Annotated in this window: 53 protein-coding genes, 6 tRNA genes and 2 pseudogenes (2 of these 61 only partly in view); 39 read left to right on the top strand and 22 right to left on the bottom strand. The window is 60.2% G+C overall.

Going from position 1 to position 55,762, the window contains the following annotated elements:
• The 12 genes and pseudogenes from exeE to exeN form a co-directional block, all read left to right on the top strand.
• On the top strand, window positions 1-220 hold the 3' portion of the coding sequence (gene exeE / locus GWQ27_RS14660; RefSeq protein ID WP_265461997.1) for a GspE family T2SS ATPase variant ExeE. Its footprint begins 1,286 nt before the window's first position; the window shows 220 of its 1,506 coding nt (coding positions 1,287-1,506); its start codon lies beyond the left edge, outside the window; it ends in the stop codon at window positions 218-220.
• Window positions 221-291: 71 nt separating this feature from the next.
• On the top strand, window positions 292-1,512 hold the full coding sequence (gene exeF, locus GWQ27_RS14655; protein ID WP_275907646.1) for a GspF family T2SS innner membrane protein variant ExeF: 1,221 nt from the start codon (window positions 292-294) through the stop codon (window positions 1,510-1,512).
• A 228-nt stretch (window positions 1,513-1,740) separates the two neighbouring features.
• On the top strand, window positions 1,741-2,172 hold the full coding sequence (exeG, locus tag GWQ27_RS14650) for a GspG family T2SS major pseudopilin variant ExeG (protein ID WP_005315859.1): 432 nt from the start codon (window positions 1,741-1,743) through the stop codon (window positions 2,170-2,172).
• Between the two features lie 44 nt (window positions 2,173-2,216).
• Window positions 2,217-2,780, top strand: coding sequence for a GspH family T2SS minor pseudopilin variant ExeH (gene exeH / locus GWQ27_RS14645; RefSeq protein WP_275907645.1), 564 nt, complete (start codon window positions 2,217-2,219; stop codon window positions 2,778-2,780).
• Window positions 2,777-3,136, top strand: coding sequence for a GspI family T2SS minor pseudopilin variant ExeI (exeI, locus tag GWQ27_RS14640; protein WP_058394892.1), 360 nt, complete (start codon window positions 2,777-2,779; stop codon window positions 3,134-3,136). Before exeH ends, exeI begins: the two co-directional genes overlap by 4 nt.
• Before the next feature lie 62 nt (window positions 3,137-3,198).
• Window positions 3,199-3,858, top strand: coding sequence for a GspJ family T2SS minor pseudopilin variant ExeJ (gene exeJ / locus GWQ27_RS14635; RefSeq protein ID WP_111589014.1), 660 nt, complete (start codon window positions 3,199-3,201; stop codon window positions 3,856-3,858).
• 130 nt (window positions 3,859-3,988) lie between these two features.
• A pseudogene (locus GWQ27_RS14630) lies at window positions 3,989-4,063 on the top strand (type II secretion system protein GspJ); the annotation flags it as partial.
• 25 nt (window positions 4,064-4,088) lie between these two features.
• Window positions 4,089-4,163: pseudogene (locus GWQ27_RS22265) on the top strand (type II secretion system protein GspJ); the annotation flags it as partial.
• Window positions 4,153-5,178, top strand: a complete 1,026-nt coding sequence (gene exeK / locus GWQ27_RS14625; RefSeq protein ID WP_275907644.1) for a GspK family T2SS minor pseudopilin variant ExeK — start codon at window positions 4,153-4,155, stop codon at window positions 5,176-5,178. The pseudogene GWQ27_RS22265 and the gene exeK, both read left to right, overlap by 11 nt.
• A gap of 120 nt (window positions 5,179-5,298) precedes the next feature.
• Complete coding sequence (gene exeL, locus GWQ27_RS14620; RefSeq protein WP_275907643.1) at window positions 5,299-6,483, top strand: GspL family type II secretion system protein ExeL; 1,185 nt, start codon at window positions 5,299-5,301, stop codon at window positions 6,481-6,483.
• Window positions 6,480-6,971 carry a GspM family type II secretion system protein ExeM gene (exeM, locus tag GWQ27_RS14615; protein ID WP_096117828.1) on the top strand — a complete coding sequence of 164 codons (492 nt, stop codon included), beginning with the start codon at window positions 6,480-6,482 and terminating at the stop codon, window positions 6,969-6,971. The genes exeL and exeM overlap by 4 nt, the downstream gene beginning before the upstream one ends.
• Before the next feature lie 97 nt (window positions 6,972-7,068).
• Entirely contained in the window at window positions 7,069-7,827 is a 759-nt protein-coding gene (exeN, locus tag GWQ27_RS14610) for a GspN family type II secretion system protein ExeN (RefSeq protein ID WP_058394896.1), read from the top strand.
• Window positions 7,828-7,889: 62 nt separating this feature from the next.
• On the opposite strand, the gene GWQ27_RS14605 is transcribed toward exeN, so the two are convergent.
• Window positions 7,890-8,711 (bottom strand): helix-turn-helix transcriptional regulator, encoded by an 822-nt coding sequence (locus GWQ27_RS14605; RefSeq protein ID WP_275907642.1) that lies wholly within the window; start codon window positions 8,709-8,711, stop codon window positions 7,890-7,892.
• Between the two features lie 160 nt (window positions 8,712-8,871).
• Here GWQ27_RS14605 and tyrS point away from each other — a divergent pair, with 160 nt between their 5' ends.
• On the top strand, window positions 8,872-10,140 hold the full coding sequence (tyrS, locus tag GWQ27_RS14600; protein ID WP_275907641.1) for a tyrosine--tRNA ligase: 1,269 nt from the start codon (window positions 8,872-8,874) through the stop codon (window positions 10,138-10,140).
• 276 nt (window positions 10,141-10,416) lie between these two features.
• Here tyrS and yrfG read toward each other — a convergent pair whose 3' ends face one another.
• Window positions 10,417-11,085 (bottom strand): GMP/IMP nucleotidase, encoded by a 669-nt coding sequence (yrfG, locus tag GWQ27_RS14595; protein ID WP_275907640.1) that lies wholly within the window; start codon window positions 11,083-11,085, stop codon window positions 10,417-10,419.
• Window positions 11,086-11,233: 148 nt separating this feature from the next.
• Between yrfG and nudE the strand changes: the two genes are divergently transcribed.
• The 3 genes from nudE to GWQ27_RS14580 all read left to right on the top strand — a co-directional run bounded on the left by nudE (window position 11,234) and on the right by GWQ27_RS14580 (window position 14,379).
• On the top strand, window positions 11,234-11,842 hold the full coding sequence (nudE, locus tag GWQ27_RS14590; protein WP_058394900.1) for an ADP compounds hydrolase NudE: 609 nt from the start codon (window positions 11,234-11,236) through the stop codon (window positions 11,840-11,842).
• Window positions 11,843-11,883: 41 nt separating this feature from the next.
• Window positions 11,884-12,696, top strand: a complete 813-nt coding sequence (gene cysQ, locus GWQ27_RS14585) for a 3'(2'),5'-bisphosphate nucleotidase CysQ (RefSeq protein WP_005315821.1) — start codon at window positions 11,884-11,886, stop codon at window positions 12,694-12,696.
• 411 nt (window positions 12,697-13,107) lie between these two features.
• Complete coding sequence (locus GWQ27_RS14580) at window positions 13,108-14,379, top strand: aromatic amino acid transport family protein (RefSeq protein WP_125597580.1); 1,272 nt, start codon at window positions 13,108-13,110, stop codon at window positions 14,377-14,379.
• Window positions 14,380-14,451: 72 nt separating this feature from the next.
• Here the strand turns inward: GWQ27_RS14580 and GWQ27_RS14575 are convergent, their stop codons facing one another.
• From GWQ27_RS14575 to metJ, 3 genes are all read right to left on the bottom strand, one after another.
• The gene (locus tag GWQ27_RS14575) at window positions 14,452-14,790 is read right to left on the bottom strand and encodes a tRNA-binding protein (protein ID WP_275907639.1); all 339 of its coding nucleotides are present in this window, start codon (window positions 14,788-14,790) and stop codon (window positions 14,452-14,454) included.
• A gap of 84 nt (window positions 14,791-14,874) precedes the next feature.
• Complete coding sequence (locus GWQ27_RS14570; RefSeq protein ID WP_275907651.1) at window positions 14,875-15,633, bottom strand: AraC family transcriptional regulator; 759 nt, start codon at window positions 15,631-15,633, stop codon at window positions 14,875-14,877.
• A 39-nt stretch (window positions 15,634-15,672) separates the two neighbouring features.
• Complete coding sequence (gene metJ / locus GWQ27_RS14565; protein ID WP_005315809.1) at window positions 15,673-15,996, bottom strand: met regulon transcriptional regulator MetJ; 324 nt, start codon at window positions 15,994-15,996, stop codon at window positions 15,673-15,675.
• A gap of 295 nt (window positions 15,997-16,291) precedes the next feature.
• On the opposite strand from metJ, the gene metB reads away from it, so the two are divergent.
• Window positions 16,292-17,464, top strand: a complete 1,173-nt coding sequence (gene metB, locus GWQ27_RS14560; RefSeq protein ID WP_275907638.1) for a cystathionine gamma-synthase — start codon at window positions 16,292-16,294, stop codon at window positions 17,462-17,464.
• Window positions 17,464-19,917, top strand: coding sequence for a bifunctional aspartate kinase/homoserine dehydrogenase II (locus GWQ27_RS14555; protein WP_275907637.1), 2,454 nt, complete (start codon window positions 17,464-17,466; stop codon window positions 19,915-19,917). The genes metB and GWQ27_RS14555 overlap by 1 nt, the downstream gene beginning before the upstream one ends.
• 74 nt (window positions 19,918-19,991) lie before the next feature.
• Here GWQ27_RS14555 and GWQ27_RS14550 read toward each other — a convergent pair whose 3' ends face one another.
• The 4 genes from GWQ27_RS14550 to GWQ27_RS14535 all read right to left on the bottom strand — a co-directional run bounded on the left by GWQ27_RS14550 (window position 19,992) and on the right by GWQ27_RS14535 (window position 23,010).
• Complete coding sequence (locus GWQ27_RS14550) at window positions 19,992-20,876, bottom strand: hypothetical protein (RefSeq protein WP_275907636.1); 885 nt, start codon at window positions 20,874-20,876, stop codon at window positions 19,992-19,994.
• 77 nt (window positions 20,877-20,953) lie between these two features.
• Window positions 20,954-21,868 (bottom strand): hypothetical protein, encoded by a 915-nt coding sequence (locus GWQ27_RS14545; RefSeq protein ID WP_275907635.1) that lies wholly within the window; start codon window positions 21,866-21,868, stop codon window positions 20,954-20,956.
• Between the two features lie 58 nt (window positions 21,869-21,926).
• On the bottom strand, window positions 21,927-22,616 hold the full coding sequence (locus GWQ27_RS14540; RefSeq protein WP_275907634.1) for an LrgB family protein: 690 nt from the start codon (window positions 22,614-22,616) through the stop codon (window positions 21,927-21,929).
• A complete protein-coding gene (locus GWQ27_RS14535; protein ID WP_017412989.1) occupies window positions 22,609-23,010 on the bottom strand; it encodes a CidA/LrgA family protein in 402 nt (133 codons plus the stop codon). The genes GWQ27_RS14540 and GWQ27_RS14535 overlap by 8 nt, the downstream gene beginning before the upstream one ends.
• Before the next feature lie 126 nt (window positions 23,011-23,136).
• On the opposite strand from GWQ27_RS14535, the gene GWQ27_RS14530 reads away from it, so the two are divergent.
• Entirely contained in the window at window positions 23,137-24,012 is an 876-nt protein-coding gene (locus GWQ27_RS14530) for a LysR family transcriptional regulator (protein ID WP_096117885.1), read from the top strand.
• A gap of 8 nt (window positions 24,013-24,020) precedes the next feature.
• Here the strand turns inward: GWQ27_RS14530 and GWQ27_RS14525 are convergent, their stop codons facing one another.
• Both GWQ27_RS14525 and GWQ27_RS14520 read right to left on the bottom strand, forming a co-directional pair.
• Window positions 24,021-24,899 carry a hypothetical protein gene (locus GWQ27_RS14525; protein WP_275907633.1) on the bottom strand — a complete coding sequence of 293 codons (879 nt, stop codon included), beginning with the start codon at window positions 24,897-24,899 and terminating at the stop codon, window positions 24,021-24,023.
• A 109-nt stretch (window positions 24,900-25,008) separates the two neighbouring features.
• Window positions 25,009-26,436: a PLP-dependent aminotransferase family protein gene (locus GWQ27_RS14520; protein WP_275907632.1), complete on the bottom strand. Its 1,428-nt coding sequence runs from the start codon at window positions 26,434-26,436 to the stop codon at window positions 25,009-25,011.
• Between the two features lie 131 nt (window positions 26,437-26,567).
• On the opposite strand from GWQ27_RS14520, the gene GWQ27_RS14515 reads away from it, so the two are divergent.
• The 3 genes from GWQ27_RS14515 to GWQ27_RS14505 all read left to right on the top strand — a co-directional run bounded on the left by GWQ27_RS14515 (window position 26,568) and on the right by GWQ27_RS14505 (window position 28,309).
• Window positions 26,568-27,056 (top strand): OsmC family protein, encoded by a 489-nt coding sequence (locus tag GWQ27_RS14515; protein WP_275907631.1) that lies wholly within the window; start codon window positions 26,568-26,570, stop codon window positions 27,054-27,056.
• Window positions 27,057-27,141: 85 nt separating this feature from the next.
• Window positions 27,142-27,579, top strand: coding sequence for a rhodanese-like domain-containing protein (locus GWQ27_RS14510; RefSeq protein ID WP_275907630.1), 438 nt, complete (start codon window positions 27,142-27,144; stop codon window positions 27,577-27,579).
• Window positions 27,569-28,309 carry a GNAT family protein gene (locus tag GWQ27_RS14505; protein ID WP_275907629.1) on the top strand — a complete coding sequence of 247 codons (741 nt, stop codon included), beginning with the start codon at window positions 27,569-27,571 and terminating at the stop codon, window positions 28,307-28,309. The genes GWQ27_RS14510 and GWQ27_RS14505 overlap by 11 nt, the downstream gene beginning before the upstream one ends.
• Window positions 28,310-28,349: 40 nt before the next feature.
• On the opposite strand, the gene ybaK is transcribed toward GWQ27_RS14505, so the two are convergent.
• The 3 genes from ybaK to GWQ27_RS14490 all read right to left on the bottom strand — a co-directional run bounded on the left by ybaK (window position 28,350) and on the right by GWQ27_RS14490 (window position 31,432).
• A complete protein-coding gene (ybaK, locus tag GWQ27_RS14500) occupies window positions 28,350-28,823 on the bottom strand; it encodes a Cys-tRNA(Pro) deacylase (protein WP_021139431.1) in 474 nt (157 codons plus the stop codon).
• A 247-nt stretch (window positions 28,824-29,070) separates the two neighbouring features.
• Window positions 29,071-29,922 (bottom strand): universal stress protein, encoded by an 852-nt coding sequence (locus tag GWQ27_RS14495; RefSeq protein WP_275907628.1) that lies wholly within the window; start codon window positions 29,920-29,922, stop codon window positions 29,071-29,073.
• A 19-nt stretch (window positions 29,923-29,941) separates the two neighbouring features.
• Entirely contained in the window at window positions 29,942-31,432 is a 1,491-nt protein-coding gene (locus tag GWQ27_RS14490; protein ID WP_111588986.1) for a SulP family inorganic anion transporter, read from the bottom strand.
• A 594-nt stretch (window positions 31,433-32,026) separates the two neighbouring features.
• Here GWQ27_RS14490 and pncC point away from each other — a divergent pair.
• The 11 genes from pncC to GWQ27_RS14435 all read left to right on the top strand — a co-directional run bounded on the left by pncC (window position 32,027) and on the right by GWQ27_RS14435 (window position 39,533).
• Window positions 32,027-32,518: a nicotinamide-nucleotide amidase gene (gene pncC, locus GWQ27_RS14485; protein WP_265420652.1), complete on the top strand. Its 492-nt coding sequence runs from the start codon at window positions 32,027-32,029 to the stop codon at window positions 32,516-32,518.
• Window positions 32,519-32,598: 80 nt separating this feature from the next.
• Window positions 32,599-33,660 (top strand): recombinase RecA, encoded by a 1,062-nt coding sequence (recA, locus tag GWQ27_RS14480; RefSeq protein WP_265420651.1) that lies wholly within the window; start codon window positions 32,599-32,601, stop codon window positions 33,658-33,660.
• Between the two features lie 35 nt (window positions 33,661-33,695).
• Window positions 33,696-34,205 carry a regulatory protein RecX gene (locus tag GWQ27_RS14475; protein WP_265461979.1) on the top strand — a complete coding sequence of 170 codons (510 nt, stop codon included), beginning with the start codon at window positions 33,696-33,698 and terminating at the stop codon, window positions 34,203-34,205.
• A gap of 388 nt (window positions 34,206-34,593) precedes the next feature.
• Window positions 34,594-37,218 carry an alanine--tRNA ligase gene (gene alaS / locus GWQ27_RS14470; RefSeq protein WP_275907627.1) on the top strand — a complete coding sequence of 875 codons (2,625 nt, stop codon included), beginning with the start codon at window positions 34,594-34,596 and terminating at the stop codon, window positions 37,216-37,218.
• A gap of 16 nt (window positions 37,219-37,234) precedes the next feature.
• Window positions 37,235-38,482: an aspartate kinase gene (locus GWQ27_RS14465; protein WP_275907626.1), complete on the top strand. Its 1,248-nt coding sequence runs from the start codon at window positions 37,235-37,237 to the stop codon at window positions 38,480-38,482.
• 93 nt (window positions 38,483-38,575) lie between these two features.
• Window positions 38,576-38,764, top strand: coding sequence for a carbon storage regulator CsrA (csrA, locus tag GWQ27_RS14460; RefSeq protein WP_005315760.1), 189 nt, complete (start codon window positions 38,576-38,578; stop codon window positions 38,762-38,764).
• A gap of 213 nt (window positions 38,765-38,977) precedes the next feature.
• Window positions 38,978-39,070, top strand: a tRNA-Ser gene (locus GWQ27_RS14455).
• Window positions 39,071-39,073: 3 nt separating this feature from the next.
• Window positions 39,074-39,150 (top strand) — tRNA-Arg (locus GWQ27_RS14450).
• Between the two features lie 100 nt (window positions 39,151-39,250).
• A tRNA-Arg gene (locus GWQ27_RS14445) sits at window positions 39,251-39,327 on the top strand.
• 26 nt (window positions 39,328-39,353) lie between these two features.
• Window positions 39,354-39,430: transfer RNA gene (locus GWQ27_RS14440), tRNA-Arg, on the top strand.
• A gap of 26 nt (window positions 39,431-39,456) precedes the next feature.
• Window positions 39,457-39,533, top strand: a tRNA-Arg gene (locus GWQ27_RS14435).
• Window positions 39,534-39,847: 314 nt separating this feature from the next.
• Here the strand turns inward: GWQ27_RS14435 and pbpG are convergent.
• The 6 genes from pbpG to pepA all read right to left on the bottom strand — a co-directional run bounded on the left by pbpG (window position 39,848) and on the right by pepA (window position 48,031).
• A complete protein-coding gene (pbpG, locus tag GWQ27_RS14430; RefSeq protein ID WP_111588981.1) occupies window positions 39,848-40,675 on the bottom strand; it encodes a D-alanyl-D-alanine endopeptidase in 828 nt (275 codons plus the stop codon).
• Window positions 40,676-40,813: 138 nt separating this feature from the next.
• Window positions 40,814-41,479 carry a DedA family protein gene (locus tag GWQ27_RS14425; protein ID WP_275907625.1) on the bottom strand — a complete coding sequence of 222 codons (666 nt, stop codon included), beginning with the start codon at window positions 41,477-41,479 and terminating at the stop codon, window positions 40,814-40,816.
• An 18-nt stretch (window positions 41,480-41,497) separates the two neighbouring features.
• On the bottom strand, window positions 41,498-42,790 hold the full coding sequence (locus tag GWQ27_RS14420) for a hemolysin family protein (RefSeq protein WP_111588980.1): 1,293 nt from the start codon (window positions 42,788-42,790) through the stop codon (window positions 41,498-41,500).
• A 184-nt stretch (window positions 42,791-42,974) separates the two neighbouring features.
• Complete coding sequence (locus GWQ27_RS14415; protein WP_275907624.1) at window positions 42,975-45,827, bottom strand: valine--tRNA ligase; 2,853 nt, start codon at window positions 45,825-45,827, stop codon at window positions 42,975-42,977.
• A 65-nt stretch (window positions 45,828-45,892) separates the two neighbouring features.
• Window positions 45,893-46,348, bottom strand: a complete 456-nt coding sequence (locus tag GWQ27_RS14410) for a DNA polymerase III subunit chi (RefSeq protein ID WP_005315744.1) — start codon at window positions 46,346-46,348, stop codon at window positions 45,893-45,895.
• 174 nt (window positions 46,349-46,522) lie between these two features.
• A complete protein-coding gene (gene pepA / locus GWQ27_RS14405; RefSeq protein WP_275907623.1) occupies window positions 46,523-48,031 on the bottom strand; it encodes a leucyl aminopeptidase in 1,509 nt (502 codons plus the stop codon).
• 172 nt (window positions 48,032-48,203) lie between these two features.
• On the opposite strand from pepA, the gene lptF reads away from it, so the two are divergent.
• Together lptF and lptG are read left to right on the top strand one after the other, a co-directional pair.
• A complete protein-coding gene (gene lptF, locus GWQ27_RS14400; RefSeq protein WP_181455312.1) occupies window positions 48,204-49,316 on the top strand; it encodes an LPS export ABC transporter permease LptF in 1,113 nt (370 codons plus the stop codon).
• Between the two features lie 25 nt (window positions 49,317-49,341).
• Window positions 49,342-50,412, top strand: a complete 1,071-nt coding sequence (gene lptG, locus GWQ27_RS14395) for an LPS export ABC transporter permease LptG (protein WP_059112534.1) — start codon at window positions 49,342-49,344, stop codon at window positions 50,410-50,412.
• Between the two features lie 72 nt (window positions 50,413-50,484).
• Here lptG and GWQ27_RS14390 read toward each other — a convergent pair whose 3' ends face one another.
• The gene (locus GWQ27_RS14390; RefSeq protein WP_021140994.1) at window positions 50,485-51,006 is read right to left on the bottom strand and encodes an RDD family protein; all 522 of its coding nucleotides are present in this window, start codon (window positions 51,004-51,006) and stop codon (window positions 50,485-50,487) included.
• 143 nt (window positions 51,007-51,149) lie between these two features.
• Here GWQ27_RS14390 and GWQ27_RS14385 point away from each other — a divergent pair.
• From GWQ27_RS14385 to GWQ27_RS14370, 4 genes are all read left to right on the top strand, one after another.
• Window positions 51,150-51,235: transfer RNA gene (locus tag GWQ27_RS14385), tRNA-Leu, on the top strand.
• A gap of 603 nt (window positions 51,236-51,838) precedes the next feature.
• Window positions 51,839-53,281 (top strand): ammonium transporter, encoded by a 1,443-nt coding sequence (gene amt, locus GWQ27_RS14380; RefSeq protein ID WP_275907622.1) that lies wholly within the window; start codon window positions 51,839-51,841, stop codon window positions 53,279-53,281.
• A 191-nt stretch (window positions 53,282-53,472) separates the two neighbouring features.
• Window positions 53,473-54,825, top strand: a complete 1,353-nt coding sequence (gene rlmD, locus GWQ27_RS14375; protein WP_275907621.1) for a 23S rRNA (uracil(1939)-C(5))-methyltransferase RlmD — start codon at window positions 53,473-53,475, stop codon at window positions 54,823-54,825.
• A 74-nt stretch (window positions 54,826-54,899) separates the two neighbouring features.
• A complete protein-coding gene (locus GWQ27_RS14370; RefSeq protein ID WP_265433989.1) occupies window positions 54,900-55,454 on the top strand; it encodes a GNAT family N-acetyltransferase in 555 nt (184 codons plus the stop codon).
• A 233-nt stretch (window positions 55,455-55,687) separates the two neighbouring features.
• On the opposite strand, the gene tppF is transcribed toward GWQ27_RS14370, so the two are convergent.
• On the bottom strand, window positions 55,688-55,762 hold the 3' end of the coding sequence (gene tppF / locus GWQ27_RS14365; protein WP_275907650.1) for a type IVa pilus pseudopilin TppF. Its footprint extends 540 nt past the window's final position; 75 of the gene's 615 nt are visible here — the last part of the coding sequence; the start codon falls outside the window, past its right edge; it ends in the stop codon at window positions 55,688-55,690.

Below are 55,762 nucleotides of genomic sequence, written 5' to 3'. Positions count from 1 at the left end.
GCAGTGCAACCACACCGGCTATCGCGGCCGGACCGGCATTCACGAGCTGGTGGTGATCGACGAGGCGGTGCGCGAGGCGATCCACAGCGCCAGCGGTGAACTGGCCATAGAGCGGCTGATCCGCGGCCATACCCCCAGCATCCGCCGGGATGGTATCGACAAGGTACTCAAGGGCCAGACCAGCCTTGAAGAAGTGCTGCGCGTGACCCGGGAAGATTGATGTTCTGTCAGGCAAGCGATTTGAATCGGGATAGCAAGACGTCACAGTGCTAGGGCAGAGGAGCAAGAGTATTGTCAGCATTTGAATACAAAGCCCTCGACAGCAAGGGGCGCCAGAAGCAGGGGGTGACCGAGGGTGACTCGGCCCGTCAGGTACGCCAGCAACTGCGCGAGCAGGGGCTGACCCCGCTCGAGGTGAACGAGACCACAGAGAAGGCAAAGCGTGAAGCGAATCGCTTCGTGCTGTTTCGCCGTGGTGCCTCCACTTCCGAGCTGGCCCTTATTACTCGCCAGTTGGCGACTCTGGTTGGTGCAGGCCTGACTATCGAAGAGGCGCTGCGGGCAGTGGCCGAGCAGTGCGAAAAGGCCCACCTGCGCAGTCTGGTGGCAACCGTGCGCAGCAAGGTGGTAGAAGGCTACTCGCTGGCCGATTCGCTGGGGGCCTTCCCTCACGTGTTCGATCAGCTGTTTAGATCCATGGTGGCGGCAGGGGAGAAGTCCGGTCATCTGGAGAAGGTGCTGAACCGGCTCGCCGACTACACGGAGCAGCGCCAGCACATGCGCACCAAGCTGCTGCAGGCGATGATCTACCCCATAGTCCTCACTCTGGTGGCGGTCGGGGTCATTTCGATCCTGCTCACCGCAGTCGTGCCCAAGGTAGTGGCCCAGTTTGAACACATGGGCCAGCAACTGCCTGCGACGACCCGTTTCCTCATCGGCACCAGCGAGCTGATGCAGCACTACGGCCTCTGGTTCTTGCTGCTGCTGTTTATCGGTGGGTTTGTCTGGCGCTGGTGGCTGACCGACGAGAAACGTCGCCGTCACTGGCATCAGGTGGTGCTGCGCCTGCCGGTCATAGGCCGGGTCAGCCGTGGTCTCAACACCGCCCGCTTCGCCCGCACCCTGAGCATCCTCAATGCCAGTGCCGTGCCCTTGCTGGAGGGGATGAAGATCGCCGGCGAGGTGCTCTCCAACGACTTCGCCCGTACGCGCATTGGTGAGGCCACCGAACGGGTTCGGGAGGGGACCAGCCTGCGCAAGGCGCTGGATGAAACCAGGATTTTTCCGCCCATGATGCTGCACATGATCGCCTCCGGCGAGCAGAGTGGCGAGCTCGACAACATGCTGGAGCGGGCGGCGGACAACCAGGACAGGGAATTTGAAACCCAGGTGAACATAGCCCTCGGCGTGTTCGAGCCCCTGCTGGTGGTCTCCATGGCCGGGGTTGTGCTGTTTATCGTGATGTCGATCCTGCAGCCGATCCTCGAGCTCAACAACATGGTGAATTTATGATGTTGGTCCGCAGCCGCCCTTATCCGGTCGATCCTGCAGTCAACTCGCTGGAACTCAACAACATGGTGAATTTATAAGGTTCGGGTGTCCGAATACGCTTCGCTATTCGAACCTACAAATCCAATCGAACTCGCAGGTTCGATTAGCCGGCAGGCGTAATCGAACGATCGTGGTTTAACAGTTAATCGTTGATGGTTCATGCCATCTCATTTCGTTAGGGAGTAAGTCATGCAAAAGCGTCGTCAATCCGGTTTTACCCTGCTGGAAGTCATGGTGGTCATAGTGATCCTCGGGATCCTGGCCAGCCTGGTGGTGCCCAACCTGATGGGCAACAAGGAGAAGGCTGACCAGCAGAAAGCCGTCTCCGATATAGTGGCGCTGGAAAATGCCCTCGACATGTACAAGCTGGACAACAACCGTTATCCGACCACGGAGCAGGGCCTGGATGCGCTGGTCAACAAGCCGACCGCCGCCCCCGAGCCGCGCAGCTACCGTGACGGCGGCTACATCAAGCGCCTGCCGCAGGATCCCTGGGGCAATCCTTACCAGCTGCTGAGCCCGGGCCAGTTCGGCAAGATCGACATCTTCTCCATGGGGCTGGATGGCGAAGCCGGTACCGATGATGACATCGGCAACTGGAATCTGAAGGATTTCCAATAAGTGATTGATTGCGCTGCCATCAAGCTGCTGTGGGCGAGGCTGCCGTGAGGGGCTCCTCGTCTCGTCATCGCCAAGCCGGTTTCACCCTGCTGGAAGTATTGCTGGTGGCCATGCTGATGGGGCTGGTGGCCACTGCCGTCACCCTCAGCATGGGAGGGGCCAGAGGCGATCGCGAGCTCGACAAGCAGGCGCGCCGCTTCATGGCGACCCTGCAACAGGCGCAGGAGTATTCGGTGATGGATGGCCGGCTGGTGGGGCTGCGTATCGAGGCGAACGGCTGGCAGTTCATGCAGCGCGGGGCCAAGGATCGCAAATGGCAGGCGTTGACCGACGACAAGATCCTGGCGCAGGTCACACTGCCGGATGAGATGACGCTGGCCATCGAGCTCGAAGGGTTCAGCTGGCGGAGCGAGTCCGACGAGAAAACCGAGCAGGGTCGGGACGAGAAGGAGCGCACGCCCCAGGTATTGATCTTCCCCGGTGGCGAGCTCAGCCCTTTCGTATTGACCCTGACCCAGCAGAATGAGGACGTGCGCTACCTGCGGACTGTCAAGGCGGATGAATTCGGTCGCTTGCGACTGCTGCAGGACGAGGAGGAAGAGGAGTGAACGCCCGTGGCATGACATTGCTCGAGGTCATGGTCGCACTGGCGGTGTTTGCCATCGCGGGTCTTGCCGTGATGAAAACCGCCAGCGAACACCTCTCTGCACTCAGTTATCTGGAAGAGAAGACGCTGGCGACCTGGGTGGTGGAAAACCAGTTGGTGCAGCAGAAACTCGAAGCCAAGTGGCCCGGCGACAGCTGGGTGGAAGGGGACGAGAAGATGGCTGGGCAGACCTGGTATTGGCGCTATCGCGGCGTCGCCACCGCCGACAACAACTTCAAGGCGCTGGATATGGAAGTGCGTACTGCCCCCAAGGCCGATAGCCCTGTGGCCATGATCCGGACTTATATCAGCCGATGAACCTGGTCAACGACACCCAAATAAAGCTCCGTCAGGGCGGTTTTACTCTGCTGGAGAAGCCGATGAGGCCATCGCCAGTACCCAGGCCGCGAGCTCGGCATCATGGCCGTCAGGGTGGTTTTACTCTGCTGGAGATGCTGGTGGCCATCGCCATCTTCGCCAGCCTCAGCATGGGTGCTTATCAGGTGCTGCAGGGGGTGCTCACCAGCGACGAGGTGGCCAAGAAGAAAGAGGCCCGTCTCTCCGAGTTGCAGCTGGCCTTCACCCTGATGGAGCGGGACATCACTCAGATGGTACCCCGCAGTGGCCGTATCGATGGCGAGAACAACAAGGTGCTGCTGGCGGCATCCCGTTTCGGCCAGCAGAGCGATGACTGGGGCATGGCCTTCATTCGCGGTGGCTGGCTCAATCCGGATGGTATGCTGCCACGCTCCGGTTTGCAGCGGGTTGGCTGGCGTATCAAGGATCACAAGCTGGAGCGGCTGAGCTACCTCTATCCGGATCCGGTGATCGGCACAGAGCCGCGCATTCAGCCCATGCTGGATCGGGTGACGGCGCTGCGGCTCTATTTTTACGACAAGGGTGCCTGGAAGGAGGAGTGGACCCAGCGCAACGTGCTGCCTTACGGCTTGGCGGTGGAGCTGGATCTGGAGGATTACGGCACCATTCGTCGTCAGTTCCTGATCGGGGCCGGTGGCCAGAGGGCTGACAATGGTAATTGATCGTCGTTTTCCCCTGAGCGTCACTGAAGATGACGGCACAATTCGTCTCGTCGTCGTCAGTTCCTCATCGGGGCCGGTGGTCAGAGGGCTGACAATGGTAATTGATCGTCGTTTTCCCCTGAGCGTCACTGAAGATGACGGCACAATTCGTCGTCGTCAGTTCCTCATCGGGGCCGGTGGCCAGAGGGCTGACAATGGTAATTGATCGTCGTTTTCCCCTGAGCGTCACTGAAGATGACGGCACAATTCGTCGCTGTCAGTGCCTGATAGGGGCCGGTGGCCAGCGAGCAGACAATGGCAACTAGGCGCAATCGGGGAGTGCACGCAGCCAGACCGGGTCGTCAGGGAGGCATGGCCCTTCTGGTAGTGCTGCTCATCTTGTCGGTGATGGTGATCATCGCCAGCAACATGAGCGGTCGCTTGCAGCTGGAACTGCGCCGCACCGGCAACCTCACTGCCGGCAAGCAGGCATGGTGGTATGCCATGTCGGCGGAAGCCCTGGTGAGCAAGGTGCTGGCTCAGGATTTCAAAGACGACCCCAATGTGGTGAGCCTGGGCCAGAACTGGGCCAGGCAGGATGCTGTCTTCCCGGTGGATGATGGCAAGCTGACCGGTCGGGTGCGGGATCTGCAATCCTGCTTCAACCTCAACAGCCTGAGCGTGCCACTGAAAGACGGGGTGAGCGGCGATGACCTCGAGAAGCAGCCCTATCAGGTCAAGGCATTTCGCGCCCTGCTCAAGCAGCTCGAGGTCGAGGATTACGAGGCGGTGCAGCTGACCGATGCCATCCGCGACTGGACCGACAAGGATACGGCGCTGGTCTCCAGCTACGGTGCCGAAGATGCCTATTACGAAGGGCTGACTCCCCCTTATCTGACAGCGAACCAGTGGATGATCAGCACGGATGAGCTGAGGGCAGTGCGCGGTGTGAGTGCCAAACTGTATGCCCGGCTGGCACCCTATGTGTGCGCCTTGCCGACCGACAAGCTGGTGGTGAACATCAACACCATCAAGCCGGAGCAGGCCGCGCTGCTGGTGGCGCTTTATCAGGACAAGGTTGGTCTCGATGACGCCAAACGGGTGCTGACCAGCCGCCCCCAGAAGGGGTGGAAGGATAAGAAAGCGATGACGGATCAGATGCCGGTGCAGGTGAGCACCATCCAGGGGCTGGATACGGCGCTGGACGTCAAGAGCAGCTATTTCGAAGCCAAATTGATCGCCGAAGTCGGTGATACCCGGGCCAGGCTGGAGAGTGTCTTCGTGCGTGGCAAGGACAACAAGCTGGTGATGCTGCGCCGCCTCAGCGGTGGCGCCGAATAACAAACAGGTGTGGGTGACGGCTGATGGCCGAACCCGCTCTGAATCCGTATTGGACAGCAGCCAAAGGCTGCGCTCCCGCCCATCCCCTGGATGCGGACGGGAATGGCAGGAGAGATATTTGTGAGCGAGAGTCTGGTCATCCGTCTGGGGACCAATGCGCAGCAACCGGTCGAGTGGCTGGTGTGGTCGGCGAAGGAGGAGGAGATCATTGCCTCCGGTACCCTGGCCTCGGCCCATGCCCTCGGCGAGCTGCGGGAGCGTGCCGGTGGCCGCCCCGTGGTGACCCTGGTGCCGGGCAGCGACCTTATCTTCCGGCGGGTGAGCCTGCCGGGCAAATACAGTCGCCAGGCCGCGGCTGCCTTGCCCTATCTGCTGGAGGAGCAAATCGCCTCCGATGTGGATGAGCTGCATCTGGTGGTGCTGGGCCACGAGGGCCACGATGTGGACCTGATGGCGGTCGACAAGGAGAAGATGCAGACCTGGCTGGGCTGGCTGGACGCGGCGGGCCTCAAGAGCCAGCAACTGCTGCCGGACGTGCTGGCGCTGCCTCAGGCCGCAGACGGCTGGTCAGCCCTGCAACTGGGCAAGGAGTGGCTGCTGCGCCAGGGCCCCTGTCAGGGCATAGTGGCCGACGAGCCGCTGCTGGCCATGTTGCTGGCGGTAGAAGCCGAACCGGTCACCATCCACAGCCATACCCAGGTACCGCCGATCCCGACTGCCAACTGGCAGGCGGCAGATCCCGAACTGCCCATGCTGCTGCTGGCCAAAGGGGCGTTGAACTGTCAGGCCAACCTGTTGCAGGGCCCCTACCGGCCGCAAACCGAATACTCCCGTTACTGGTTGCAGTGGCGCAAGGTTGCCGTGGTCGCCGGCTTGCTGCTGTTGGTGGCGCTGACCCAGCGCGGTGTGCATCTCTATCAGCTGGCGGAGCAGGACAAGGCTCTCAAGGCCGAGATCCGGCAGGTCTACACCCGCATCTTCCCGGGGGAGACCCGCATAGTGAACGTGCGCAGCCAGATGGCTCAGCACCTCAAGTTGCTGGGGCAGACCCCGCAGGATGGTGTGCTCTTGTTGCTGACCGAACTGGCACCCACCTTCGCCGAGGTGCCGGGTCTCAAGCCGCAGGTGCTGCGTTTTGACGCCGCCCGGGGCGAGCTTAGATTGCAGGTGACGGCACCCGGTTTCACCGAGATAGAGCGCTTTCGCGAGCTGGCGGGCAAGCGTTTCGAGGTGCAGCAGGGTGAGGTGCGCAGCACAGAAGGCAAGGTTGAGGGGGCACTGGTGCTGAAAGGTAAATCATCATGATGGACAAACTACAAGGCTGGTGGCGCAGCATCAGCGCCCGCGAGCAGCGGCTGGTGGCAGTGGGTGGCAGCTGCCTGCTGATCGGGCTCTTCTACTGGATCGTCTGGCAGCCCATCGTCAACCGCATCGCCGAGCGCGAGCGGCAGGTGCTGAGTCAGCAACAGACGCTCGCTTGGCTGAAAGAGAAGGGGGAAGAGGTGCTGGCGATGCAGGGCGGTCAGGGCCGTCAGCTTGACACCAGCGGCACCCTGGAAGGAGTGGTGAACCGCACCGCCTTCAACCAGAAGATCAAGATTGCCCGTCTGCAACCCCAGGGTCAGGAGCTGCAGGTGTGGATCGACACAGTGCCGTTCGATGATCTGCTGATCTGGCTGGCGAGCCTCGCCGATCAGCATGGCGTACAGGTACAGGTGATCGAGGTGGCCCGTGAGAATCTGGCCCCGGGTCTGGTCAAGGTCAGACGCTTGCAGTTGAGTCGTCCCCAATGACATCCAGCGGGCTGAGTGCCGCCGAGTGCCCGGTATTTCGTCCCTGTGGGGCGCCGGGCCTGGTCAAAGCCAGACATTTTCAGTTGAGTCATTTTCTATGAAGAAAAAAGTACTGATCGCCGCCCTGTTTCTGGTGGCCTATCTCGGTTTTCTGTTGGTGAAGCTGCCCGCTACCCTGGTGGTGCGCCATCTGCCGTTGCCGCCCAACCTGGTGCAGCTGGAAGGGGTGAGCGGTACCCTCTGGAGCGGCCAGGTCGCCCGGCTGCAATATGCCAGCGAGTCGCTGACCCAGCTGCGCTGGGAGCTCAACGGCTGGTCACTGCTGCGTTTCGCCCCCGAGGTCTCTCTGCGTTTCGGCGATCGCAGCGGCCTCAATGGCCAGGGTGTGGTCGGCTGGAACGGCGCCGCCTTTGGTCGCGACATTACCCTCAATGTGCCCGCACCCTGGGTGCTGGATCGGGTGCCCATGCGGCTGCCGTTCCCGCTGACGGTGGCGGGTCAGTTGCAGCTCAAGGTCGATCAGTTTGCCCAGGGCAACCCCTGGTGTGACAACCTCTACGGCAATCTCTATTGGTATGGCGCCGATGCAGACACCTCGGCCGGCAAGTTGCCGCTGGGGGATCCCGAGATCAAGCTGACCTGCATCGATTCCCGTCTGGTGGCCGAACTCAAGCAGAGCTCGGAGGCGGTGCAGGTGATGGGCAAACTGGAACTGCAGGCCAATCGCCAGTACCTGTTCCAGGGCTCTCTCAAACCAGGCCCTGAGCTGCCGGAAGAGATGAAGCAGGGACTGCCCTTCCTCGGTCAACCCGACGGTCAGGGCCGTTTCCCGCTGCGCTACCAGGGGCGTATCTGACGATACTGTCTGGTGTTGTGGACGCATGATGAAAATAACCCCGCTTCGGCGGGGTTATTTCGTTATGGAGTTTGTATGTCGCCAACCGGCGCCGTGATCAGATGGTTCAGAAAGAGATTGAACAACTCGGCTCGCGAGCCGAGCCGCAGCTTGCCATAGAGGTGCTTGCGGTGATTCTTCACTGTGCCGCTGCCAATCCCGAGCTCCGCGGCAATCGCCTCGGTATCCAGCCCCTGCAGCAGCAACACCGCCACCTGCCGCTCCCGGCGGGTGAGCCTATCGCCCCCTACGCTTGCCATCGCCTGCTCCACAGCACTCTTGAGGCTGGCGCTGTCCGGCTGCGCGCTGCTCTGGGCCAGCAGCGGCTGGCTCTGCTGCCACTGCTGACGACACAGCGAATGTACCAGCGGAAACACCCCCTCCAGCCGTGCCAGCTCGTCACGACTGAGGGTACTGCGCTTGTCGAGGCGACCGAGAAACAGCATCAGCGTCAGCCCGTCCCGCACCGGCAGGATCAGCCCCACCTCCTCCTGCCAGCCGGTGGCCTGATAGAAGTGGTAGCGATATTCGGGAGCGAGCCGCCCTTGTGACACCTGCGCCAGGGTCCAGACACCGGCAGGCAAGCCCTGCTCCAGTGCCTGCATAAAGGGATCCTGACTGAAGTGGCTGGTGAGGTAGCGATCAAACAGCAGGGCCCGCTGATGATTGAGGTTGTCGTAGAGGTAGACGGGCCGCTGCCCCACCCCGAGCAGCAGGGCGCAATCAAACGCCACCTGCTGCTGGATCAGCCGCACCAGCGCCGCCGGAAAGGCGCTGCTGTGCAGAGCATCGACCACCTCGGTCATGCTGCGGGTCAGGGCATCAGTGGCGAATGGCTGGGTCATTGTCGTTGAGTCACGGTGGTGGATTTCCGGTGGCGGGAAGCAGCTCCCTACTATGGGTGGATGCTAGCACGAGAGTGACAAAACTGTCCTTCAGGGGACATATCCGCCACCGACCAGAACGGCGAGGATGACGGCTTTTCCCCCTGCTGTTGGAGCACCCATGATCAACCCCCACCTGCTCGATGAGCTGAGCCAGCGCGGCCTTGTGGCCCAGAATTCCGACCCGGCGGCCCTGGCCGACCACCTCGCCACCCCGCGCACCATCTATTGCGGGTTCGATCCCACCGCTGGCAGCTTGCATATCGGTCATCTGGTGCCGCTCTTGATGCTGCGCCGCTTCCAGCTGGCAGGCCACACCCCGGTGGCGCTGGTGGGCGGGGCGACCGGCCTTATCGGCGATCCCAGCTTCAAGGCGACCGAGCGCAGCCTCAACAGTGCCGATACCGTGCTGGGTTGGGTCGCCAGCCTGTCGGCCCAGATCAAGGCGCTGCTGCCCACCGATGAAGGCCTGTCGGCCCCGCAACTGGTCAACAATGGCGACTGGATGGGGCAGATGTCCGCCCTCGATTTTCTGCGGGATATCGGCAAGCACTTCTCGGTCAACGCCATGCTGGCGCGGGAATCGGTGCGCCAGCGACTGGCCCGTCCGGATCAGGGTATCTCGTTCACCGAGTTCTCCTACACCCTGCTGCAATCCTACGACTTTGCGGTGCTGCACCAGCGACTCGGCTGCACCCTGCAGATTGGCGGCAACGACCAGTGGGGCAATATCACCAGCGGCATGGATCTCACCCGTCGCCTCCATCAGGCGCAGGTGCACGGCATGACCCTGCCCCTTATCACCAAGGCGGACGGCACCAAGTTCGGCAAGACAGAGGGCGGTGCCGTCTGGCTGGATCCTGCGCTCACCTCCCCTTACGCCTTCTACCAGTTCTGGCTCGGCACCGCGGATGAGGATGTCTACCGCTTCCTGCGCTACTACAGCTTTATGTCGCTGAGCGAGATTGATGCACTGGAGGCGGAAGATGCCCAGCGGCAGGGGCGCAAGCAGGCCCAGCAGGTATTGGCGAACGAGCTGACCGAACTGGTGCATGGCAAGGCGGCGCTGGCGGCGGTGCAGCGAATCAGTGAGCTGCTGTTTAGCGGCGACGTGGCCCGCCTCGGCGAGAGCGATCTCGCCCAGCTGGCGCAGGATGGCATGCCGAGCAGCACAGTCTGCGGCGAAACCGATCTGGTCAGCTTGCTGGTCAGCTGCGGTCTGGCGAACTCCAAGCGCATCGCCCGCGAGCTGCTGGCGGCGGGGGCCATCAGCCTCAATGGCACCATCAGGCATGATGAGCAGCTCAGTGCCGAGGATCGGCTGTTTGACCGCTACCTGCTGCTGCGCAGGGGCAAGAAGCAGTACCGGCTGGTGGCGTGGGTGGGCTAGCCAGCTTCCCGACATCAACGAGAAAGGGCTGCCCGGGCAGCCCTTTCCATTGTGCGTCCCCGCCTGTCAGCCGCTTTGCATGCTGGGGAAGGTGGTGAATTCTGTCCCCGTATCGGCATCAAATAGTCAGCGGCAGCAATTCGGCGTAGTGACGGAATACATCGGGGAGGGTGGTGAATTCTGTCCCCGTATCGGTATCAAGTAGTCAGCGGCAGCAATTCGGCGTAGTCACGGAATACATCGGGGAGGGTGGTGAATCTTGTCCCCGTATCGGTATCAAGTAGTCAGCGGCATCAGCTCGGCGTAGTCGCGGATCGCCGGGAAGGCGGTGATGTGCTGCTCGGGCTGCCGGCTGTCCGGGTTCTGGATGGCGAGCTGGTAGCCGATGCCGTAGTCGGCGGCGGCGCGCAGGATCCGCTCGCTGTCATCCACAAACAGGGTGCGGGCCGGATCGAACGCCAGCCGCTCGGCCAGCGCCTGCCAGCAGTGCTGGCTCTCCTTCGACCAGCCCAGCTCGTGGGTGCTCACCATCAGGTCCAGATGCCAGGCTAGGCCGAGCCGCGCATCCTTGACCGACAGGCTGGCGGGGTGGGCGTTGGTAAACAGCACCAGCTGCTTGCCAGCCGCCCGCAGCTCGGCAAGGAAGGGGATGACGTTGGGCCGCCACTGGATCTTCTCCAGGATCTCCTGCTTGAAGGCGCGAATATTCATCCCCAGGGTCTGGCTCCAGTAATCCACACAGTACCAGTCGAGGGTGCCGCTGACGGCGTGATAGTGGGCATCGATCTGTGCTCTGGCTTGGTCCAGCGGCAGGGCGAGTCGCTCTGCGTAGCGTGCCGGCACCAGTTGTTGCCAGAGGTGGTTGTCAAAATGGAGATCGATCAGGGTGCCATCCATATCGAGCAAAACAGTATCTATCTGGTGCCAGGGCAGCTGGGTCGGCATGGGGCCTCTTGGTGTCAATATTGGGGAGGAAAACGGGGCGGCATTATAACGGATTTTTCCGTCCGTTTTCCCGCCCTTGCCCCGTGGTGTTCGGTGTGGGAGTCGTTTACTCTTGAAGCACTATTTTTTAACGAGCAGCCAACGCCCGATGAGTGACCACCACAAGAGCAAGCCCGAGCATATCTGTGTCGAGACCCTGGATCTCGACAAGAACAAGCCGGAGATCCTCAAGGCCGAGATAGTGGCCGAGAGCCGGCTGTTCAAGGTGGAATCCCTGCACCTCAAATTCTCCAATGGCGAGGAGCGAGTCTATGAGCGGATGCGCGGTGGCAACCGGGGCGCCGTCATGGTGGTGCCCCTGTATGACGCCCACACCCTGCTGCTGGTGCGCGAGTATGCAGCTGGTACTCACTCTTACGAGCTGGGCTTTCCCAAGGGGCTGATCGACCCGGGTGAGAACGCCTTCGAGGCGGGCAACCGGGAGCTGATGGAGGAGGCCGGTTTTGGCGCCAACAGCCTGATCCCCCTCAAGCAGGTGTCACTGGCGCCGGGTTACTTCTCCAGCCGGATGGACATACTGCTGGCGCGGGATCTCTTCCCCGAGCAGCGGGTCGGCGATGAACCCGAGCCTCTGGAGGTGATCCCCTGGCCGCTCAACCGGATTGATGAATTGCTGGCGCGTTCCGACTTTACCGAGTCGCGCAGCATCAGTGCCCTGCTGCTGGCCCAGAAGTGGCTGGCGGAGCAGGAAAACTAGCCCGAACGTGGGCAAAGGCAATAAAAACAGAGGATAACAAGATGCAGGAGTTGTTGGCCTGGGTTCCAGGGGTCAAGGAGATCGCCCGCGAAGCGGGACGTATCCTTCACGAAATCTATCACGGCGGTCAGTTCGAGCGTCAGCTGAAGGAGGATGCGACCCCGGTCACCAGTGCCGATCTTGCTGCCGATGCCTACCTCAAACAGGCGCTGTCGGCGCTCACCCCCCATGTACCCGTGCTGACCGAAGAGGCGGCCGATGTGCCCTTCAGTCAGCGGTCCAACTGGCGGCAGTACTGGCTGGTGGATCCCCTCGACGGCACCGGTGAGTTCATTGCCGGCAGCGGCGATTTCGCCACCCTGATCGCCCTGGTTCGGGACAACGTGCCCGTGCTCGGTGTCATCTACGCCCCCGAGTCTGACGTGCTCTACTGGGCGGTGCGTGGTCACGGCGCCTTCAAGGAGGTGAACGGCGAGACCTTGCCCATCAGCGCCATGCATCACGAACATGACCAGCCAGACTCTCTGGTGGTGGCCATCAGCCGTCGCCAGAAGCTGGAGAATCTGACCCGTCGCCTCAATCCGGCCATCAACTACGAGCTGATCCCGCTCGGTTCCAGCTCCCTCAAGTCCTGCCTGGTGGCGGAAGGGGCTGCCGATTGCTATGTGCGACTCGGCCCCACCGGCGAGTGGGATACCGCCGCTGCCCAGTGCATCGTCGAGGCGGCCGGTGGCCGTATCCTCAGCCTGGCGTTGCAACCGCTCAGCTACAACGAAACCGAGTCGCTGGAGAACCCGGACTTCATAGTGATGGGAGATCCGGATCTCGCCTGGGGCACTATCCTCGCTCACTGAGTTGGCTGACATTTCATTGCAAGACTCAATCAGGCGACCTCATGGTCGCCTGACTGTCTGGTGTGATCCGCTGCTTTATCCGGCATGCATAGGAGTATCCACTGGCAAAGAACGTGAATGACAGTGGAACGTCATTATCGAGCGGGAAGATTTGGCATGGATTTTCAGGTAATCCTGCGAACGATCATTTGGTCAAAATAAAAAAGTGAGTATGAATGTAAATTTGGATTTATATCTCGCAATTTTTCTGTTTTTTAGTTTTACACGATTATCCAATCCCGATTGAATTCCCTATCTCACTGGCTTGAGCGCGTTATGGTAGTGATATGTTTCAGTCCCTCATTTTGAGAATTAAATCCTGATAAACCACAATGTGCTCAGATTAAAACACTGACAAAAAGTGGATTGGTAATGAGTTTATCTGTAGATGTCGTCAAGGAGCTGTCTGCTTCCCAGCCAGCCGTTACCAGCACTGCCCGTTGGCGCAGTCATGATACCCACTGGGTGATCAGCCTGTTTGGCACCGCCGTTGGCGCCGGCATACTCTTTCTGCCCATCAACCTGGGTCTGGGCGGTATCTGGCCTCTGGTCATAGTTGCCGTACTGGCCGGTCCCATGACCTTCCTGGCTCACCGCGGGCTGGCCCGCTTCGTGCTTTCTTCCTCCCGTCCCCATGCGGACTTCACCGAGGTGGCCGAGGAGCACTTTGGCAAGATGGCCGGTCGGCTCATCTCGGCGCTCTATTTCCTCTCCATCTTCCCGATCCTGCTCATCTACGGCGTCGGGTTGACCAACACGGTCGAGAGCTTCATGGTCAATCAGCTCGGCATGGCGACCCCGAACCGGGTGATGCTCTCCGGCATGCTGGTGTTTGCCATGATCGCCGTGATGATGGCCGGGGAGAAAGCGATGCTGCGCGCCTTTGCCTTCATGGTCTATCCGCTGGCAGCCATTCTGGCGGCGCTTTCCTGCTACCTCATTCCCCAGTGGCAGTGGCCGGAAGTCACCGCCTTTGATGGCGGCAGCTTCCTTAATACCGTCTGGCTGGCACTGCCGGTGACAGTATTTGCCTTCAGCCACGCCGCCGCCATCTCCGGCTTTGCCAATGTGCAGCGCCGGGAATATGGCGAGCAGGCCGAGGCCAAGAGCGGCCTGATCCTGCGCAACACCACCATAATGCTGGTGGGCTTCGTGCTCTTCTTCGTCTTCTCCTGCGTGCTGAGCCTCACTCCGGCCCAGCTTGCCGAAGCCAAGGCCCAGAACGTCTCCGTGCTCTCCTATCTTGCCAACATCACTGACAACCCTGTGATAGTGACGCTAGGGCCCCTCATCGCCTTTATCGCCATCAGCTCCTCCTTCCTCGGCCATTTCCTCGGTGCCCGCGAGAGCCTCAAGAGCCTGATCGCCAAGCCCACCGGCCTGTCGCTGGCCAAAGCGGACAAGCTGGGCATCGCCCTGATGTTCTTTGCCATCTGGGGCGCCGCCGTTATCAACCCGGGTATCCTGGGTCTGATGGAGACCCTCTCCGGCCCCGTCATCGCCATGATCCTCTTCATCATGCCGGTGATAGCGGTCTACAAGGTGGAGGCGCTGGCCCGCTTCCGCCAGGGCTGGACCAACGGCTTTATCCTGCTGACCGGGTCGCTGGCGGTGTCGGCGCTGATCTTCAGCCTGTTGAAGTAACAGCGAGCTGCGGCAACAAAATGAGAGAGGCGACCCCGGGGTCGCCTCTCTCATTTCATGGGGCCAATGGCATCAACCTAGCTTGGCGCCGTTCTCCACCGCCCGCTCCGGGATGGCCATTACCACGGCGCCATCCGTCCGGTAGAAACCGGTCAGCAGAAACTCCGACTGGATGGGGCCTATCTGTTTGGGGGGAAAGTTCACCACGGCGACTATCTGGCGGCCCACCAGATCCTCCGGGCGATAGAGGTCCGTTATCTGGGCGCTGCTCTTGCGTACCCCGAGCTCGGGACCGAAATCCGCCCATACCTTGTAGGCGGGCCGGCGTGCCTCGGGGAAGGGCTCGACCCGCACCAGGGTGCCCACTCTCAGCTCTATCATCTCGAACTGCTGCCAGCTTATGGTCTGCATCTTGGCTCCTCGTTTCACACACCTTGCATTGGCCTCAGCATGCCTCGAAACGGCGCTGGCTGTCTTCGGTGGCTGGCCGCCCTGTTACGGCAAAAGGCCGTTTTGCTTGCGCCAGAGGGAAGGGGTCAGCCCGCTCTCGGTCAGGAAGCGCTCGGCGAAGGCTCCCTGATTCTGGTAGCCGCAGCGACTGGCGATCTCGCCTATGGGCAGTTGGGTGTGGGAAAGCAGGGTGCGTGCCAGCGTCATGCGCCGTGCCCGTATGTAGTGGGAGACGCTCATCCCCAGCTGCTGGCGAAAGGCGTACTTGAACTGACTCTGACCGAGGCAGGCGATGGCGGCGAGCCGCTCATTGCCAAGGGGCTCGGCGAGGTGGGCCTCGATATGGCGCTGCACCTTGAGGATACGGGCGGCAAGGCGAGGGGGAGCAGAGGAGTGCATTCCTTGCCCTTGTGCCAGCAGGTCCAGCCACACCTGCTCCATGCCCACCACCTGTCGACCCGCTGCCACCATGCGGTGCAGGAAGGCGAGGTAGTGGCGCTGGGGCTCGTCCAGCGCGATAAAGGGGCGGGCCGCCAGATCGCCGGGGAGCCAGTCGCTCTCCTGCACCAGAAACGAGAGGGCCGGATCGGCGGCGTAGTCGTGCCGCTCGCCGGGGGCTATCACGCAGACAAAACCGGGGGCGAGGCGACGCCCCAGGCCCTGCACCTCGATCTCGAGGGGGCCGTCCAGGGGGATCACCAGCTGGGCGAAGTCGTGGCTGTGGCTGCTGATGTCGCTCTGGTAGTGGCGCAGGCTGAAGGGGGAGGCGGCAGATAGCAATGACGCGGCCTGGGGCCGCGTCATCTTCAAAGAGGGATTGCTGTTTGGCATAGGTCGCAGGTATTACTCTGCGTCGAAATCTTCGATCTCTTTGCCCAGCGCTTCCATGATGGCGCGCACCTCGGCGGGGACGCTGTCCGGATGATCCTTGCGCAGATCGTCGTCGCAGGGCAGCGGCTGACCGGTGAAAGCGTGCAGGAAGGCTTCACAGAGCAGCTCACTGTTGGTCGCATGACGCAGGTTGTTCACCTGGCGACGGGTGCGCTCATCGGTCAACACCTTCAACACCTTGAGCGGGATCGAGACAGTAATCTTCTTGACCTGTTCGCTCTTCTTGCCGTGTTCTGCGTAGGGGCTGACGTAGTCGCCGTTCCACTCTGTACCCATGATTCACCTGTTCTCATTTGGCCGTGAGCGCGGATTTTAACCCTTAAGGAAATTAATGGCAATCCAACAGCAAAGCCATTTAGACGTCCAGAAGTGTTGACGGCTTTTTTGCAGTGGCGTAGTGTGGTTCACCATGAGCCAGCAATGGCGGGGATGAGTGTGGCAGAGAAACCGCAGACACAGTCCCGAGACACATCAAGGAGAGCGGAAATGACCCACAAGGCTACCCTGCCGGTACGTTGCATCGGAAATCGAGCCGGATCAATTGCCCAGTCACAAAGCCAAGGAGAGCAGCATGAGTCATAAGGCTACCCTGGCGGTACGCACCGGGATTGAAACAGACACGCAGCACGGTGCCGTGGTGCCGCCCATTTACCTCTCCAGCAACTACACCTTTGCCGACTTTGGCGAGCCCCGTCAATACGATTATGCCCGCTCCGGCAACCCGACCCGTACCAATCTGGCGGATGCTCTGGCGGCGCTGGAAGGGGGCGCTGGCGCCGTTGTGACCGGCACCGGCATGGGGGCCACCCATCTGGTAACCACGGCTCTGCTCAAGGCGGGGGATCTGCTGATCGCCCCTCACGACTGTTACGGCGGTACCTGGCGCCTGTTCGAGTATCTGGCTGCCAAGGGCCACTATCGGGTGCAGTTTGTCGATCAGGGTGATGAGGCCGCACTGGCAGAGGCGCTGACACAGAAGCCGGCGCTGGTGTGGGTGGAGACCCCTTCCAACCCCTTGCTGCGGGTAGTGGATATCACCGCCATCGCCGCCGCCTCCCATGAGGTGGGTGCGCAAGTTGTAGTGGACAACACCTTCCTCTCTCCGCTGCTGCAACAGCCGTTGTCGCTGGGTGCGGATCTGGTTGTGCACTCCACCACCAAGTACATCAACGGCCACTCCGACGTGGTGGGGGGCGTGGCCATTGCCAAGGATCCCGCGCTGGCTGAATCACTGGTGTGGTGGGCCAACTGTCTGGGACTCACCTCCGGGGCGTTCGACTCCTACCTCACCCTGCGCGGCCTGCGCACCCTGGCTCCCAGATTGCGCGCCCATCAGGAGAACACGGACCGCATTCTCGCCTTCCTGCAGCAACAGCCGCTGGTCAAAAAAATCTATCATCCCAGCCTGCAGAGCCATCCAGGCCATGATATTGCGCGCCGTCAACAGTCCGGCTTCGGCGCCATGCTAAGTTTTGAACTCGATTGCAGCGAGGCGGGATTACGCACCTTCCTCGCGGCCCTCACCCTCTTCTCGGTAGCCGAGTCTCTCGGCGGGGTGGAGAGTCTGGTGGCCCATCCGGCCAGCATGACCCACAGGGCCATGACACCGGCGGCGCAGCAGGCAGCTGGCATCAGCGCCCAGTTGCTGCGTCTGTCGGTGGGTATTGAACACGGTGAAGATCTGGTGGCCGATCTGGCTCAGGCTTTTGAACAGGCGCAGCTGGCAGAACAGGTGGCGAAGTAATGGAACAGCAGCAAGGAGATATAGCGGTGGCAACACAAGCAGGGTTGAAGCGGCGGCAGGTACACAAGTTTGGTGGCAGCAGTCTGGCGGATCCGGTCTGCTATCGCCGGGTCGCCGCTATCGTCGAACAGCAGGTTGGCGGGGATGAGCTCGTCGTGGTCTCCGCCGCCGGCAAGACCACCAACCGCTTGATCCAGCTGGTGGAGCTGGCCGATGCGGGGGATGAGGCGGCCGGTGAAGCCATCTCTGCGCTGCAAGCTTATCAGCAGAGCCTGATCGATGGCCTGCTGGAGGGAGAGCTGCAGCTTGATCTCAGCCAGCAGCTGGCCGATGACATGCAACTGATCGCCAAGACCCTGGAGGGGCAGTTTGACCGCTTCGCCCGCAACGGCCTGCTCGCCTTTGGCGAAGTGTGGTCGGCGCGCCTGCTGGCCGCCCTGCTCAGCAGCCGCGGTGATAAGGCCATCTGGCTTGATGCCCGCAGCTTCCTGCGTGCCGAGGATGGTGCCCTGGTCAAGGTGGATACGGCCCTTTCCAGTGAACTGCTCAAGGCCCGTCTGGCCGAACATGCCGGTCGCATCGTGGTGACAGGTTTCATCGCCGCCGACATGGAGGGGCGCTCCCTGCTGCTCGGGCGCAACGGCTCCGACTACAGCGCCAGCCTCTTGGCAGCCCTGGCTGATGGCGAATCCACCACCATCTGGAGCGACGTGGCCGGTGTCTACAGCGCAGATCCGCGCCGGGTGAAGGAGGCGCGCCTGCTGGAGCGTCTCAGCCTGGCTGAAGCAAACGAGCTGGCTCGCCTCGGTTCGTCCGTGCTGCACTCCCGTACTCTGCAACCGGTGGCGGACAGTCGCCAGCGTCTCACCCTGCGCTGCAGCTACAACCCGGATGAGGGCTGCACTCACATACTGCGCCGGGCGCCGCGCTCCGGTGGTGCCCGCATCGTTTCTTCGGTGGATCAGATCGCTCTCATTGAGCTGAAAGTGCTGCCACAGACCCACTATGAGCAGACGGTGGCGGCCATCGAAGCCCATCTGGCCCGTCATCGCCTCAATCCGCTCACCTTGCAGCGCCAGCCTGATCGGCGGGTGCTGCGTCTGGCCTATACCCTGGAAGTGGCGGAAGGGGCCTTCGAGATACTGCGTGACTTCCAGCTGCAGGGCAGCTTCACCGGTCTCATCCAGAAAGAGGGGTTCAGTCTGGTGGCCCTGGTGGGCGCCGGTGTCACCGACAACGCAGAGCAGTGTCACCGCTTCTATCAGTTGCTGGCGGATCAGCCGCTGGAGTTCGTGCAGGTGGCCAGAGATGGCCTGAGCCTGGTGGCGGTGCTGCGTCAGGTGGTGCTGGAGCCCCTGCTCATCGCCCTGCACAGCGCCCTGTTCAGTCGCCCGACCCGGGTCGGGCTGGTGGTATTTGGCAAGGGCAACATAGGCGGCCACTGGCTCACCCTCTATGCCCGCGAGAAGGCGCGGCTCGAACATGAGCTCAATCTGGCGTTGACCCTGTACGGGGTGTTCAGCTCGGAAGGGGGGCTGCTGGACGAAGAGGGGCTGGATCCCCTCAAGGTGCAGGACAAATTCAACCCCAAACCGCTGATCTGGCCAGAACTGCTGACCCAGCTGGAGCAGCACAGTTTCGATACGCTGATTGCCCTGGACTTGACCGCCAGCGAGACGGTGAGTCGCTACTACCCGGACTTCGCCCAGCTCGGTATTCACATCATCGCCGCCAACAAGTTTGCCGGTGCCGCCGAGAGCGAGTTCTACCAGCGCATCAAGCAGACCTGCCGCGATCATCAGGTGCAGTGGCGCTACAACGCCACCGTGGGCGCCGGGCTGCCGATCCAGTCCAGCATCCAGATGCTGCGCCAGAGCGGCGACCGCATTCAGGGGGTCTCGGGTATTTTCTCCGGCACCCTCTCCTGGCTGTTCCAGCAGTATGACGGCACTCGCCCCTTCTCCGAGCTGGTGGACGAGGCGTGGCAGCACGGCCTGACCGAGCCGGACCCCCGCGAGGATCTCTCCGGCCAGGATGTGCGCCGCAAGCTGCTGATCCTGGCGCGGGAGGCGGGTTTCGAGCTGGATTCCGCGGATATCGAACTGGAAAACCTGGTGCCGGTGACACTGCGCAAGGTGAGCACGGATCAGTTCATGGACAGGCTCAAAGAGCTGGATGACCCGATCCAGACCGCATTTGAAGGGGCGCGTCGGGTTGGCAAGGTGCTGCGCTACGTCGCCCGCTTCGAGCACGATGGCAAGGCCAGGGTCGGGCTGGAGGCGCTGGAGCCTCACCACCCGTTTGCCAATTTGCTGCCTTGTGACAACGTGTTCGCCATCGAGAGCGACAGCTATCGTACCAACCCGCTGGTGATACAGGGGCCGGGGGCAGGGCGTGAAGTAACGGCCGCCGCCATCCAGTACGATCTGTGGCAGATCTGCGCCAGCCTCTGAGGTGAGGAAAGTGGCGCTCGGATCTGGCGCTGTCACCGCAAATAAACAGAGGGCGCCCGGTTGGCGCCCTCTTGCTATGGCTCGCCCGGCCCGAACCGACTGTGGACCGGATCGTAGAAGTAAGCCTGGTAGTTGAAGCCTATCCCCTTGATGAAGGGGTTCTCAAGCCGAAACAGGCGGCGTGTATCGAGGCGGGCGAAGGTGAGGGAAGGTTTGAAGGTGTTGAGCCAGAGGGTTTGCAACGAACCGTCTTGCCAGGCGGCTTTCAGCCCGGCCTCTACTCTCTCTATGGCCTCCCGATTGGCATTGTGGGCGAAGAAGACCCGGGGCAGGGGATAGTAGAGGGCTATGCTCTCATCCATGATCAGGTCCCTGATCTCCTTGTGGTTCAGTTTCTCCTGCGGCAACTCGTTGATCCCGCGACAGAAGAGATCGAAGCGACCGCGCGCCACCATCTTGAACAACAGCTCATAGCCTTCTACTTCCTGCACCTTGAACCCTGCTTGCCTCAGGATGTGCACATCGAGCCAGCCCTTGCCCTGGCCGAGAGTAAACTTCTTCAGCTGATCCAGGGTGGTGACGCTGGCGACGGCTGCCTGCTGTTGGGGGCTGACGAAGCAGATGCGGTAGCTGACGATCCCGAGATGGATGGGGAAACGAACATAGTCGACCCCCGTCATGTCACGGTCTGAGCGGTAGCTGTCCATGGCAAACAGGTTGGGATAGTGGTTGAAGCGCAGGCTGATCCACATCCTGGCCAATGTCATGGGGGGGGCGGCTCGCAATTGAAAGTCACCATGGCTGGCGCGAGTCTTCTCCAGCGCCAGTCGCAGCAGTTCACGGTCATAGGTGACTCTGGGATCCCGTTCACTCTCCGGGCTCATGTGGGTGAACAGAGTCGGTGTGGCAGCCTGCGCTGACAGGGTCAACAAGAGGAGAAGCAGAGAGAACCAGATCATCACGACCTCCTGTCGAAAAATAGACTCTTCTGAATATAGTGGCTGCGGTCGTGTTACTGCGTCTGTGTCACCTGGCGTCAGGGCTCGCCGTTTCTCGTGCCTCCTGAGCCAAAGGTGCCCCTGAGCGGATCGTAGGTGTAGTCGCGGTAGTCAATCTCCAGCTCCCGGAGTTGCGGATTGTCCAACCGGAACAGCCGTCGCTTATCCAGTCTGGCAAAGTCGAGGGCAGGCTTGAAGGTCTTGAGCCAGAGCGTCTGCAAGGAGCCATCTTGCCAGGCCAGTAACAGTCCTGTCTGGATGCGTTTGAGGGCGTGCCTGTTCCCCTTGTGGGTATAGAAGAGGTGGATGAAGGGATAGTGGAGGGCTATGTGTTGATCGACCGTGAGCCGGGTGAGATCCCTGTGGGTTTCCAGCTCGGTAAGCAGCTCGTTGGCCCCCCGGCAGAACAGGTCGATCCGGCCCCGCTCTACCAGTTTGAACAGACGCTCGTAGTTGTCGACCTCCTGCACTCGCATGCCTGCATGACGCAAAATGGTGACATCCTGCCAGCCTCGCCCCTGGCCATGTAGGAAGCCTTTCAACTCATCAAGGCGGGTCAGTCTGGCTAGTGCCTGTTGACGCTGAGGACTGACAAAACAGATCCGATAACTCAGTATGCCGAGGTCTACCGGGAAGGGAACATAGTCGAGAGACTCGGCGTCACTGGCCGGGCGCTGGCTATCCACCGCAAAAAAGTTGGGATAGCTTCCCTGCTGTATGGCTAGCCGCAGCCGTACCCGATTCATGGGCGGGGCGGCCTGCAGTTCATACTCGCCGTAGCTGTCACGGGTTTTATCCAGCGTCAGCTGCAGCAGGTCACGGTAATAAGATGCCCGCTTGTCCTGTTCGCTCTCCGGGCTGGCATGCGTAAAAATCTCGACCGCCAGCAGGGGCTGGGTCAGCAGCAGGTTGCCAAGCAGCAACCAGAACGAGAACAGGCCATAACGGATCATGCGATGTTTCCAGACACACACTTGTTTGAGTGTAGTGTGCCCAGCCTGTTTGCCCGTGCTACCAGAACATCCGGCCGAGCAGGGGGGCGAGCAGGACCGTCACCATACCCGCTATCATCATCACCATGCTGGAGACGACGCCCTCCTCGTTACCCATCTGGTACGCCTTGGCGGTACCGGCGCCATGGGCCGAGGCGCCAAAACCGGCCCCCTTGCCGAGGCGGCTGCGAATGGCGAGCAGGGTGAGCACGCTCTCCCCCACCGCCATGCCGATCACCCCGGTCAGCACTACAAACAGCGCTGTGAGATCGGTCTGGCCGCCGATGGCGCGGGTCGCTTCCACCGCGAACGGTGTGGTGATGGAGCGCATCGCCAGGCTGCGCTGCAGCATGTCGGAGAGGTGCAACCAGCGCGCCAGCAGCACTGTGCTGCCCACTGCCATGATGACGGAGGCGACGACGCCTATCGAGAGGGAGAGCCAGTGCCGGTGGATCAGCTGGCGATTCTCGTAGACGGGCACGGCGAAGGCGACGGTGGCCGGTCCCAGCAACCAGAGCAGCCAGTGGGATTGAGCCATGTAGTCCTGATAGGGGATGTGAAACAGCAGCACCACGGCCACCAGCAGGGTGGGCGCCAGCAGCAGCGGCATCAGGGGCAGTATGCGCTTGCGACCATAGAGCCATTTGCTGGCGTAGTAGAACAGCAGGGTAAGGGCGAAGCAGAGCAGGCCGAGCAGGGTATCAGACATGGCGGCGACTCCGGCGGGCGAGTTTCAGTTCGAGGCGATAGACCCTGTCCACCACCAGCGCCGTGGTGCCCAGCACCAGAGTGGTGCTGATCAGCAAGACCAGCATGATGCGCCACCCCTCCTGCAACAGCAGATCCTGATAGTTGACCACGGCCACCACGGCCGGCACGAAGAACAGCAGCATCTCGGCCAGCAGCCAGCGGGCTCCGGCGCTGAACCACTGGGTCTTGACCACGCCTAGCAGGATCAGGACCAGCAGTGCCAGCATGCCGGTGAGGTTGGCGGGCAACGGCAGGTGGAAGGTACGTACCGCCGCATCGGCCAGCAGCCAGATGGCGGCCAGCAGGGCGATTTGGAAGGGAGTCTGGAACCAGCGAATGCAGAGGGCTTTCATGATGGGTGTCTTTCTGTGAACTGGCTCACAGTATAGAGACGGGTTAAACCTGCAAAAAATGAATTTAAATTATCAAATTCATGCCAAAAAGGCATGATAAAGGCTCCGGCCAGCATAGAGAGCACCATGGATATCCGAGCCCTGCGTTACTTTGTGGAACTGGTGCGGGAGCAAAGTTTCACCCGAGCCTCCGAGAAGCTGTTCGTCACCCAGCCCACCATCAGCAAGATGATCCGCAATATCGAGGAGGAGCTGGGCCAACCCTTGCTCAACCGCGAGGGGCGCCGCTTCACCCTGACCGACAGCGGCCAGGTGCTGTTCAATCGGGCCCAGACCATACTGGCCGAGATGCAGCAGCTGGAGGCGGAACTCGCCGATCTGCAGAGCCTGCAATTTGGCCGGTTGGCCCTCGGCATCCCGCCCATGGTGGGTCACGTCTATGCGGATCTCATCCGCACCTATCGCAGCCGTTATCCCAAGGTGGAGCTCTCCATCGTCGAATATGGTGGTCGGCGCATCGAGCAGGCTGTGCTGGCGGGGGAGCTGGATCTTGCCATCACCATGCTGCCAACCCGGGAGGGCGGTGCCCTGAGCGCGCTGGAGCTGGATCAGTATCCCATTCAGGTGGTGCTGCCGGACTTGCCGCGCTGGCGCGCGTGCCGCGAGATCCGGCTGGAGGATTTGCGTGATGAACCCTTCCTGCTCTACACCCAGGCCTTCACCCTGAGCGAGCGGCTGGAGCAGGCATGCCAGCAGGCGGGCTTCGTGCCCCAGGTGGCGGCCCGCAGCAGCCAGTGGGATTTTCTCACCGCCATGGTGCGCAGCGGCATGGGCGTCGCCTTTTTGCCCGAACCCATCTGCCGTCGGTTGACACCGGACGGGCTGGTGCTGCGGCCGCTTTTGCCTGAACTCAGCTGGCGGCTCGGGGTGATCTGGCCGAGCGATCGCTATCTCTCCCGCACCGCCGAAGCCTGGCTCGCGCTCTGCCGCGAGCAGGGCTGAAATCGTGCTCAGTCTTTGCCGAAGCGATCCGTCATGGGGTTGTAGAAGTAGGGGAGATAGTCGAAGTTGATCCCCTCGAGGAAGGGGTTTTCCAGTCGCAGCATGCGCCGCTGCTTGAGCCCGGCAAAGGCGATGGCAGGGCCGAAGCTATGGCGCCACAGCGCTTGCAGGGATCCGTCCTGCCATGCCCGGTGCAGACCGACCTCTATCCGTTTCAGGGCATCACCATTTGCCATGTTGGTGTAAAAGAGCCGAGGTAGCGGGTAGTAGAGCAGCAGATGGTCGTCTACCAGCAGGTTCGCAACGTCCTTGTGGGTCAGCTGTTCGCTGCGCAATTCGCTCGCGCTGCGGCACAAGAGATCGAAACGACCACGAGCCACCATTTTGAACAGCATCTCGTAACTCACCACCTCCACGACCTTGAGACCGGCATGGCGCAGTATCTCCACATCCAGCCAGCCTTTGCCCTGGCCAAAGGTGAAACGGCGCAACCCGTCCAGATCGGTTACCCCAGCCATGGCAGCCTGCTGCCGGGGGCTGACGAAGCAGATGGGGTAGCTGACGATGCCCAGATGAATGGGAAAGCGGACATAGGCCAGCCCCTTCCCATTTCGCCTGCTGCTGTAACTGTCCATGACGAACAGGTTGGTAAAGCTGTTGAATTGCAGGCTGAGGCGCGCTCTGTCCTTGGTCATGATGGGGGCGGGCACCAGCTCATAGTCACCAAACATGTCGCGGGTTTTGTCGAGCGCCAGCCTTAGCAGCTCTCTGTCATAGGTCATGCGGGGATCCCGTTCGCTCTCCGGGCTGATATAGGTGAAACGGGTGGCTGCCATCAGAGTGGAAGGGAGGAAAAGGCAGAGGGTCAGAAACAGGAGTCTATACATCTCGGCTAGGCTCAACGACTATCTTGCATCCATTATAGTTCGCTGTTTCCGGGTCTTGCCCGGTCGCAGGCCACGTATCTGCTCGGCGAAGAGTGCGTTCACACCGCCATCAGGATGACTTCATCAAGTTTCCCAACTGGCGACATAGCTGGCGCAGTGTCTGGTTGTCGAGGGCGCCAAAGCCGAGCAGCCAGCCCTCCAGATTTGGCTCGCCGAGGTAGAACTGTCCGAGTGGACGAAGACCTATGCCCCGGGCATTGGCGGGGTTGGTCCAGCGGGTCTCGCCGCCAGCGGGCAACAGCACGGCGCATTGCAGCCCGGCGCCGCTGTGAACCGGGGTGAGCTGCGGGCAGTGGCTGGCCAGCTCGGCCAGCAACAGGTCGCGCCGGCTCTGGTAGATGAGCCGGCTCTGGCGCAGGTGGGTGGCGAAATGACCGGCGCGGATGAAGTCCGCCGTGACCGCCTGCTGCAACTGGTTGCTGTGGCCATCAAAGGCCGCCCTGGCCTGGCAGAAGGCACTCATCAGCGGCCTTGGCAGCACCAGATAGGCGAGTCGCAACGAACCGAACAGCACCTTGCTGAAGGTCCCCACATAGATGACTCGCCCCTGGTTATCCAGCCCCTGCAAGGCGGGCAGCGGGCGCTGATCGTACTGATATTCCCCATCGTAATCGTCCTCCAGGATCCAGGCGCCGTGACGCTCGGCCTCCCTCAGCAACGCCATTCGGCGGGCGAGGCTCATGGGCACGCCCAGGGGGTACTGGTGGGCCGGCGTGGTGTAGATGAGGCGCGGCGCCGGGTGTTGCCCCAGCGGGTTGAGCCCCTCCCCATCTACTGGCACAGGGTGCACTCTGGCACCTGCGCTCTCCATGGCGGTACGGGCCCCGGGGTAGCCGGGATCCTCTACCCAGACTGTGTCACCGGCATCGATGAGCAGTTGGGTCGCCAGCAGTATCCCCTGCTGGGAACTGGTGAGGATCAGGATTTGATCCGGTTCGCACACCACGCCGCGGGACTGCACCAGATAACTGCTGATGGCGGCCCGCAGCTCAGACAAGCCTTGCGGGTCGCCATAGTTCATCCAGCGCTCACCCTGCTGGCGCCACTGCTGCTGTATCAGCCGACCCCAGAGCGCATGGGGGAAGAGGTGGGAGTCAGGCTGACTGGACGCAAACGAGGTGCCGACTTGTGGTGTGTCATGACAGGCGCCGCCTGCTGCCATCTCCTGACCACGGCGGGAGAGTCCGGCCGCCGACTGGGGCGGACGTGGCGCCGGGCACACCGCTGCCAGGGCTACGAAGCTGCCGGCCCCCACCTTGCGCACCAGATAGCCTTCCGCCTCCAGCCGACCATAAGCCAGCTCTACCGTGCTGCGGGAGACCCCCAGATCCCCTGCCAGCATACGGCTGGCGGGCAGCCGGCTGTGCCGGGGCAGATGGCCGGCCAGGATGGCACAGCGCAGGGTGCGCACCAGCTGCTCGTGCAGCGGCAGCTCGCTGGCTTGCTGAGTGGCAAACAGGGTTGGCAGGGCGGGCATGGCTATCTCCGGCGCTTGGCATAATTGGTCTGCCCATATTGGCAAAATTGGTCGGCGTGGCAAGGCCATTATCCCGTTACATTGGTGCGCAAGGAACATGATCAACCACATTGGCAACGAAAGGAGTCTGCATGTCGGAATACAGTGCCATCATCAGCTGGGAGCGAGGTGCCAGCGAGCGCTTCCTCGATCAGCACTACAGTCGGGCCCATCAATGGGAATTCGACGGCGGCGTCAGGGTGGCCGCTTCTTCATCCCCCCAGGTCGTGCCCTTGCCCTGGTCGGTGGCCGAGCACGTCGATCCGGAGGAGGCCTTTGTGGCCGCCCTCTCCAGCTGCCACATGCTGACCTTTCTCTGGCTGGTGGCCAAGCAAGGCTATCTGGTAGACCGCTATCGGGATCAGGCGATTGGCGTCATGGAGGCGGATGAACGGGGGCGTCAGTCGATTACCCGGGTGACCCTGCGCCCGCAGGTGTTGTTTGGCGGCGCACGCCAGCCGACCCTGGCCGAGCTGGAGCAACTGCACCACCAGGCCCACGAGGAGTGCTTCATCGCCAACTCGGTCAGGACCACAGTGATCACCCAAATCGTGCTGTGGCCACGGGAGGCTTCCCTATGAGCCATGTATTGGGCTCCGGCCTCATCAGCCAGGTCAACACCATCGCCACCACCCGGTTCCGGGTTTAGCCACAAGGAGCTTCACCATGAGTCATGTATTGAGTACGGGTCTTGCCAGCCCGGTGGACGCAAGCTCTTTCTTCGAGGCCCAGCTGAGATTTCGCACCGACCCGGCGGATCTGGCCGCCGATCTACTGGGAAAAGAAGAGCGCATCGTCGTCATCGACACTCGATCCGCGCAGCATTACCGGCTGGGGCATATTCCAGGGGCCGTCTCTTTCCCCCATGGATCCATGAATCCGGCGACAACGGCGACCCTTGCGCAGGACAAGGTTTATGTCTGCTACTGCGATGGCATAGGCTGCAACGGCTCGACTCAAGGGGCCTACAAACTGGCAGCGCTGGGTTTTCAGGTCAAGGAGCTGATCGGTGGTCTGCACTGGTGGCGTCAGGACGGCTTTGCCGTCGTCCTCGGTGAAGATGCGGGCGTTTTGCTGGAAGGGGGAATGACCTGTGGCTGCTGATCATCATCTGAACGAGTTCGACCAAGCGGTTGGCGTCCTCTTGCCCGACTGGCGCGGGGCCGAGTTTCCTCCCCATCAGCCACTGTCAGGCTGGGGCTGCCGGCTGGAGCCGCTGGATCCCGAGCGCCACGGACCCGCTCTCTGGCAGGCGTTCGGCACCGACAGCGGGGCCATGTGGACCTATCTCACCAGTGGCCCCTTCGCCGATGAGGCGGCCATGCAGGCCTGGCTGCAACAGTGCATCGCCAAGGCGGATCCTCAGTTCTACGCCATAGTGGACGCAAAAACGGACGCCGACAGCGGCAAGGCGCTGGGGCTCGCCAGCTACCTGCGCATCGATCCCCAGGCTGGCAGCATTGAGGTGGGCTGGCTGCACTTCTCGCCGGCCCTGCAACAGTCGCGGCTGGCGACGGCGGCCATGGCGCTGATGATGGCCAACGCCTTTGCCCTCGGCTACCGGCGCTACGAGTGGAAGTGCAATGCCCTCAACAAGCCCTCCTGGCGGGCGGCGCTGCGGCTCGGTTTCAGTTATGAGGGGACATTTCGCCAGAACAGGGTAGACAAGGGCCGCAGTCGGGATACCGCCTGGTTCTCGGTGATCGACAGCGAGTGGCCCGCCCAGCAGGCGTGTTTCGCGCGCTGGTTGGCAGAGGAGAACTTCGATGAGGCTGGCAGGCAGCGGCTGCGGTTATCCGATCTGACCACCGCCTGTCATGGGAAAGCCGAGTGACATGCAGAGGCTCAGGGCCGGCCTGGGCCTCTCTTTTTGACTAGTCCCCCTGGTGTTCACCAATCGGGGCCGCAATCCATTTCATCAGCGTCAGCATATCTTGCGGCGCCACCCCGACCGAGAGGCCGCGTTTGCCGCCGCTCACCAGGATCTCGTCAAACGCCATGGCGGAGTCATCGAGCACGGTTGGCAGCAGCTTCTTCTGGGCCAGCGGGCTGATGCCCCCCACCTTGTAACCGGTCAGCTTCTCGGCCTCCGCCGGTGTCATCATCTCCACCTTTTTCAAACCCGTGGCCTTGGCCAGCTGTTTGAGACTGCACATGCCGGATGAAGGCACTATGGCCACCACTGCCTGCTTGTCATGATGGGCGATCAGGGTCTTGAACACCTGGGCTTCCGGCAGGCCGAGCCGGGTCGCGGCGTGCTTGCCGAAATCGTCGTGAGCATCGCACTCATAGGGGTAGAGCTTGTGGGGTATCTTGAGCTTTTTCAGCAGGTTGATGGCAGGAGTCATGGTGGTTGCCTTGAGTCAAAACAAGGCCAAACAGTCTGCTCCCGCGAGTCGATGGATGCAAGCCACCGCTGGTCTGTTCTGATGAGTGCCGAGGTTTCGTCAGAAGGGAAAGGTGCAGTATGTCTGACTGTAAGGTGTTGAGCTTGACGCCCACTGAGATCCGGTTTCCCGTGTGCAATGAGCACAAGATAGCGCCATAAAAAAGGGGAACCGCAGTTCCCCTCATCATGAGTTGCCAATAACAGCGTTATCGCAGCAGCAGAACGGATGCCTGCGTGGTTTTCACTATGCCAGTGGTGGTACTGCCCACGATGAATTGCCTGATCCGTGAATGACCGTAAGCCCCCATGACGATAAGGTTGATCCCCATCTCGGTGGCATACTGACAAATCCCGGAGACAACCTCTCCCTGAAGCAGTTTGGCTTCGACCCTGATGCCGCCACTCTTCAATACCTGTTTGGCCTGCGCCAGCTGACGCTCGTGCTCGTCACTCGGCTCGGCGACCATCACCAGGTCACATTCAAGTCCTTTGAGCAGGGGACTGCTTGCGATCAACTCCAGCACCTTTTTGGCGGTCGGGCTGGCGTCATAGGCAAACAGGAAGCGGTCTGGTGCCTCAAATCCCGGCTGCACCACCATGATGGGATTGGCCAGGGTGCGGATGACGTTCTCGATATTGCTGCCAATCAGGTCGTGATCATGGGAGTGGGTCGTCCCTCTCTTGCCCATGATCATCATGCGCATCCCGGGTGACAGCGCCTGGGCAGCCTCCACCAGTTGCCCGTGGCGTTGCAGGGTATCGACCTCTGTCATCCCCAAGCCAGTCAGGTACGCCTGGCCGCTCTTGAGCAGCATGCGTCCCTGTTCATGGGCGAGGCGGCTGCGTTGATGATCCAGCTCGGCGAGCTCCTTGAGCAGATGCTCACGGCTGCCCAGGCCAATGTTGCCGGAGAGATCGGCCTGCCCTTCAAACTCGTTCTTTTCCAGCACATGCAGCAGGGTGGCAGGCAATTCGGTCGTGGCGCTGGCCCATGCCGCTGCGTCGCACACCGCCGTCATGGCATTGGAGCCATCGATACAGGCAAAAATTCGTGTCATGGTAAATCCCTTCTTGTTATCAGTGGCCAGCCAGCAGCTTTTCAACTTCTTCGGGTTTGTCGTGCACACCGAAGCGGTCGACTATGGTGGCGCTCGCTTCGTTCAGGCCTATGAGTTCCACGTCGGTTCCTTCACGACGGAACTTGATGACCACCTTGTCCAGCGCAGTGACGGAGGTGATGTCCCAGAAATGGGCATGGGTCAGATCTATCACCACCTTGTCCAGCACTTCCTTGAAATCGAAACCGGCAAAGAATTGCTCGGCACTGGCGAAGAAAACCTGGCCCCGCACCTGATAGGTGCGCACCTCGCCACTGCGCTCACTGTCGCTCTTGACCAGCATGAAGCGAGCGACCTTGTTGGCGAAGAACAGGGATGCCAGCAGCACACCGACAAATACCCCGAGTGCCAGGTTATGGGTAGCCACGACCACGGCCACTGTCGCGACCATCACTATATTGGTGGAGAGCGGGTGCTTTTTGAGATTGCGAACCGACTCCCAAGAGAAGGTACCGATAGAGACCATGATCATCACGGCCACCAGTGCCGCCATGGGGATCTGGCGGATCCACTCATCCATGAACACCACCATCAGGATCAGCAAGGTGCCTGCGAAAAATGTGGAGAGACGGCCGCGGCCACCGGATTTGATGTTGATGATCGACTGGCCAATCATGGCGCACCCCGCCATGCCGCCCATCAGACCCGCGCCTATGTTGGCGATCCCCTGGCCCTTGCACTCGCGATTGCGATCGCTCTGGGTATCGGTCAGGTCATCGACAATGGCCGCCGTCATCATGGATTCGAGCAGACCAACGACTGCCAGCGCCGCAGAATAGGGGAATATGATGGCCAGCGTCTCGAAGTTGAGGGGGACTTCTGGCCACAGGAAGATGGGCAGGGTATCCGGCAGCTCGCCCATATCGCCCACGGTGCGGATATCGATACCCATTGTGATGGCAATCGCCGTCAGGATGACGATGCAGAGCAGCGGGGAGGGCACCAGCTTGCCCACCACGGGCATGAGTGGAAACAGATAGATGATGCCAAGCCCGGCTGCCGTCATGGCATAGACCTGCCAGGTGACGTTGGTCAGCTCCGGCAACTGGGCCATGAAGATGAGGATCGCCAGCGCATTGACGAAGCCGGTGACCACGGAGCGGGAGACAAACCGCATCAGGCTGCCCAGCTTCAGGTAACCCGCCGCTATCTGGAAGAGACCGGTCAGCAGGGTGGCGGCCAGCAGATATTGCAGACCATGATCTTTGACCAGGGTCACCATCAGCAGCGCCATGGCACCGGTGGCGGCGGAGATCATGCCCGGGCGGCCACCGACGAAGGCGATGACGACAGCGATACAGAAGGAGGCATAAAGGCCGACCTTGGGATCAACGCCGGCGATGATGGAGAAGGCGATGGCCTCCGGGATCAGCGCCAGCGCCACCACTGTACCGGCCAGCAGGTCGCCACGGATGTTGGAGAACCACTCTTGTCTTGCACGTTCTAGCATTCGGGATTTTCTCGCTTGTTATGTGTCCATAGCCGCACGCATCCACCAATCTGAAGTTAGATGGAGTGAGGGCATGAACAGATAGTTTTGTTGGTATTCAAGGGGTAAACAAAAGCGCTCCGGTTGGGATAACCAGAGTCTGGCGGCAGTAGCCGCTAAGGAGGGGGTTAAGGCGGCGTTACAGTCACGCCAGAGCATAAATTAATCATGGAGGCGGCATGTTAACAGCCATTGCATCCACAGGAAAGTGTGGTTGGCATCACGATAGCACTGTGTGTTTGTTGTGATAGCGGTGCCGATCACGTTGAGCCTGGCTGGCTGTATTGATTTCAACCAGTTGATATATAGTCGAAAACTGTTTTATTGGCCCGTCGTCGTATGATGGCGGCAGATATTTCAATCACCCTGATCTATGCCTGCCGTGACTCAGGCTTTCCTCCCGTTTTCCCGCCCATTGGCGCAATGATGAGCTCTGAACGAATGACATCAGGCTGCCAGTATGTCCGTGCTGAGACGGGCTGCCGCCCTGCTGCGGTTGCAGGGGATGGCGGCAGGATCGCATAATGAGCCTCCTCAACGAGCTAGGGAGCCGGGATGAAACTGGACGCAGAGATAGAGCACCTCGCCACCGAACTTGGCAAGGCCCTCGGCCAGCGAGGCTGGTTGGCGGCTACCGCCGAATCCTGTACCGGCGGTGGCGTGGCAACGGCCATCACCGACATTGCCGGCAGCTCTGGCTGGTTCGATCGCGGCTTCGTCACCTATACCAACCAGGCCAAGCAGCAGATGCTGGGGGTGAGTGACGAGAGTCTGCAGCAGCACGGCGCCGTAAGCGAGGCTGTGGTGCTGGAGATGGCCCGTGGCGCGTTGGCCCACTCGTCGGCCGCCATCAGCGTGGCCATCAGTGGTATCGCAGGCCCGGGTGGTGCAACCGAAGACAAACCTGTCGGTACCGTCTGGTTCGCTTGGGTGGAACAGGGTGGCCGCCATCACTCCCTGCTGGCCCGTTTCGACGGTGACCGGCGTCAGGTACGCCAGCAGGCGGTCAGACAGGCCTTGTCCGGACTCTTGGCCCTGCTCAGATAAATTGGGCTTGATACTGTATGAATAGACAGTATACTTAGCCCAACTTCACTTATTACTCACGATTTCCAGCGGAGATTGGCATGGATCAGAACAAACAGAAGGCACTGGCGGCTGCGCTGGGTCAGATTGAAAAGCAGTTCGGCAAAGGCTCCATCATGCGTCTGGGCGACAGCAAGACCATGGATATCGAAGCCATTTCTACCGGTTCCCTCTCCCTGGACGTGGCGCTGGGTATCGGCGGTCTGCCGTGCGGCCGTATCGTCGAGATCTATGGCCCGGAATCTTCCGGTAAAACCACCCTCACCCTGCAGGTGATTGCGGAAGCCCAGAAGAAAGGCAAGGTCTGTGCCTTTATCGATGCGGAGCACGCCCTCGACCCCATCTATGCAGCCAAACTGGGTGTCAACGTCGATGACCTGCTGATCTCCCAGCCGGATACCGGTGAGCAGGCGCTGGAAATCTGCGACATGCTGGTGCGTTCCAACGCCGTTGACGTCATCATCGTCGACTCGGTGGCCGCTCTGACGCCGAAAGCAGAAATCGAAGGCGAGATGGGTGATTCCCACGTCGGCCTGCAGGCTCGTCTGATGTCCCAGGCGCTGCGCAAGCTGACCGCCAACATCAAGAACGCCAACTGCCTCTGTATCTTCATCAACCAAATCCGGATGAAGATTGGTGTCATGTTCGGCAGCCCGGAAACCACTACCGGTGGTAACGCGCTCAAGTTCTACGCCTCAGTGCGTCTGGACATCCGTCGCATCGGCGCCATCAAGGAAGGTGACGAAGTGGTCGGTAACGAGACCCGCGTCAAGGTGGTCAAGAACAAGGTTGCCCCTCCCTTCAAGCAGGCTGAATTCCAGATTTTCTATGGTGTCGGTATCTCCAAGGAAGGCGAGCTGGTGGATCTCGGCGTCAAGCACAAGCTGATCGACAAGGCCGGTGCCTGGTACAGCTATAACGGCGAGAAGATAGGTCAGGGCAAGGCCAACGTGATGAAGTTGTTCACCGAGAACAAGGTGATGGCGGCCGAGGTGGAAGCCAGACTGCGTGAGTTGCTGCTCTCCGGTGATGCGCCGGCCGAGACGCCGGTCGTGGCGGATGCCGACGAGCTCGAAGCCGAAAGCGAACAAGAGTTCGAATAACAGTGAGGCCGGGCTAACCCCCGGCCTTGTCATTTATGACTGATATACCTAACTGCGAACCCACTGAACCCTCCTTCGAAGAGCTGTTTGCTGCCGCCCGCGCTTTTGCCATGCGCAGTCTGGCTCGCCGCGAGAGCGCCGAGTCTGAACTGGCCAACCGGCTGCGCCAGCAGGGCTTCAACGAAGATGTCGCCTGCGCTGTCGTCGACTACTGCCGCGGGTATAACTGGGTCAATGACGAGCGCTATGGCGCCATGGCGGTGCGATCTGGTGCTGCCAAGGGTCATGGTCCCATCAAGATCCGCTTTGAGCTGCGCCGCAAGGGGCTGGACGATGGCCAGATAGAGGCCGCGTTTGATCAGCCTGAACTGGACTGGTTCGAGCTGGCTCTTGCCCTGCTTGAGCGACGAGCCAGAGCCAGCGATCTGGGCGACTTCAAACTGCGGATGAAGTGGCTCAAGTATCTGCTGGGACGCGGGTTTAATCAGGATCAGGCCCGTTATGCCATCGCGACCATGATGGAGAGCGAAACTCAAGACGATTGATCTGGAAGCAGCATGCAATCAGGCGTGCTGATTGTGTATACAGGTCTGGTTCCTGCATTGTTCCGGGTGATCGCCAGTCAGCCCATGAGGCCACAGGTCGCGTCACATCAAGCCACCAAGCGGTGCACAGTTCGAACGGCAGGCCCACGTCCGCGTATTGAGGGTTGGTTCCTTTTTTCTGTAGGCTCACCACCCGTTTTGCCACGAATATTCCCCCGCGTGTGGCCGTATTTTCTCTGCAAAAACGGCTTGTCTGCCCCCATTGCCCGCCAACACACATTTATGTGCACTTTTTCACCCGTGACAGACCGGCACGTTTTACTTTACCCCGCAGAAAACTTACATTAATGCGGTTAAAAGTCCGTATTCGAATCAAGCAGGATTTTCCATGTATATGTCCACGTCAGAGATACGCGCTGCGTTTCTCGAGTATTTCCGCTCCCAGGGGCACCAGGTTGTCTCTTCCAGCTCGCTGGTACCGCATAACGACCCGACCCTGTTGTTTACCAACGCAGGCATGAACCAGTTCAAGGATGTGTTCCTTGGTGCAGACAAGCGTGCCTACAATCGGGCAACCACTTCCCAGCGTTGCGTCCGTGCCGGTGGTAAACACAATGACCTGGAAAACGTCGGCTATACCGCTCGTCACCACACCTTCTTCGAAATGCTGGGCAACTTCAGCTTCGGTGACTACTTCAAGCAGGACGCCATTCGTTTTGCCTGGGAATTCCTGACCGGTACTCTCCAGCTGCCCAAAGAGCGCTTGCTGGTAACCGTGTATGAAACGGACGATGAAGCCTTCAACATCTGGGCAAACGAAGTGGGTGTGCCGGTCGAGCGCATAGTGCGCATCGGTGACAACAAGGGGGCAGCCTTTGCTTCCGATAACTTCTGGCAGATGGGTGATACAGGTCCGTGTGGCCCCTGCACCGAGATCTTCTATGACCACGGCGATCACATCTGGGGTGGTCCTCCCGGTTCACCGGAAGAAGATGGCGACCGTTTCATCGAGATCTGGAACGTGGTGTTCATGCAGTTCAACCGTCAGGCTGACGGCACCATGGAACCGCTGCCCCGTCCGTCCGTGGATACTGGCATGGGTCTGGAGCGTATCTCCGCCATCATGCAGGGCGTGCACTCTAACTACGAAATCGACATCTTCCAGGCGCTGATCAAGAAAGCGGCCGAGATCGTCGGTACTACCGATCTCAGCAATCAGTCCCTGCGCGTCATTGCCGACCACATCCGCTCCTGCGCCTTCCTGATCGCTGACGGCGTCATGCCGTCCAACGAAGGTCGTGGCTATGTGCTGCGCCGCATTATCCGTCGCGCCGTACGTCACGGTCGCAAGCTGGGTGCCACCGATGTCTTCTTCTACAAGCTGGCTGCCGAACTGGCCGTGCAGATGAAAGACGTGGGCGCCGAACTGATCGCCCAGCTGCCGCTGGTCGAGCGCGTGCTGCGCATCGAGGAAGAGCAATTCGTCCGTACGCTGGATCGCGGCCTGCTGCTGCTGGAAGACGTGCTGACCAACCTGGGTGATGCCAAGGTCATACCTGGCGAGGTGGTGTTCAAGCTGTATGACACCTACGGTTTCCCGGCTGACCTGACCGCCGACGTGGTGCGCGAGCGCGAGATCGGCATCGACGAAGAGGGCTTCAATGCCGAGATGGAGAAGCAGCGTGCCCGCGCGAAAGAGGCCTCCAGCTTCGGTGTGAACTACAACGAGGTGCTCAAGCTGGACTTCGAGACCCCGTTTACCGGTTACAAGCAGCTGAGCCAGAAAACCAGCGTCGTCGGCATCTACAAGGATTGCGTCGAAGTGAATGGCCTCATCGCCGGTGAAGAAGCCGTCGTGGTACTGGCCGAGACTCCCTTCTACGCCGAGTCAGGTGGTCAGGTGGGTGATTGCGGTGTGCTCAAGGTAGATGACGGCATCTTCGCCGTGACCGATACCCAGAAAGCGGGCAAGGCCATCATTCACAAGGGTTATCTGGAGCTGGGTACCCTGGAGAAAGGCGCCCTGGTCGAAGCCGTTGTCGATGGCGAGCGTCGTCAGGCTGTGGCCCTGAACCACTCTGTGACTCACCTGCTGCACGCAGCCCTGCGCCAGGCGCTGGGGGATCACGTGACTCAGAAAGGGTCTCTGGTGGGGGCTGAGCGCATGCGCTTCGATTTCTCTCACTTCGAAGGACTGAGCATGGCGACCATTCGTCGGGTCGAGGAGCTGGTCAATGCCCAGATCCGTGCCAACCACGACATCGCTACCCAGGTAATGGATCTGGAAGCGGCCAAGTCGGCCGGTGCCATGGCGCTGTTTGGTGAAAAATATGAAGACGACGTGCGCGTAGTGCGCATGGGCGACTACTCCACCGAGCTGTGCGGCGGTACTCACGCCAAGCGTACCGGTGACATCGGCTTCTTCAAGATCATCGCCGAGAGCGGCATTGCCGCCGGTGTGCGTCGCATCGAAGCCGTGACCGGCAAGGGCGCCATCGATTTCATGCACCAGATGGGTGAGCAGATCGAAGAGGCAGCGGCTCTGGTGAAGGGGGATCAGTTCTCCATCGCCGATAAAGTGCGCCAGATACTGGACAAGTCCAAGATGATGGAGCGCGAGCTGGAGCAGCTCAAGGCCAAGCTGGCCGCCCAGGCTGGTAGCGACCTGTTGAGCCAGGTGATCGAGATAAACGGTCAGAAGGTGCTGATAGCGGCGCTGGAAGGGGCGGATCCCAAGTCACTGCGTGGCATGCTGGATGAGCTGAAAAACCGGATGAAGTCCGGTGTCGTGCTGTTGGCAACCAGCAGCGATGACAAGGTCAACCTGATCGCCGGCGTGACCAGCGATTTGACCGGCAAGGTCAAGGCCGGTGAGCTGGTCAATCTGGTGGCCCAGCAGGTGGGTGGCAAGGGTGGTGGTCGTCCTGACATGGCTCAGGCGGGTGGCACTCAGCCGGAAGCTGTGCCTGCGGCACTGCAATCCGTTCACTCCTGGCTGGAAGAGCGCCTGTAAAAGGGCGAGGTGATCTGTGGCACTCTATGTACAGAAGTACGGCGGCACCTCGGTCGGCACGCTGGAGCGGATCGAGGCGGTGGCTGAACGGGTTCAACTGACCCGCGCCCAGGGACACGACGTGGTGGTAGTGGTCTCTGCCATGTCGGGGGAAACCAACCGGTTGCTGGGTATGGCCCAGCGGCTGGATCCTGATGCCAACCGGCGCGAGATGGATGTGCTCGTCTCCACCGGTGAGCAGGTCACCATAGCGCTGCTGGCGATCGCGTTGAACAAATGCGGTTGCGCTGCGGTCTCTATGACCGGCGATCAGGTACGCATTCATACCGACTCCGCCTATGGCAAGGCACGTATCACCCACATCGACACCGAACAGGTTCAGGCTGAACTGGGGGCGGGCAAGGTGGTGGTGATCGCCGGTTTCCAGGGCCGTGATGAGCACAATGCCATCACGACCCTGGGGCGCGGTGGTTCGGATACCACGGCAGTGGCGGTAGCCGCAGCCATCAAGGCCGATGAATGCCAGATCTTTACCGATGTGGATGGGGTCTATACCACGGATCCGCGCATCGAGCCCAAGGCGCGTCGTCTTTCCACCATCACTTTCGAGGAGATGCTGGAGATGGCGAGCCTGGGGGCCAAGGTGCTGCAGATCCGTTCGGTGGAGTTCGCGGGCAAGTACCGCGTACCACTACGGGTGCTGTCGAGCTTTGTCGATGGAGAGGGAACCTTAATCACATATGGAGGTGAGAGGATGGAAGCTCCCCTGGTATCCGGGATAGCCTTCAATCGCAACGAGGCCAGTCTGACCATTCTGGGTGTGCCGGACAGGCCCACAGTTGCGGCGCAGATCCTGAATCCGATCAGCGACGCCAACATAGATGTCGACATGATAGTGCAGAACACGCTGGGGGATGGCACAGCCGACTTCACCTTCACGGTGAATCGCGATGACTATCGCCGGGCGCGCGCCTTGCTGGAGGAGACCGCCAGCGAACTGGGGGCCGCCTGCGTGCAGGGCAACGGCGAGATAGCCAAGGTGTCCATTGTCGGTGTCGGCATGTGGAACCACCCCGGTGTCGCCCGCACCATGTTCAAGGTATTGGGCGAGGAGGGGATCAACATGCAGTTGATTTCCACCTCTGAAATCAAAATATCCGTGGTGATTGACGAGAAGTACCTGGAGCTGGCCGTGCGCGCCTTGCACGCCGCTTTCGGGCTGGATAATGAGCCTCATGAGCAGCCCTTGGGGAACAATCCCTGATTGATTTAGTTTCAACCATTTACCATATCGGTATCTTTGTAAGATAATGTCGCATATCGATATAAATACAAAACAGGATACAGGAGCAAGCGAATGCTTATTTTGACTCGTCGTGTAGGGGAAACCCTGATGATTGGTGACGAAGTGACTGTCACCGTACTGGGCGTTAAAGGCAATCAGGTTCGTATCGGTGTTAACGCACCGAAAGAGGTCTCCGTACACCGTGAAGAGATCTACATGCGGATACAGGCCGAGAAAGTGCCGGGCCAACCGAATTTCTAAGCCGCATCGATAGCTGCTTTAAGGCGACACTGGTTGTGTCGCCTTTTGTTTTTTTGCGCGTCTGAAATGGCCCTGCAAGGCACTAAACTGTGGGGTAAGTGCCGATATTGTTTGAATATTCCACGCTTTGTCCAAATGCTGAGCGAACACGCTTTTTTCTCCAAAAAAGTGTTTGACTAAAAATCCCTGTGAAGTATTATCAGCCCCGCAAACGGAGAGGTGGCCGAGAGGCTGAAGGCGCTCCCCTGCTAAGGGAGTATGCGGCTTATACCCGCATCGGGGGTTCGAATCCCCCCTTCTCCGCCATTTGCGCCCGTAGCTCAGCTGGATAGAGTACCTGGCTACGAACCAGGTGGTCGGAGGTTCGAATCCTCCCGGGCGCACCATATTAAGACTCAAGCAAGAGTCATGTGTTGACCATCAGCAAGTCGACACTTTGGAAAAGGCTTACTGATAAGTAGGCTTTTTTTATCGTTTTAAATCAGGGCGCCCGTAGCTCAGCTGGATAGAGTACCTGGCTACGAACCAGGTGGTCGGAGGTTCGAATCCTCCCGGGCGCACCATTTAAAACGGAATCAAAAGTTTGTGAGCGCCCGTAGCTCAGCTGGATAGAGTACCTGGCTACGAACCAGGTGGTCGGAGGTTCGAATCCTCCCGGGCGCACCATTTTGAGCAGTACCAAAAGTTGATGAGCGCCCGTAGCTCAGCTGGATAGAGTACCTGGCTACGAACCAGGTGGTCGGAGGTTCGAATCCTCCCGGGCGCACCATACAGACAGCCTCGACTCATGTCGGGGCTGTTTTTTTATGTGCCTGATCTGGCCAGACAGCCCTTGATGCCTGGCAACATGACCAATCGCCCCCTTTCTCTCCTCATCTATGGGTTTCCACCCGGCCTCATCCCTGCGTTCACCTCGTCCCCCTGAATACCTTGCACCCTAGCGCCATTCTGCATTCCTTTGCCAAATAGCGGGATGAGCCAAGCCGATGGGCAAGCGTGGCTGGCTCGACGTGACGAGATCCGTAGCTGCGGCCAATAAAAAAGGATGCCGCAGCATCCTTTTTCCCACACCTGTTCAGAGACTCAGCTTTTCAGCCATTTGCGAATGCGGTTGGCATCGCCGATGGGGGTGCGCTTGCCCACAGAGTTGAGCAGTACTATGGCCAGCTCACGGCTGTCGGGTTTGGCGCGCATCACCAGACAGCGGCCTGCCTCATCGGTGAAGCCCGTTTTGGAGAGGCGCACACCCCAGTCAGGGTTCTTCACCAGCGGGTTGGTGTTGTTGAACATCAGGCGATAGGCGGGGGTACTGAAGCGCATATCCCGGTTTGCATCCTGAGTGAACTGGCGGATCAGTGGCTGGCGATAAGCGGCGGAGACGAGCTTGGCCAGATCCTGGGCGGTGGAGACGTTGCGCGTCGACAGGCCGGTGGAGTCGTGGAAGCGGCTGTTGCGCATGCCAAGCTGTCTGGCTTTGTTGTTCATGGCGCGGATGAAGGCCTGGCGGCCGCCGGGATAGTGGCGTGCCAGGGCCGAAGCCATGCGGTTTTCGGAGGACATCAAGGTCAAATGCAGGGCATCACGGCGCGTCACCTTGGTGCCGAAACGGATGCGTGAATAGGTATGCTTGACGTTGTCCCTGTCATTCTGATCTATGGTCAGGGTCTGGTTGAGGCTCTGTCGCCCCTCCAGTACCACCAGCGCCGTCATCAGCTTGGTCAGCGAGGCGATTGGCCGAACCTGGGTGGCGTTCTTCTGATACAGAGTCTTGCCCGTGTTGACGTCCACTACAAGGGCACTGCTTGATCGCAGTTGCAGTTTGGCCGGGTTGGGGGCAGCCAATGCTGCTGGCAAACCCAGCAGTCCAACCAATGCATATACCAGCGCCATTGCGCTAACCCGACACCGCATACTACCGACTCCGTTTACATCGAAAAAAAAGGCGCTAGATTCACGCATTTTTACTCTGGTTTTACAAGGGTGCCCGTGGGAATTCGCCACTATTTTGGTAAAAAAAGAGCCATCTTGCGATGGCCCTGTGTGTTTGACTCAATCCCGTGGGAGAACGGTTTTGCGTTTGCTCAGCCAGCGCCAGAGAAGGGCGACAATGCCCCCCAGCAGGAGCACCAGCGGCAGGTAGAGAATGATGCTGAGAAACTGTGACTCATACTGGGCGGCTAGCTTGGTGTGGCTCAGATAGTAACCCAGCCCGACCAGCGGGCAGATCCACATGATGGAGCTGATCAGATTGACGATGAGAAAGCGCCCCTGGGGGATCTCGGTCGCCCCGACGATATAGGGGTAGGCAGTGCGTACGAAAGCAATATAGCGGGCGGTGATCAGGGTCAGGATGCCGTATTTGTCCAGCAGATAGAAGACCTTCTCCTTGTGCCTCTCTTCCACATGGGACAAGAGACGATGGTACATCTGGGTGTGGCCGAGGAAGCGACCCTGCATATAGCCCAGCCAGGTACCGACGAAGGTAGCCAGGATAAGTAGCGGCACTATGCTCAGGGAGAGCACATCCTGATAGATGAGTACCCCCGTGAGGATCAGCAGGCTATCACCAGGCAAGAAGGCGGTAGGGATGAAGCCATTCTCCAGCACCAGAAACGTCAATAACACGCCGCAGACCATAAAGGCCATCTTGGGATCGGACAAGGTCACCAGATCCTGATGCATAAAGGCGTGAGCCAGTTGGTAAAACTGCTCCATTCTTGCAAACTCCGCAGGTTAGCTGGGTTGATCGAGCAAAGGCATGGCGATCACCTTGTCGATGCGCAGACCATCCATGTCAACAATTTCCAGTTGCCACTGTTCCAGTGTGACCAGATCTCCGATCCTGGGAACACGGCCAAGGAGCAGCATAATAAGCCCTCCGAGGGTATGGTAGTGATGTTTTTCTTCTTCCGGCAGTTGAGCCAGTCCCAGGCAGTCTTTCAACTCCGGTAGGGGAATGAGGCCGTCCAGCAGCCAGCTGCCGTCGGCTCGCTGGAATGCCCAGTTATCTTCACTGTCTTCCTGCTGAAAATCGCCTGCCAGCGTCTCCAGCAGATCCTGCTGAGTGACCAGCCCCTGCAACTCGCCATATTCGTCCACTACCAGCACCATGTGCTCGGCGTGGGTGCGAAAATGATTGAGCAGCTCGAGTCCGTTGAGGGTCTCCGGCAACAGGCTGCCATCCTGGGTCAGGGCCGCCAGATCGATGGGCTCCCCCTTGATGTAGGCGTGCAGCACCTTGCTGACGTTGATGATGCCCACCAGATCGGAAAGGCTGCCGTCACAGACAGGGAAGCAGCTGTGGCGATACTCCACCAGTCGCTGCAGGTTCACCTCCAGTGGCAGCGCGAGATCCAGATAACGGATGTCGCTGCGCGGCACCATCAGGGAGGCCAGACTGCGTTCGTCGAGACGAAACACGTTGCGCAGCATAGTGTGTTCATGATCTTCGATGACCCCGGCTTCCGAGCCCTCCGCCAGCATGGCGTGGATCTCCTCCTGGGTCACGTTGGCACCACCATCCTGCTTGGCCCTGAGAATACGCAGGCTGGCGTTGGTGGAGGCCGACAGCAGCCAGACGAAGGGGCGGGTGACGGCAGCCAGCCACATCATGGGGCGCGCGACCAGACAGGCGAGGCGTTCGGCGTTGAGCTGACCGAGGCGTTTGGGCACCAGTTCACCGACAACGATGGAGAGGTAGGTGACGATGACGATCACCAGCACGGTCGCAAGCATGCTGCTGCTCTTGGCGGCCATGCCCCACTCCTGCAGCCAGAGCGCCAGCGGTTGGGCCAGCAGTGACTCGCCGTAGATGCCGTTGAGCAGACCTATGCTGGTAATGCCTATCTGGACGGCGGAGAGGAAGTTGGTCGGATCTTCGCTCAGTCTGAGGGCTATGGCAGCAGAACGACTCCCTTCGCTCGCCATCTTGCCAAGGCGGGCCTTGCGTGCGGTAACAATGGCGATTTCCGACATGGCAAAGACGCCATTGAGCAAAATCAATCCAAACAGGATCAATATTTCCATACTGCCACTGCACTCCCGATAGAAAAGATCGCTGGCAGTGTAATGAATTTGGGGGAGATGCGCTTGTGAAAGCAGGTGATTTGGCTCGCTAAATTTGTATGAAAATGTGAGCAAACCCGCGGGGATGGGGCAGATAAACAAAAGCCCCCTGTGAAAAGGGGGCTTTGTCAGGACTGCAGCCGACTTACAGGGCGGCGATCTCTACCTGCTGTGCCTCGAGCGTCACCAGTTGGGCACGGTACTCTTCCAGCTTCTCGCGCTCCTTGGCAATGACGGCTTCCGGCGCCTTGGCAACGAAGGCCTCGTTGCCGAGCTTGCCTTCGATACGGGCGCATTCACCGACCAGCTTGGCCACTTCTTTGGCCAGACGGGTCAGTTCGGCATCCTTGTCGATGAGGCCAGCCATGGGGATCATCAGCTCGGTGGCACCGATCAGCTTCTTCACCGACAGGGGCGCCACTTCGCCGTCCGCCAGTACGCGGATGGATTCCAGACGGGCCAGGGACTTGAGGAAAGCCTCGTTGTCACCGGCGCGCTGGGTGTCCTTGGCATCGCACTTGAGCAGCACGTTCAAGGCCACGCTCGGCGCCACGTTCATCTCGGCGCGGATGTTGCGAATGCCGACGATAAACTCCTTCACCCACTCCTGATCCGCCATGGCAGCGTCGTCTACCTTGGCGGCATCGAACTCGGGGAAGGCTTGCAGCATGATGGTGTCGGCGTGCACGCCGGTCAGCGGCGCCACCGATTTCCAGATGGTTTCGGTGATGAAGGGGATGATCGGGTGCGCCAGACGCAGCAGGGTTTCCAGCACAGTCACCAAGGTGTGACGGGTGGCACGCTGCTCGGCCTCGGAGCCTTTGCCCAGTACCGGTTTGGTCAGCTCCAGATACCAGTCGCAGAACTGGTTCCAGATAAATTCGTACAGCACACCGGCGGCGATGTCGAAGCGGTAGGTATCGAGCGCGGTGCGGAAGTCGCGGATGGCGACCTGCAGCTGGGACTGGATCCAGCGATCTGCCAGGCTGAACACCATCTCACCGCCGCCAAAGCCACAATCCTGATCTTCGGTGTTCATCAGCACGTAGCGGGAGGCGTTCCACAGCTTGTTGCAGAAGTTGTTGTAACCGTCCAGGCGCTTCATGTCCCAGTTGATGTCACGACCGGTAGAGGCCAGCGCCGCCAGGGTGAAGCGCAGGGCATCGGTGCCGTGTGCCTCGATCCCTTCCGGGAACTGCTTGGCGGTACGCTTGCCGATCTTCTCGGCCATCTGCGGCTGCATCATGTTGCCGGTGCGCTTCTCCATCAGGTCTTCCAGCGAGATGCCATCGATCATGTCGAGGGGATCCAGCACGTTGCCCTTGGACTTGGACATCTTCTGGCCTTCTTCGTCACGGATCAGACCCGTGATGTAGACGGTCTTGAACGGGACTTGCGGGGTACCGTTTTCGTCCTTGATGAAGTGCATGGTCATCATGATCATCCGGGCTATCCAGAAGAAGATGATGTCGAAGCCGCTCATCAGCACGTCGGTCGGGTGGAAGGTCTTGAGCGCTTCGGTGTTGTTCGGCCAGCCCAGGGTGGAGAAGGTCCACAGAGCGGAGCTGAACCAGGTGTCGAGCACGTCTTCGTCCTGACGCAGCACTGTCACGGAAGGTATGCTGTGCTTGGCACGTACTTCCGCCTCGTCACGGCCCACGTAGACATTGCCGGCGTCGTCATACCAGGCCGGGATGCGGTGACCCCACCACAGCTGACGCGAGACGCACCAGTCCTGAATGTCGCGCATCCAGGAGAAGTACATGTTCTCGTACTGCTTGGGTACGAACTGGATGCGGCCATCTTCTACCGCTTCGATGGCGGTCTTGGCCATCGGCGCCACGCGCACGTACCACTGGTCGGTCAGCATCGGCTCGATGGGCACGCCGCCGCGATCGCCGTAGGGCTGCTGCAACACATGATCCTTGATTTCGGCCAAGAGACCCAGCTCGTCCAGCTTGGCGACAATCGCTTTGCGGGCAGCGAAGCGCTCCATACCGGCGAACTCGCTCGGCAGGGCGGCATCGTAGGCGGTGCTGGGGTTGCCGTTGGTGTCGACCACTTCGGCCTCGGCGCGCACGTGGGCGTCCAGGGTGAAGATGTTGATCATCGGCAGGTTGTGGCGCTTGCCCACGTCGTTATCGTTGAAGTCGTGAGCCGGGGTGATCTTCACGCAGCCGGTGCCCTTCTCCATGTCGGCGTGCTCGTCGGCAACGATGGGGATCAGACGGTTCACCAGTGGCAGCAGTATGTGCTGGCCGATCAGCGCTTTGTAACGGGGATCTTCCGGGTTCACGGCCACGGCGGTATCGCCCAGCATGGTTTCCGGACGGGTGGTGGCGACGATCAGGTGATCCTGACCCTCGGCGGTCTTGGCGCCGTTGGCCAGCGGATAGCGAAGGTGCCACATGTGGCCCTTGATCTCGCGGTTTTCCACTTCCAGGTCGGAGATGGCGGTGTTGAGTTTCGGATCCCAGTTCACCAGACGCTTGCCGCGGTACATGAGGCCATCTTCGTAGAGACGGACGAACACTTCCTGCACGGCGCTCGAGAGACCCTCATCCATGGTGAAGCGCTCGCGCTCCCAATCCACGGAGTCGCCCAGACGGCGCATCTGGCGGGTGATGGTGCCGCCGGACTCTTCCTTCCACTGCCAGATCTTGTCGATGAAGGCATCACGGCCGTAGTCGTGACGGGTCTTGCCCTCTTCGGCGGCGATCTTGCGCTCCACCACCATCTGGGTGGCTATACCGGCGTGGTCGGTGCCCGCCTGCCACAGGGTGTTCTTGCCCTGCATGCGGTTGTAGCGGATCAGGGTATCCATCAGGGTTTGCTGGAAGGCGTGACCCATGTGCAGGCTGCCGGTGACGTTCGGCGGCGGGATCATGATGCAGAAGGAGTCTTTGCTGGTGTCGCCGTGGGGCTTGAAGTAACCCTGGGCTTCCCAGTGCTGATAGAGCGCCTGTTCGATGGCGTTGTGATTAAAAGTCTTTTCCATGGTCTCGCCGTAATCTGGATGGATGGAGTCTGGTGTTGATTCGTCGTGGATCGAGGGTGGTGCAGTCAGGGCTGCGCCGGATCCGGTGCGGCAAGGACGGGCTGATCCCTCATCTCGAGGGCATGGCCTGCCTGGCGATAGTGCTTGTAGCGCTCGCGGGCTTGCTGCTTTTGCGTTTCGTCAGTGGGGACAAAATCTACCACTTGAGCGAAGTGTCCTGCAAACAAAGGTGTCTCTCTGGCCAGATTGATGAGGCGGGCGTAGCGCCGTTTCGGCGGCTGATGGCCTATCTCCACCGGCGCCTGACCGCTCTCGCCTTGCAACTGGTGCGGCACGAAACGCTCTGGTGGCAGTTGCCACAGCAGCTCGTCCAGGCGCAGGGCCTGGGCCTCATCGTCGCAAAACAGGTAGAGGTGGCCTGCGCCCCACGACTCGGCCGCCAGTTGGCAGGCGAGCCGTTCGACGGCGCTGGCCTGTGCGTCATCCTGTTCGTTCATCAGGTAAAAAGTCACTTGGCTCATCAGGTTGATCCCGTTTTGCGGTGACGGACTATTGACCGCCGAAGAGGCTGACAGGGAGTTTTCCCGCCTGCTGCTCACTGATTCAAGAATGAAACAAGGAAGAGGCGGGCCTCTTCCTTGTGGTACTGGGCAACTCCCGGGCTTCCGATGCATTCATCGAAAGGGGCAGGGGAGTTACTCTTTTTCTTCGATATCCACGCCTGCCCGGTTGAGCAGGAACTGGGTCAGCAGGGGAACCGGACGACCGGTGGAGCCTTTGTCCTTGCCACTCTTCCAGGCAGTCCCGGCGATATCCAGGTGGGCCCAGCTGTACTTCTTGGTGAAGCGTGACAGGAAGGCGGCAGCGGTAATGGTGCCGGCCGGACGCCCGCCTATGTTGGCCATGTCGGCAAACGGGCTCTCCAGCTGTTCCTGATACTCGTCGAACAGCGGCAGGCGCCAGGCGCGATCGCCAGCCTGCTCGGAGGCATTGAGCAGTTCGTGAGCCAGCGGGTTGTGGTTGGCCAGCAGACCCGTGGTGTGGTGACCCAGCGCTATGATGCAGGCACCGGTCAGGGTGGCCACGTCGATGACGGTCTCGGGATCGTAACGGTCCACATAGGTCAGCGCATCGCACAGCACCAGACGGCCTTCCGCATCCGTGTTCAGCACTTCAATGGTCTGGCCGGACATGGAGGTGAGGATGTCACCCGGGCGATAGGCGTTGCCACCCGGCATGTTCTCGCAACCCGCCAGTACGCCGATGACATTGATGGGCAGCTGCAACTGTGCCAGGGCATGCATGGTACCGAGCACGGAGGCGGCGCCGCCCATGTCGTACTTCATCTCGTCCATGCCTTCGGCCGGCTTGATGGAGATGCCGCCCGAATCGAAGGTCAGACCCTTGCCGACCAGCACTATGGGCTTGGCATCGGCGTTGCCCTTGTATTCGATGATGGCCATCATGGCTTCATTTTCGGAGCCACGGGCTACCGCCAGATAGGAGTTCATGCCGAGCTCGGCCATCTCCTGCTCGCCGATCACCTTGGTGGTGATATTGTCGAAAGAGTCTGCCAGACGGCGGGCCTGGGAGGCCAGATAGGCCGGATTGCAGACGTTGGGCGGCATGTTGGCCACGTCGCGGCAGACTCGGACTCCTTTCGCCACGGCCAGACCGTGGGCGATGGCTTTTTCACCAATGGTCAGTTCCCGACGCGTCGGCACATTGAATACCAGCTTGCGCAGCGGGCGGCGCGGCTCGGCCTTGTTGGTCTTGAACTGATCAAAGTTGTAGAGGCCCGCCTTGGTGGTTTCTACCGCCTGACGCACCTTCCAATAGGTATCCCGCCCCTTGACGTGCAACTCGGTCAGGAAGCAGACAGCCTCCATGGAGCCGGTTTCGTTCAGGGTGGTGATGGTCTTGTTGATGATCTGCTTGTACTGGCGTTCGTCGAGTTCCCGCTCCTTGCCACAACCGACCAGCAGCACGCGCTCACTGAGCACGCCTGGTACTTGATGCAGCAACAGCATCTGGCCTGGTTTACCTTCCAGGTCGCCACGGCGCAGCAGCGAGCTGATGTAGCCATCGCTGATCTTGTCCAGTTGTTCGGCAACCGGAGAGAGGCGACGGGGCTCGAATACGCCGACCACGACGCAAGCACTGCGTTGCTTCTCAGGACTGCCACTCTTTACACTGAACTCCATGGAATCTCCTACATCCTAAAGACAAAAGGCACCTTTTATTGAATAATGCGGTGCTTGTTGGGGTATCAGAGGCGGAGCGAACAGCCATAGGCTCCGCAGTTCAAACTGGTAAAAATCCAATATACGGCCCTATTTTTCAGGCATTCGACTAAAAACACAAGTTTACTTGGGAATGACTGTGATCGTTTTCCGATATTTGTTCAGGGAAACCCTGAAAACGCAGCTGGCAGTGTTATTCGTATTGCTGCTTATCTTTGTCAGCCAACAATTTATCAAGATCATCGGCGATGCCGCCGATGGTGAGGTACCGACACGCCTGGTTTCCACCCTGTTGCTGCTCAACCTGCCCAATATGGCGTTGTTGATGCTGCCTATCAGCCTGTTTTTAGCCATCTTGTTTGCTCACGGGCGCCTGTATGCCGAAAGTGAGATGACGGTGCTGCATGCGGTGGGATTCAGTCACCGCTTCGTGATGCGCTGCGCCATGGTGCTGGCCCTGTTGACGGCTGCCGTTGCGGCCTTCAACACCGGCTGGATAGCTCCCCAGGCCAAGGAGCGGGAGTATCAGGTGATCGATGAATTCAAGGCCGATCCGGGCATCTCCTTCCTGCAGGCGGGTCGCTTCATGGAGCTCGACAAGGGACGCCTCGTTGCCTACATCCAGGAGTTGAATGACAAGGGGTCTCTGCTGCAGAAGATCTTCGTGCTGCAACGCTCCCATGATGGCAAGCCGCCCTCTGTGGTGGTCGCGACGGAAGGGGTAGTGACCCTCGACAGCAATGGCCTGCAATGGTTGACCCTGAAAGATGGTTCTCGGTATGAGGGGCACTTCAGCACCAGGCAGTTCCAGATCTCCGAATTTGACGAGTACAGTCTGGTGATCCGTCAGCAGGAGATGGAGCGTTCCAACCGCAAGGCGGCCGCCAAGCCGACGGTCGAGCTGCTGGGGACTCAGGACAACAGCATGATGGCCGAGCTGCAGTGGCGTATCTCGTTGCCGCTCTCCATTCTGGTGCTCACCTTCCTGGTGGTGCCACTGGCGCGGGTCAACCCCCGTCAGGGCCGTTATGCCAAGCTGCTGCCGGCCATCTTGCTCTATCTCTCCTACTTCCTGTTGCTCAGCGCGGCGCGCTCGGCCATCGACAGCGGACGCCTGCCCCATTGGCCGGGTATGTTCCTGGTGCCCCTGGTCTATCTGCTGTTGATCGGCCTGCCGCTCAACTTGCAGGGCACCAGTTGGTGGAACGGAGTGAAAGGGCGCTATTTCAACAGAAAATCAGCATGATGCTGCAACTTAGGAATCTCGCCTGATGTTTGGCATTCTCGATAGATATATCGGCAGGGTCATTTTCATGTCGATCCTGTTGTGTGAACTGACCCTGGTCGGGCTGGCTGCGCTCATCAAGTATGTGGAGCAGCTCAGGTCGGTCGGGGAAGGCAACTACGACATGATCAATGCGCTCTATTACGTCCTGCTCTCCATGCCCAAGGAGGCGGTTCAGTTCTTCCCGCTGGCTGCCCTGCTGGGCGGACTCATAGGGCTGGGTCAGCTGGCGACCAGCTCTGAGCTGGTGGTGATGCAGGCGGCGGGCCGCTCCAAGATCAGTATCGTGATGGCGGCGCTCAAAACCGCCATTCCCTTGATGATACTGGTGGGCCTGATGGGGGAATATGTGGCGCCCATCGCCAAGCGGATGGCAGACGACGTCAAGGCTGGCGCGCTGTCAGAGGGGCGATTGACTGTTTCTGCTTATGGGGTCTGGGCACGTGATGGCAACAACTTCGTCAATATCAACGGGGTGCGCAACGATGGTGCACTGACCGGCATCACCCTCTATCGCTTCACGCCAGAGCGTAAACTGATCGATATCCTCCAGGCTCGCGAAGGCGTGTTTGAGCAGCATCACTGGCTGCTCAAGCAGGTCCAGATCACCCGTTTTGACGATCCCGCGCAGATCCTGAGCGAGACGCAGGCCCAGATGGAGTGGAGCTCCGAGCTCACGCCCAAGCAGCTTGGGGTGGTGAGTATCGACCCAGAAAACCTGCCGGTTGCCGGTCTGCTCGACTACATCGGCTATCTCGACGCCAACAAGCAGGACGCCGGGCGTTACAAGCTGGAGATGTGGCGCAAGCTGTTGTCGCCGCTCTCCGTGGTGGCCATGATACTGCTCGCCTCCTCCTTCATCTTCGGTCCGCTGCGCTCGGTGAGCATGGGCGCCCGCATGCTGATGGGGATCATGACCGGCTTCGCCGTCTATGTGAGCGATCGTGTGTTCGGCCCCATCAGTCTGGTGTACGCAGTGCCGCCGATCCTGGCCGCCATTGCTCCCAGCCTGCTGTTTGGCGGTATCTCCTTCTATATTCTGAGCCGCAAACAGTAGCGGCCTGCATAGACCAAACAAGAAGGGCACCCACTGGGTGCCCTTCTTGTTATTCATACCCTGCTCGCCAGATCACTTGTTCAGCTGCTCCAGGTTCTCCTGCTTGCTCAACACCACCACTTCGCACTCGGACCAGATGTCCTGAAAGGCGCGGGGTGCCTTGCGGTTGAACAGACACATCAGGTTGCCAAGGCCGAATGCCGCCGTCGCCAGCCGGATCAGGGCCTGGGTGATGCGAATATTGCTGCCATCCGCATTCTGAATGCGTAGTCGCCAGGCGCGCATGCCTATGGTCTGACCGGCACGGGTCCAGAACCAGGTGTAGAAACCGCAGATGATGAAGGCGAGCCAGGCGCTGTAGATCGGGCTGGTCAGCAACCAGGAAGCGTCTTTGCCTTCCGGAAGGGTGGCAGCGCCGGTTGCCAGCAGCAGATGCGCGACCCCCATACCGATAAAGCCTGCAATGATCAGCAAAGAGATGACCACCAGATAGTCATAGAGCAGAGCGCCGAGGCGGCGTAGCAGACCAGCCGACGGGTAGTGCGGGGTAGCGGTAGAGACAGGTTTTGGTGAAACGGGTGTACGCTTGGCCATCGTTTTTATTCCATTAATATGATGCGGGCATTCTATGTAACTGACCTTGCATCGGCAAGGCGTTGAATAAATGAGCAAACGAGAGCGTGCACAAGAAAAACACCTTGCATGGCATCGCGCCATTCGTATAATCCCTCGCAGTTGCCCGGGTGGCGAAATCGGTAGACGCAGCGGATTCAAAATCCGCCGATGAATAATCGTGTCGGTTCGAGTCCGACCCCGGGCACCATTAGAATTCAATGACGTAAGGCCACCCAAGCGGGTGGCCTTAAGTTTTTTCAGTGTCTGAACATTGTGTTATGGCGCCAAAGTGGCGGCATGTTCATGACTGTGCCCTGTCAGATCCCTACCAATATCAAAGACCATCCTTGCTGATGGCCTTGGATATTGTGTCAATGCTTGCCTCTCTTCACTGCTTTCTCTCTGTGTCCGCATTTATCACTGGCGCTAGCCAGGTATATCCCCGTTGTCACCTGCGGTTTTGTCGTCACCGGTCTGTCATCTGCCCTGGTTTATGCTCTGCTCTATTTCGGTGCGAGCTGGTTACCCTGCACAGCATAAGTGCGCCCTTGCTCCCATGCTGACGTACCTTGTGATCAACTCTGGTGCATTGCTCAGCCTGTATCACCACAAGATATTGATCTTAAATGATTTAGTTAGTTGGCCTGTTTTATGCTTTGAGATTGCCATGATGCTGGACAAGTCGATGCACTGCCGAGTAACAGTGGTGCAACAAAGTGAATTCAGTGTGCGGCGCGACTCATGGATTCGATATTCATATCAGGAAATGGACCCGGACTGGTGCCGGGACGACAGGGAAGGAGAAGGCAGTATGCTCAAGAGACTCGTGATGACAGGCTGGTTGGCGCTTGCCGCCTTGCTGGCCAGCCCCAGTTGGGCTGAAGAGCTGGTGGCCGCATCGGTCGATGTTGTGCAGGCAGCGGCCCCAGTGGTGGCTGCCGTGACCATCAACAAGGGTGACAATACCTGGATGCTGCTCTCTGCAGCCTTGGTGATCCTGATGTCGATCCCCGGATTGGCGTTGTTTTATGGCGGTCTGGTACGTAGCAAGAACATGTTGAGCGTACTGATGCAGGTGTTCACCCTGTTCTCGCTCATCTGCGTGCTGTGGGTGATCTACGGTTATTCACTGGCCTTTACCGAGGGCAACAGCCTTTACGGTTCTTTCAGCAAGGTGCTGCTCAAGGGGGTAACCCCTGATTCCATCGCGGCCACTTTCAGCAAAGGCGTCGGTATCAGCGAGCTTATCTATGTGGTGTTCCAGGGGGCTTTCGCGGCCATTACCTGCGGCCTCATCGTGGGGGCCTTCGCTGAGCGCATCAAGTTCGCCGCCGTCTTGCTGTTCTCGGTGATCTGGTTCACCTTCGCCTACATACCGCTGGCCCACATGGTGTGGTACTGGGCGGGCCCGGATGCCTATACCACGGTTGATGCTGCAGCCGCAGCAACGGCGACGGCCGGTTATCTGTTCCAGCATGGCGCACTGGATTTTGCCGGTGGCACTGTGGTGCACATCAACGCCGCCGTAGCCGGTCTGGTGGGGGCGTATCTGGTGGGCAAGCGTCTGGGTTACGGTCGTGATCCCATGACACCGCACAGCCTCACCATGACCATGATAGGGGCCTCCCTGCTCTGGTTCGGCTGGTTCGGGTTCAACGCAGGATCCGCGCTGGAAGCCAATGGCACCGCCGCGCTGGCCTTTATCAACACTTGGGTGGCCCCGGCCGCCGCTGCGCTCTCCTGGACCTTGGCCGAGTGGGTGATGAAGGGGCGTCCCTCCTTGCTGGGCGCAGCCTCAGGTGCCGTCTCAGGTCTGGTGGTGATCACCCCGGCGGCCGGTTTTGTCGGTGTGGGTGGTGGCCTTGTGATGGGCCTGATGGGTGGCGTGGCGGGGTTGTGGGGAGTTCACGGTCTCAAGCGCTTGCTTGGCGCCGATGACAGTCTTGACGTGTTTGGTGTGCATGGTGTGTGCGGCATTCTCGGTGCCCTGCTGACCGGCGTCTTCGCCAGCCCGGATCTGGGCGGTACCGGTGTGTGGGACTATGTCACCAACCAGGTTACGGAGGGTTACTCCATCCTGGCTCAGGTGAAGATCCAGGCCATCGGGGTCGGGATCACCATCCTCTGGTCCGGTGTTATCTCTGTGGTGGCTTTCAAGCTGGTGGATCTGATGGTCGGTCTGCGAGTCAAAGAAGATGCGGAGCGTGAAGGGCTGGATGTCACCACCCACGGTGAGAAAGCCTATAGCCTGTAACCCAGTCGTGGCCATGTGCCAACAAGAGTGCGCCGCCGGTTATGCCGGCGGCGTTTTTATGCCTGCAAAAGTAGAGTGCGCTTTACCCAACCTTTTATGCCTGCAATTTGGGCTGATCTCCGCTAAACTCTGCCACCCTTAATGGGCTTGCCCCATTTTCCCCATCATTTTCTATGCCTTTGGAGCCGCTCATGCCGTTAGTGGGACATCAACACCAGATCGAGATCCTGGAACTGACTGACAAGGGAGATGGCAAAGGACGCGTGTTCGACCGCCCCCTGTTCGTCGAGGGTCTGCTGCCCGGTGAGCAGGCGCTGGTGAAGCTGACCGAGGTCAAGCCGAACTATCTGCACGGCAAGGTCACCGAGCTGCTCCAGCCCTCTGCCGATCGGGTCGCCGACTTTTGCCCCAACACAGAGTGCGGTGGTTGTCAGGTACGCCCGCTGGCCTATCCGGCCCAGCTCAAGCTCAAGCAGGCTCTGGTGCAGAGCGCACTGGAGCAGGCCGGGCTGGGTGATACCCCGGTCAAGGCGATCCTTGGCATGGAGAGCCCGTTCGCCTATCGCAACAAGGCGCAATATGCGGTGCGTGGCTGCGACGCCGGTGCCGAGATTGGCTTTTATCGCAAGCACTCTCACGATCTCATCACCGCCGACGATTGCGCTGTGCAGGACTCGTTGCACGTGGAGCTCAATGCCCGGGTGCGCAACTGGATGCGCGAGCATGACATCGCGGCCTATGACGAGGTGAACCACACCGGCTGTGTGCGCAACCTGATGACCCGCAAGGGCTTCAAGAGCGGCGAGCTGATGGTGGTGTTGGTGACCCTGGGTGAAGCGCTGCCGTTCGAAGCCGAGCTGCTGGTTGCCCTGAGCGATCTGCCCATCACCACCCTGGTGCAGAACATCAACGATGAGCGTACCAACCGCATTCTGGGGGCCAACAACCGGGTGCTGCTGGGTGAAGGAGTGATCCGCGACAAGATCCATGAACTCGAGTTCGAGATCTCGCCGCTCTCCTTCTTCCAGAACAACCCGACCCAGACTGACGTGCTCTACTCCAGCGCCCTCGAGTATGCCGAGCTGACCGGCAACGAGACTGTGTTCGACATCTATTGCGGTATCGGCACCATCTCCCTGTTCCTGGCTGGCAAGGCCGCCAAGGTGGTGGGGATAGAATCGGTCGAGAGCGCCATCAGCGATGCCCGTCGCAACGCGGCCCTCAACGGCATAGAGCACACCGAATTCCATGTGGGCAAGGCCGAGCAGCTGATGCCCGAGCTGTACGCCCAGGGCGTGACCGCCGATGTGGTGGTGATGGATCCGCCCCGCAAGGGTTGTGACAAGGCGGTACTGCAGACGCTGGTCGCCATGGCACCGCGTCGTCTGGTCTATGTCTCCTGCAACCCGCAGACCCTGGCCCGCGACCTCGCCTGGCTGGTCAAGCAGGGCTTTGTGCTGGACGAGGTGCAGCCGGTGGACATGTTCCCTCACTCCATGCATGTGGAAGCGGTTGCCCGTTTGAGCCTGCCTGCCAGCAAGTGATCTGCCGGTATCGCCATTGATTGAACTGGCCCGATGGCTCTGATAAAAACGACTCCAAATGGAGTCGTTTTTTTATGACCGTAATCCGGCGCAACAGCCAAACAGGGAGGGTAAGCATGACGATTCGTCTGGCAAACGTGGAGGATGCGGCGGCGCTGGACCACTTCTTTCAGCAACTGGATCGGGAGACCCGCTTCATGCTGTATGAGGCAGGGGAGCGCCCCTCTGATGTCGAGGGACAGCGCCAGCGTCTGGCGGCTATGCAGGCCAGCCTCAATCAGCGGATGTGGCTGCTGAGCCTGGGCGGTGAGGTGCAGGGTTTTGCTGTCCTGTTGGGAGGGAACATGCATCGCAATCGCCATTGTGCACTGGTGGTGATGGGGCTGCGGCCGAGTGCGCGCGGTCAGGGCTGGGGAGAGCGGTTACTGCGCACGCTTATTGAGGCTGCCAGCGATCTGGGTATCAGCAGGCTGGAGCTGGGTGTCATGGCCCATAACGAGGTGGCCCATTCACTCTACCGCAAGTGTGGTTTCAGGGATGAGGGGTTGCGGCGGCAGGCGTATCGGCTGGACGAGGGTTATGTCGACGAGATCAGCATGGGGCTGCTGTTGCCATCCGGGGCGCCATGATGATGCCGGCCCGATGGTTCTGGGTTGGCAAGGGGGAATGGGGCTGAGTATCGAATGGCTCGATGAAGAGAGGAGCGCGCTGATGAAAGGTATCTTGTTACGCTGGCTGGCCCGCTACGATGCGTGGTGCGAGGAGTGGGGACTCACCCCGGAGAACCGGCGCTGCTGCATGCCGGTTCGTTATGATGAAGATGAGACAAAGAAGGCTGAGCCAGCGTGCGATGCAGAGTCTCTCAATCAAAATTGTGAGTCACGGCCCCGGTAACGCTGTTGTAGTCGAAGGAGAGGCCATCCGGATAGGCCGGGAA

The organism is Aeromonas sp. 5HA1 (genome assembly GCF_029237245.1).
Lineage (GTDB): Bacteria > Pseudomonadota > Gammaproteobacteria > Enterobacterales > Aeromonadaceae > Aeromonas > Aeromonas salmonicida.
The sequence above is the reverse complement of the archived record's forward strand: the minus strand, read 5'-3'. Positions and strand labels throughout refer to the sequence as shown.

Bases quoted from the DNA above. Each gene is read 5' to 3' on its own strand.
- GWQ27_RS14570 (WP_275907651.1), bottom strand. From the start codon at position 15,633: ATGACGCGGCCCCAGGCCGCGTCATTGCTATCTGCCGCCTCCCCCTTC.
- GWQ27_RS14370 (WP_265433989.1), top strand. From the start codon at position 54,900: ATGACCGTAATCCGGCGCAACAGCCAAACAGGGAGGGTAAGCATGACG.
- exeM (WP_096117828.1), top strand. From the start codon at position 6,480: ATGATGGACAAACTACAAGGCTGGTGGCGCAGCATCAGCGCCCGCGAG.
- alaS (WP_275907627.1), top strand. From the start codon at position 34,594: ATGTATATGTCCACGTCAGAGATACGCGCTGCGTTTCTCGAGTATTTC.
- GWQ27_RS14605 (WP_275907642.1), bottom strand. From the start codon at position 8,711: ATGACCCAGCCATTCGCCACTGATGCCCTGACCCGCAGCATGACCGAG.
- lptG (WP_059112534.1), top strand. From the start codon at position 49,342: ATGTTTGGCATTCTCGATAGATATATCGGCAGGGTCATTTTCATGTCG.
- yrfG (WP_275907640.1), bottom strand. From the start codon at position 11,085: ATGCCGACCCAGCTGCCCTGGCACCAGATAGATACTGTTTTGCTCGAT.
- cysQ (WP_005315821.1), top strand. From the start codon at position 11,884: ATGCAGGAGTTGTTGGCCTGGGTTCCAGGGGTCAAGGAGATCGCCCGC.
- GWQ27_RS14550 (WP_275907636.1), bottom strand. From the start codon at position 20,876: ATGATCTGGTTCTCTCTGCTTCTCCTCTTGTTGACCCTGTCAGCGCAG.
- GWQ27_RS14530 (WP_096117885.1), top strand. From the start codon at position 23,137: ATGGATATCCGAGCCCTGCGTTACTTTGTGGAACTGGTGCGGGAGCAA.
- GWQ27_RS14420 (WP_111588980.1), bottom strand. From the start codon at position 42,790: ATGGAAATATTGATCCTGTTTGGATTGATTTTGCTCAATGGCGTCTTT.
- pbpG (WP_111588981.1), bottom strand. From the start codon at position 40,675: ATGCGGTGTCGGGTTAGCGCAATGGCGCTGGTATATGCATTGGTTGGA.
- metJ (WP_005315809.1), bottom strand. From the start codon at position 15,996: ATGGGTACAGAGTGGAACGGCGACTACGTCAGCCCCTACGCAGAACAC.
- GWQ27_RS14495 (WP_275907628.1), bottom strand. From the start codon at position 29,922: ATGACACGAATTTTTGCCTGTATCGATGGCTCCAATGCCATGACGGCG.
- GWQ27_RS14525 (WP_275907633.1), bottom strand. From the start codon at position 24,899: ATGTATAGACTCCTGTTTCTGACCCTCTGCCTTTTCCTCCCTTCCACT.
- GWQ27_RS14535 (WP_017412989.1), bottom strand. From the start codon at position 23,010: ATGAAAGCCCTCTGCATTCGCTGGTTCCAGACTCCCTTCCAAATCGCC.
- GWQ27_RS14510 (WP_275907630.1), top strand. From the start codon at position 27,142: ATGAGTCATGTATTGAGTACGGGTCTTGCCAGCCCGGTGGACGCAAGC.
- GWQ27_RS14555 (WP_275907637.1), top strand. From the start codon at position 17,464: ATGGAACAGCAGCAAGGAGATATAGCGGTGGCAACACAAGCAGGGTTG.
- GWQ27_RS14475 (WP_265461979.1), top strand. From the start codon at position 33,696: ATGACTGATATACCTAACTGCGAACCCACTGAACCCTCCTTCGAAGAG.
- GWQ27_RS14390 (WP_021140994.1), bottom strand. From the start codon at position 51,006: ATGGCCAAGCGTACACCCGTTTCACCAAAACCTGTCTCTACCGCTACC.
- lptF (WP_181455312.1), top strand. From the start codon at position 48,204: ATGACTGTGATCGTTTTCCGATATTTGTTCAGGGAAACCCTGAAAACG.
- csrA (WP_005315760.1), top strand. From the start codon at position 38,576: ATGCTTATTTTGACTCGTCGTGTAGGGGAAACCCTGATGATTGGTGAC.
- exeK (WP_275907644.1), top strand. From the start codon at position 4,153: ATGGCAACTAGGCGCAATCGGGGAGTGCACGCAGCCAGACCGGGTCGT.
- GWQ27_RS14410 (WP_005315744.1), bottom strand. From the start codon at position 46,348: ATGAGCCAAGTGACTTTTTACCTGATGAACGAACAGGATGACGCACAG.
- GWQ27_RS14540 (WP_275907634.1), bottom strand. From the start codon at position 22,616: ATGTCTGATACCCTGCTCGGCCTGCTCTGCTTCGCCCTTACCCTGCTG.
- GWQ27_RS14545 (WP_275907635.1), bottom strand. From the start codon at position 21,868: ATGATCCGTTATGGCCTGTTCTCGTTCTGGTTGCTGCTTGGCAACCTG.
- ybaK (WP_021139431.1), bottom strand. From the start codon at position 28,823: ATGACTCCTGCCATCAACCTGCTGAAAAAGCTCAAGATACCCCACAAG.
- GWQ27_RS14415 (WP_275907624.1), bottom strand. From the start codon at position 45,827: ATGGAAAAGACTTTTAATCACAACGCCATCGAACAGGCGCTCTATCAG.
- recA (WP_265420651.1), top strand. From the start codon at position 32,599: ATGGATCAGAACAAACAGAAGGCACTGGCGGCTGCGCTGGGTCAGATT.
- pncC (WP_265420652.1), top strand. From the start codon at position 32,027: ATGAAACTGGACGCAGAGATAGAGCACCTCGCCACCGAACTTGGCAAG.
- tyrS (WP_275907641.1), top strand. From the start codon at position 8,872: ATGATCAACCCCCACCTGCTCGATGAGCTGAGCCAGCGCGGCCTTGTG.
- GWQ27_RS14580 (WP_125597580.1), top strand. From the start codon at position 13,108: ATGAGTTTATCTGTAGATGTCGTCAAGGAGCTGTCTGCTTCCCAGCCA.
- exeG (WP_005315859.1), top strand. From the start codon at position 1,741: ATGCAAAAGCGTCGTCAATCCGGTTTTACCCTGCTGGAAGTCATGGTG.
- GWQ27_RS14515 (WP_275907631.1), top strand. From the start codon at position 26,568: ATGTCGGAATACAGTGCCATCATCAGCTGGGAGCGAGGTGCCAGCGAG.
- metB (WP_275907638.1), top strand. From the start codon at position 16,292: ATGAGTCATAAGGCTACCCTGGCGGTACGCACCGGGATTGAAACAGAC.
- amt (WP_275907622.1), top strand. From the start codon at position 51,839: ATGCTCAAGAGACTCGTGATGACAGGCTGGTTGGCGCTTGCCGCCTTG.
- rlmD (WP_275907621.1), top strand. From the start codon at position 53,473: ATGCCGTTAGTGGGACATCAACACCAGATCGAGATCCTGGAACTGACT.
- nudE (WP_058394900.1), top strand. From the start codon at position 11,234: ATGAGTGACCACCACAAGAGCAAGCCCGAGCATATCTGTGTCGAGACC.
- GWQ27_RS14425 (WP_275907625.1), bottom strand. From the start codon at position 41,479: ATGGAGCAGTTTTACCAACTGGCTCACGCCTTTATGCATCAGGATCTG.
- GWQ27_RS14575 (WP_275907639.1), bottom strand. From the start codon at position 14,790: ATGCAGACCATAAGCTGGCAGCAGTTCGAGATGATAGAGCTGAGAGTG.
- exeN (WP_058394896.1), top strand. From the start codon at position 7,069: ATGAAGAAAAAAGTACTGATCGCCGCCCTGTTTCTGGTGGCCTATCTC.
- pepA (WP_275907623.1), bottom strand. From the start codon at position 48,031: ATGGAGTTCAGTGTAAAGAGTGGCAGTCCTGAGAAGCAACGCAGTGCT.
- GWQ27_RS14490 (WP_111588986.1), bottom strand. From the start codon at position 31,432: ATGCTAGAACGTGCAAGACAAGAGTGGTTCTCCAACATCCGTGGCGAC.
- exeJ (WP_111589014.1), top strand. From the start codon at position 3,199: ATGAGGCCATCGCCAGTACCCAGGCCGCGAGCTCGGCATCATGGCCGT.
- GWQ27_RS14520 (WP_275907632.1), bottom strand. From the start codon at position 26,436: ATGCCCGCCCTGCCAACCCTGTTTGCCACTCAGCAAGCCAGCGAGCTG.